Here is a 57,671-nt window from a genome sequence, read left to right on the forward strand (position 1 = left end):
AGGGGCGGGCGGTGTCGGTTCCGGATCGTCGTCGTTGGCGGCGACGGGATCGAACCCGCCAAAGGCGGTAACACCGAGGCCGAGGCCGGATGACAGCGAACTGCTGCCGAACATATCGAGCGTGAAGGGATCGTTGCTCATCGAAAAACTCCTTTTGGGGCAAGTGTCCTCGTTCTGCCGAAGCGTAGTCGATGGGACGGTGTTGGATGAGGGGAGATGCGCCTGAGGCCGTTGATCGGACCGGTTGTGTCCTAGGGTCTCTCGACCATGAAAATTTGCATGGTGTCAGGGGTGAAAGCGATGCACAGATGAGTGGCATCAGGACTCGCCGCCATCATGGCTTCGATCTGTTCGGCGTCGAGGAAATCGATACCATCGTCGCCGCCATAGGTGCTGCGCTTCACCGTAAACCAGTCGTCGTTGCTGCGCGGATCGCATTCATCGGCATAAAGAACCATGGGGCGAGCACCCTCTGGCAGCTTGCCGTTCGACATCAGATAGATCCCATGATCACCGACGAGCCATATACCTGGCGTCTCGTCCTTGCCGGGCTGAAGCCCGTAATGGGGATTGCGAAAGCCGCCATTGGCCTGCGCGTCGGTAAGGCCGCGGGCGATAACCTCGCGCACGGATGCGATCGGAAAGGAAAGCATGATCACCTCACGCGGCGATGGGAAGATGACGCAGCTGCACCGGCAGCTTGGCGGCAATTTCATTATCAGTGAGATCGTCCAGCAGCGTCTGCTGGACCGCCCCGGCTGCGCCGTAGATCGTGATCAGCCGTCTGCCGGGAAGAGATTGCGGGCAGTTCTCCTCGGAATAATCACGATACTGATCCACGGTGGTGCTCCAGATATGCTCGAGCCGCTCCTGGCGCGTCATTGCCCTGATCGGCCGGCTTTCCCGTTCGGTGATCGCCACGCGCATGCGCTCGACCGAACCCTGGTCGGACAGATCGCAATAACTATGAAAATGGCGGATCGAACCGTCGATGCGCAGTGCGAAGAAGACGCTCGTCACCGAGCCCGTCAGAAACTCGCGCATTGCGAACACCGATCCGCGGATCCAGAGCGGTGGCAGGATCTCGAACATGTAGTCATGCTCGGCCTCGCCGATCTCGAACCATTCCCCGGTGTAGAGCGACATGGCGTCATCGTCCCAGCGGTTGGGTCGCTGGTGATGCCGGTCGAACATGCGAAACATCTGTTGGCGGCTGGCGACGCCCTGGTAGACCTTGGCGGTTGGAGAAGAAGTATTCATTGACGGCTCCTTCGGAGTTGTTCCGGACCGAAGCGCGACACGTCATCCCGACTTGCCATCCTCTTCAGTCCTTCGTTACCCCTCCCGCGCCGCCGGCATCGCAAGCGGCCGGGTCAAGGGCCGGCAGAGCCGGGCGCAGCCTCCCTTGACGCGGGCGCTGCGGATGCGGCACGTCTGCAACTCCCTTTGTCCTGCTTCTTCTTTCCTCCTCCTTCTGTTTCAGCGCCTCGTTCCAGTCTTCCGCCGGCGGCCGCAGGCGCTGCCATCCACATCCGGCGTCTTCGGCGAGAGCACGCAGCCGTTGCGCGAATGCTTCGCCCTGAGAATTGGCATCTGTCGCCGCAACCAGCATAGCGGCAGACCGCTCACCGAGAATTCTCAGGGCGGATTCAGTGGCGGGCGACCAACCGCCACCGGTGCTGAGATAAAGAGTGCCTTCCCGCATTCCCTCGATCGCGGCCAGGCTCATGGCGTCGATCGCGGCCTCTGTCACGCACATGCGCTGCCCGTTCGGCGGGCCGAGGCTAAACAGGGTTTTGGTGCCGCCCGTCGCAAAGCCGCGCCACTCGGGGCCGCGGGCCTCCCAACCCAGGATTTGTCCGGAAAGATCCCTATGTGCCGCCCACATGCTGCCACGCGGTCCTTCACGCAGGCTGTCTTGAGAGACGGCGGCGCGAAGCACGATCGCTGGAAGATTTCGCTCGCCACTGAGATATTTCCAGCCCGCCGAGCCGGGCCACGGTCGGCGCCGCTGGAGCCATCGTTCGGTAAGACTGATGTCGCGAGACAGCTCGCGGGACGGCTGGCGCCATACCGTCGCGGATGGCTCGAAGCCGACGAGTGCGGCGACACGTTGGATCCCTTCGGGAAATCCGACATGATCGAGATAGACGACAAGAGAGAAGACATCGCCCTTGTCGTCTCCGAGAGGGTCGAACCAACCACGTCCCTCATGTGTGACGATCACGATCTCGCCTGTGCGGCGATATTTGACGGCCCGCTTTGTGCTTTCCTTGAGATCGATGGCGAAGCCGGCGGTTTCTAGAACCGCGCTGCAACTCACCTCCTGCCTCAAAATTTCGATATCTTCTCTCTTCATCTTCCTTTCGATCGCCGAGCGAACGCCTTCTTTGTCTTTCCGTCCCGCGAAATTTAGCGTGACCACACCGGCCTGCTGCGAAGAGCAAAGGCCGCAAGGGCGCAGCTGACAATGGCGCCGACGGCCTCAGCTGCGGCGCAGCCTCCCTTGCGGCCGCCAGCTCGCAAGCGGCACGCCGAAGGCGTAGGCCGGCTCAGTGAGCCGGCCCGAAGTCGAAAGGATCGATTTCGTGGATGACATCCACATCGGCGTCGTCAAGTTCGTTGGACGGCAGGACGCCGTTATCCTGACTCTGCGTTCTGTCTTACCGCTGTGACGTTTGCAGCACAGGATCAACGTCGACGACACCCTTCCCCGCTTGAGGTGAGGCGATGCGATTTTCCCGCCGGGACGGGCTCGAGCCCGTCCCGGCGGGAAAATCGCGGCCAAGGAGAACAATGTGCCCCAGCTCTTCTTCACGGATCTTTCGGCGCTGCGGCAGTCTGTTACGCTTGATGGCGTCGTGCACACGCTGTCTGTGGACGAAATCACAGCCGCGGAAAATCTGGACCTCGTGGACGGTATGCCGTTCATTCTTGACCAGGATGGCAGCTACAATCACGACTTGAACCGGTTCTTCAGAGCCTGTCCAACCTTGGGAGTCCGTTCGCCCAACAGTCTGCGCGCCTATGGTCGGGATATCCTGATTTGGATGCGCTTTCTTGCCGAGCGCCGAGACAACAAGTCCCTCTGGGCGGCTGATCGGCACGATGTTGCAGCCTTCCATGCGGCGCGACGTCTGGCGCTTCCCCCGGCGCGCATCTCCGCGGCGAGCTGGAACCGGTCGATCGCGGCGCTAGACAAGCTTTATGGATGGGCTGTTGAAGAGGGTGTGAATGCCAAATCGCCATTCACCTATCGGCAATCATGGCGACGGACGAACAGCGGCTCGGTCATGACGGTCGCCGGCAACGCTGCCACGGAGCGCGGCGCACGCAGCCACGATGTCCGATTCCTTTCCCTGGATCGGTATCTCTTGTTCCGCGAAATCGGCTTGCGCGGTCGTCTTCCAGACGGGAGTGAGGACCCGACCTGGCAGGGCCGCAACAGCGAGCGCAATGCGTTGTTCGCCGAATTGCTCGTCACGACGGGCCTGCGGCTCCAGGAGGCGGCAAGCCTCCTCTGGATCGAGCTCCCGAAACTGGAGCCGGCCGGTGTGGTGCGCAGCCGACCTTTCCGGTTGGCGTCGGCGATTGGCAAGGGCAGCAAGGGGCGCGTGATCCGATTGCCCGAGCGCGTTCTGAAATGTCTGCAGGAATACGCGGCGTTGGAACGGGCCAATGTCCTCATGCGCCATTCGCAACCAAGCAGCGGATCGAACGAACATCCGATCCGTGTTGTCGGCCACGATCGGGGAATGCTCCTTCTCGAAAAGAATGCGGCTCGGGCCAGCGTCGATGTGCTGACGCCCCGAGAACGCAGCCGCTTGGTATGGGCGGAAACGTCCGAACCATTGTGTCTTTGGCTGGCGGAAGGGGCACGGCCCATGCCTCCCGTCGCTTGGGAGGTGGTCTTCCGGAGGGCGAGTGCACGATGCAGGCGGTTCGGGGTCGATCTCGACGTCACGCCGCACATGCTGCGCCACACTTTTGCGGTTCATATGCTGTCGCTGCTCGTGCGTGAACAGATCGGATGGGTGCTCGACGAGCGCCGATCCCATATCGGCGCGGCGTACCGCCGCCTGATTGGCGATCCCCTCCTGAAATTGCAGCGCCTGCTGGGCCACAGCCGCATCGAAAGCACTCATATCTATCTCGAGAGCCTGGAAGAAAGCCAGGAAATGATCGATGCAGCAGTTGAAGCCTGGGAACTGCGCATTAATGCTGGTGGACCCCCGTGATGAAACGCGGTCGTCATGCCACCTTCCCAGTTGGAATCGAATTGTCCGACACACGGGAGGAAAGTCCGCAAGATCCGCTCGTCTTCGTCCTTCGGACGGAAGATGCCGGGACGGTCGACGTCAATCTGTCTTTCTGGCCGCTGAGGGCGCTGACCCGTGACGTTGCGCCGTTCCTGCAGGAATATCTCCACCGGATGGGACCGGCCCCACTCTGGAAAACCGCAGGCACCTTTGTCCGTCGCCTGCGGCGGTTCTGGCTATTCCTGGAAGGGTCGTCGGTAGAACCTCCCCGCCTCGGTGACGTAAACCCGGCAGTGATCAACGCCTATGAGAATTGGCTGGAGCAGAACGGCGGCGAACGGCCAAATCAACGCAATGTGCTCGGTGCTCTGATCGGGGTGCTGCGCGTGGTCGCCGAACTCGACCCGGAAAGACTTCAGGCCGAAACACTGCCTCGCCTGAAATACATCGGCCACGGGGAGCACGGCGTCTCCAAGCCGCGTGATGCCTATAGCGGGAAGATTGCCGCGGCATTGCTGCAGGCGGCAACGCATCAGATCATCGAAGCTCGCGACCGGATAGCGACGGGCGAGGCTCTGCCCCTCCCACTTCTGGATGTAGCCCGTGATTCGGAATTACAACGTCGCTACGGCCTCGTGGTTGAGCAGATTGTGACGACGGGAACAGCCGCCGGAGATGGTCCTTTATTCGACAATCTGCGCTACCACGCCCACAGATGCGGGCTCGAACCGCCCCCGGTCGAGGAGCTGCACGCCGGCTTCCACCTAACCCGGTACGATGTTGTCGGCTTTCTTGTCTGGCTGTCCTTGACGACCGGCATGGAGATCGAAGCGCTACGCGGGCTTGAGGCCGACTGCTTGCGCAATCCCAACCGGGGTTACGTCGAGATCGAATATCGAAAGCGGCGCGCGCACCAAGCCCAGTGGAAACGGTTGCGTGTCCGCGATGGCGGTCGGGAGACGCCCGGCGCCTTTCTGCGGCTGGCGATCAAGCTGACGGAACGGTCGCGGCAGCACACGGGATCAACCAAGCTCTGGATCACCTGGAAGCCGGGGCGCCTGTCGTCACCGAAAAATCTGGGGGCCTGTGTGACCGCCTTTGTCGAGAAGTATGGAATCGTCGATGACGCCGGAAAACCGCTCGCGCTCAATCTCTCCCGGCTGCGCAAGACCCAGAAAGCTGACTGGTACAAGCGGACCGGAGGACAATTGGAGATCTTCGCCGTCGGCCACACGGTAGCGGTGGCGGCCAATCACTATGCCGACATCCCCGCCCTTCGGCATCTGCATGAGCAGACGATAGTTGAGGCGCTGGCCGACGCGATGGCGCCGGCTCTGCAACCTCGGATCCTTTTGCCTGCGGATGAAGCCCGGCTACGAGCCTCAGCCGACGTGACCGGGCTGCCGGTGACGCCTGAAAAGATCGGCCTGCTCCTCGGTGGAGAGCAGGATCTTTGGCTCGCGGCATGCGGCAACTTCCGAGCCAGCCCTTTCGGTCGGGAAGGCGAAGCATGTCCGACGCCGTTCTGGGGATGCCTGGAATGCTCCAACGCGGTCATCACCGCACGAAAACTGCCGGCCCTGATTGCGTTCCAAACGTTCATGGACGAGCAGCGGAAGGCGTTACCGCTGAACGACTGGGACGACAAATTCGATCAGCCCTATCGCAGGATCACGGAGCAGATCCTCCCCATGTTCCCGCCCTCCGTTGTCGGAAACGCAAGAATTGAGGCGGCAGAAGCCTCGGCGCCGCTGCTCTATCTTCCGCCAGAGGCCTACGGCTCATGACGGCTGCTCCTCATTTGAGTGATCAGCTTACCGCCTCGCGCATCAGGGCCGATGACGACATCGTTCTGGCGTCGATGCCTCTCAGGGATGGAACGGACCGAGCGACGCTCTCGCGGTTCGCCGACGATGTCTGGGATATGGCACCGGCGATGTTTAACATGGCCCGAAAGGCCTTTCGAACGGTCGACTTCAGCGTGATCCCCTATGCCGCCGAGCGGTTGCTGGCCAAGGAATACATCTATGCCTGGATGAATGAACGGTTCGCCGACGGTGAGCCGCGGCTGAGGCCCGTGTCGGGCCATAGCGCGCTCGCCACGCTGCGCCGCTTCCTGGACTTCGTTCGCTCGCGGATCGGCAGGTTCGATCTGGCAGCGGTCGATCAGGATCTTATCGATGCGTACGCGGCCCACCACCGGGCACGCCCAATCACACCCGGACGGGTGGGCGTGTGCCTCCGACCCATCGTCCAGCTTCATCGCCTGGGGCCCAATCTGACGTGTGGCGGCCTCACCTTCGCGCCATGGCGCGGCCGGCCGGTTTATCGGGCAACCGGCCAGGGCACACGCAGTTCGGAAAATCGGACCGAGCGCATCCCGGAGGCTGTAATCGGCCCGATGCTGCGTTGGTCTCTCAAATATATAGAGCACTTTGCCGAGGATATTTTGGCTGCGCGAGATGAAGAGGATGCGCTGAACGCCCGCTTCGCGGCTCGTTCGCGCCGCCGCCACACGCGGCCCGCAATCGTGCTCGAATCCTGGATAGAAAAGCGTCGCCGTGAAGAACGAGGTATCCCCGTCTGGGAAAAGCCTCTTTCGATCGGAGGGGTGACCGGCAGGCTGTCACGGGATGGCAGGTTCGATGGCAATGTCATTAATCTGAAGTTCGTGACCATGCAGTGCGGGCTGCATCTAACGACGGTCTTTAAAGACCCGGCTTTGTTGTCGATGATTCACGGTGCTGCTGATGAACTTGGATTCGAGGTCGGCGGAATGGACACGCCAATCTGCCCCGACCCCGACACTGGCCAGCCTTGGCGCGAGCGCTTCGATGCCATCAGCCTGGCACGGGAAGAAAGGCATCTGCAGACGGCCGCCTACATCGTATGTAGCTATCTGACGGGAATGCGCGACGGCGAGGTGCAGTCGCTGCAAGCCGGTTGCCTGAAACGCAGTCTCGGCCGGGATGGCCAAACAGAACGGCTGGCGATCGAGGGCGTGACCTGGAAGGACCGCGGGGCTCGCGGCGAGCAGGTTGATTGGATCACCGTCGAACCCGCCGTCCAGGCAATAAGGGTTGCCGAGCGTCTCTCGGAACGGGTCCGACGGAACGCGGGCACCGAGCGGCTATGGCTTGCCCTTGATGACCGCGAGACGAACAATGCCGAGACGCCGATCCTGATTGCCAGGAAGATCAACCGATTCCGCGAACACCTCGATGAACGATATGGCGCAGACGATAATCCTTTGATTCCCCGAATGGGAGGAGACGTCTGGCGCTTCAACACCCGTCAGTTCAGACGAACACTGGCCTGGTACATCGCAAACCGGCCCTTCGGGGTCGTAGCCGGCAAGATCCAGTATAAGCATGCTTCCGTAGCCATGTTCGGCGGCTATGCCGGCTCGTCCGCATCCGGCTTCAGGCAGGAGGTCGAGCAGGAGCTGGCGCTCGGGCAACTCGATGACATCATCAACTACTTCGGAAACCATCGGCGCGGTCACGGTCCAGGGGGACCGGCCGGCAAGCGTGTCGGGGCCGAACTGGAAAGGGTCGGTCGCGAACTCGGCCCGCTTCCGGGACAAGTGGCCGATCGGAAGCGCCTAAAGGCGATGTTGGCACATTTGGCGCGCACACTGCATGTCGGATATCTGAACGATTGCTTCTTCGACCCGCTGACCGCACTCTGCCTCCGGGAAGCCGAGAAACCTTCAGCCTCGGCGCCCGTCCTGTCGCGATGCGCTCCCGACCGATGCCCCAATGCCTGCCTTGTCGAGCGGCATCTGCCGCCCTGGGAAACCTCGATTGCACAGACGGAGGAACTTCTCGCCGATAAGCGTCTCTCTCCGCTGCAACGCGAGGCTCTGCGATCGGATAACAAGCGAAAGCGAAAGCTTATCGCGCCGCTGAAGGTACGCACATCATGAAGCCGGTCAGCGCAGCCACCGAACAAGCCCTTAGCGAGGCGATGGCACGTCTGTTTGATGGATGTCCTCGCGTGACCGATGGCAGGCTGACGGTCGTCAATCTCGCCGTCGAGGCAGGCGTCAGTCGCGCAACCGCGAACCGCGCCTTGAAAGTCCTGGCGGTCTTTCGAAAGGCGGTTATCGAATCCCGAGTGCGGCGTGATGCCGAAGACCAGCCGGTAGGAGCCTCCAGAGCCGAACAAGAGCTTCGCGCCGTCAACGACATCCTTGCCCAACATCATCAAGTACGTGCGCTATCCGAGCTCATGGAGCAACGGCATTACGGCTACAACGCGAAATTATCCCGATCGCGAGTCGAAAACGCCCGTGAGACAGATTGACTGTTTAGATAAACGCCGAATTCCCCGCCCGATCGGAAAAGCGTGACTGGAACCATAAGGGTGCGGGCCAGTGCGAAAGCGTGAGACTGTGCGAGGGCAAGATCCTGTGCCATATGAGAAACCTCCGTCCGGAGCGGGCCGATCCCGCTCGATGGCTCCTCAGAGGACCAGGACAGGGCGCGATCACCGCGCGGGCGAAGACAAGCGGCGGCAGCTTGCTAGCCGACCCCGATAGTGGGTTGATCGACGGAGATCCGGGCATGGTCCAGGAAGCCATCAATAGAGAGCGGGATTGGCTTGCTTCGACTGCATTGAGGTGTCCGGCACAGATCATCCACGGAAACTGCCCAGCATTTTTTGCCAAGCATCTGTTTCTTCAGTCTCGAGATGAGCGGGAGTGGTCCTTCCTGACCAGACGGCAACTCTTGAGGACATCGAAGTCCACCGCGGCACGCAGTTTATAGGCGCGATTTCATTGGCGACCAAGTCGCTGGCTAGATGTCGACACTGAGTCCGGGTAAGAAGTTTTATGTATATAATATATAAATATCAGTTACTTAGCAAACTCGCATAACATATATTATGGAACTCCCGCGTGTCCTATTCCGGTTTCCAACTTCGGTTTTCCCTGTCGTTGCTGCCCTGATGCACGATGGGCGAAACGATACTCCGCAACTGCTTGCAATGGAGGCAGAACCGTCAGCACGTTCCTTCGGCGAGCCGTTTGTATCGAACAGCAGAGAATTACGGCTGCATATCTGCCCTGGAGGCTGCAACAGAGGCCGATCCCCTACCTTGTTCAGGGATCGTCCCGGTTGTAGCGGTTTTTCTCCACCTGACGCGTCAATACTACGGCAAGTGCGCCCGCAACCTCGACAATAGTTTTTGAAGGGTAAACGTTTCCCATGAATTTTTCAGTAATGTTTTCATACTACATTTGCCCAAACGCAATTGGGTAACGGCGGCGTAGATGATAACCTCTGGTTCTGAAGATCACTACAAGCGTGAATTGCGTCGTCCTTTTTGGAAATTACGTTTCACTCCCCCTCTTGAGGCGGAGTTTATCGCTGCCGCGGCAGATCGGCGGCTCAAGCACAACATGATATGTGTTGCAGCACTTATTGTGCTCTATGATATTGCCCTCATACCCGACTGGCTTCAGTCGCCTGAGACATTTGCTGCCAATGCCGTCTTGCGACTGACTATCTTCACCCCATTTTGCTTGGTATGTCTCGCCATTCTTAAACGAGGCGCACCACCGCTATTACAGGAGATCTTGTTAGGTCTCATTCTTGTGATGACGGTGCTTTTCGAAACGAGTCGCCTCGTCCAATCAGACTTTGATGCTGATGCCGCCATATACCAGCTGGGAGGCGGGCTTTGCTGCATGATGTTCGCAGCTGTTGTGATGAAGGCCAGATTTTCAACTACGTTGGTCGTTCTTCTGCTGATGTTTGTCTTGAAGGCAAATTTCATCTGGGTTGCGCCAGGCTCTATCGGAGCGGCTGGTCGAGCGATCATGATGCATGCTTTCGCAAGTGCTGTCATGATGCTCTTGCTTGCGGCCTTCCTCCTAGAGCGGGCCGAACGCGTGGGTTTCATCCAAGGGCTCAGAGCGAGCTTGCTGAACAGGGAGCTGGAAAAAGCCGCCAGCACAGATGGACTGACGGGGCTAGGAAACCGCCGATATCTGAGTGAGGTCACCAATAGTCTCTGGACCGATCAAGAGGGGCCAAACCTCGTATCCGTCGTACTGATCGATATCGACCATTTCAAACTTTTCAACGACCATTACGGCCATGTCGGTGGTGACGTCTGCCTGAGACGCGTTTCAGAATGCGTCAAAGCTGCGGCGACGCGACCCGATCAGATGGCCTTTCGTTATGGTGGCGAGGAGCTGCTATTGGTTCTGCCCGATACTGTGGAAGCCGATGCACGGGTATGCGCTGAACGGGTCAGGGAGCTGCTATCTCATGAGGCCATTCCACATCTAGGTCTGAACAGCGACGCATTGGTGACAATAAGTATCGGCATTGCGACTGCCGACCGTCGCGCGACGTCGTTGACGGATCTTATCGCCACGGCCGACAACGCGCTCTACAACGCAAAGCGCGCCGGCCGCGACCGCGTCTGGCCGCCGAGGAGGGAGACAGTTGAAAATGGTAGCGAAGCACTACCAGCCAAGCCGCAGATTTCATCAAAACCGCGAACGGTAAAAACGGGAACCCGTTGAAACTGCTTTGGAGCTGTAAGAATGTCATGTTGATCCGACAGGGAGCCAATCGTGATGAATTGGCCGACAGGCATTTGGCAACCTCGCTCGCAGCCGTCGCAGGGGCTTTGAACGCTGCCGCGTTTTATGCTGTCGGATTTTTCTCGGCCAATATGACAGGCAATGTCTCGTTGCTTTCGGACCACGTCGCGATCGGCGATTGGTTAGGTGCCGTCTTGTATTTCGGTATCGTGCTCGCCTTCATTTTAGGCGCCGCTTCCTGCACGTTGATCCTGAGAGTTTGCCAGCGCCGGACGTTCCAAGGCTCGCACGCCTTTCTCGTACTCCTGGAGGCCATGCTGGTGTTGCCTTTGGCCTGGATAGACATGATGCCGGCAACCCAGACGCGCGTCGCAATTCTGGTCGGAGGCCTTGCATTCATTATGGGACTCCAAAACGCCATCGTGACCCATATATCAGAGGCGCGGGTGCGCACCACGCATGTATCGGGCATGGCGACCGATCTTGGCATGGAAATCGCGGTTGCCTTGGATGGCTTACGGAGAGGTCGACACGATCAAGATAACGGGAAGAACAGCCGCAAAATCCTACTGCACGGCAGTACGATGATCGCCTTTCTTGCAGGCGGTATTTTGGGCGTCGTGGTCTACCGTCACATCGGAGCGTTGCTGTTTGCGGTCGTCTCTATCATTTTGGTCGCGATCGCCACGAACGGATTGAGACGGCTTGCAAGATAACCGGACAACCCTTGCCACAGTTAGCCGTAGCGTACGAGGCGCCTGAGGCTAGGCATCTTCTCCGGCGCGCGCTATCGCCACCACCAGAGACACGATTTTTTGCTTGATCGGACCATCGACGCGTGCAAATGCGGTATTTAGCATCCGCCCCTCGATCGTCGTCAAAAAACCAACGAGCTCATCGCTGCCCGCTGGGACGGACGAAAGCGCATTCGGTTGGTCCGGCTGCACTGGAAAAAAATACGACACTGGAACGCCGAGGATTGTCGCAAGGTTCAACATCCGGCTGGCTCCGACACGATTGGTCCCTTTTTCATATTTCTGTATCTGTTGAAATGTGATGCCGAGACCCTGCCCCAATCTCTCCTGGCTCATTCCGATGGCGCGGCGGCGCAACCTGATCATTTCGCCGACGTGAATGTCGATCGGGCTCGCCCTTTTTACATTTTTGATCAACGTGTCCTCCGTCTCCGCTCATCCGTCTGAATGCAATCATTAATTGCTTCCGGCTTGTAGAGAATACTCCGTGGAAGTATACTCTACAAGCCGCTCTTACTCTTGCATGACGATAAGAGAGACATTTGCTCGAAACCTGAAAACGATGCGAAATGCCAAGGGGCTATCTCAGGAAGAGCTGGCTCATCTGGCGAAGCTCGATCGCACCTACATCAGCTCGCTCGAGCGATGCATCTATAGCCCGACCATCGATGTCGTCGACCAGATCGCCAACGTACTTGGGGCCACCGTTCCGGAAATGCTCACATAAGTCGCAAGGTGTTAAGTGCGGAATGCGTCGCCAACAGCTTTGGATTGTATGTACCGTGAGAACGCGAGAGCATCGAAATTCGGCAGATGATCTCGCCCGCATGGAGATCGTTGAGCGGGCTGGCAGTCGGCTGTAACGAAGGCTTGGCCAGCTGTGAGTTGCTGAGGAGTGCGATTGTTTGCTGCGTCTCCTGGTACAAAGCCTCAAGCGGCCGAACTACGCGATTGCTCCCAAGTCGCATCCGTTGAAGAGGTATCAGACGACTGTTTTACGTCGGCTGCAGCGGGACCCTGAATGAGCATTGTCGCAGCCTCATATGTCAACGGCCTGCTGTAGAGATAACCTTGGCCCAGCCGACAACCCATTTCGAGCAAGGTCTGTTGCTGGGTAAAGCTTTCCACACCCTCCGCCGTCGTTTCGAGCTGAAGTGCGTCGGCCAGCTGGGTGATTGTCCTTAGGATCGACATTGCCGCGACATCTGGCTCATGGTCGATCGGCGTCACGAAAGAGCGATCGATTTTGAGCTTGGTGAAGGGAAATCTGCGCAAATAGGCCAGCGATGAATAGCCGGTACCGAAATCGTCCAAGGCGACCTTGATCTCCCGTTTGCGCAACGCCTGCAACAAGGGCAAGATGGCTGTGTCGTCCTGCATGATCGTCGATTCAGTCAATTCCACTTCCAGTCTGGAAGGTGCAACACCGGTCGCGGCAAGCGTTTCGTCGATCATCGACAAGACATCAGATCGCTCGATCTGAACCCCCGAGAGGTTTACACCGATCATGAGGTGCTGTGGCCAAGTCACGGCGTCTCGACACGCCTGCTCCATGATCCAGGCGCCGAGCGGAACGATCAACCCGCTTTCCTCGGCGAGCGAAATGAATTCGACCGGTCCGACAAGCCCGGCCCCCGGTCGTTTCCATCGCACCAAGGCCTCAAATCCGTTGAGTTTGCCGTCTGTCAGGCGGATTTGCGGTTGGTACATGAGGAAAAAATCGTCGGTCCCGATGCTCATGCGCAAATCGTTCAGCATGTCGTTCTTGTATTTTGCCCGCGCGCCCATCTCGGCCTGATAGCAACGAATCGTGTTGCGTCCGGCTTCCTTGGCCGCATAAAGCGCCATATCGCAGACCTGCATCAATCCCTGATCAGTATCAGCGTCAGTTGGCGAGAACCCGACACCGATACTCGCATAGATTTGCAGCACGTTGCCTTCATATGTCCAAGGTGCCGCCAACGCAGCGCGGCAGCGATCGCCGAACTCTTGTATTGCAACGGCATCCACATGGTCATGGACCAGCCAGGCGAATTCGTCGCCACCCAAACGGGCCAGCAGGCCTTGACCCTGCGTGACAAGGCTCAGACGTTGGGCAACCATCTGAAGCACGGCGTCACCGGCAACATGCCCGAGCGTATCGTTGATGCCCTTGAAATTGTCGAGATCGAATAGAAAGAGCGTGCTCAGAGGCGCGGTCCCGTCATTTCTTGCGAACCTCTTCTTCAGATCAGCCTGGAAACGATATCGGTTGGCAAGGCCTGTAAGCGAGTCGACATTGCCAAGTCGCGTCATCTCGAGGTCATGAGTGCGAGCTTCGGTTATATCTGTGCCGAGACCGCGCCAACTGGCGATAAAGCCATTCTTGTCCAGCAACGGCTTGGCTTTGAGAGACCACCAACGAATCTCCTCGCCATGTTTCGACGATATGACGAAATCTGAAAAAACCTGACCCGCGTTCAGTATCTGATCGAATCGTGACCGCTGATCATAGCATTCCTGTGTGATCAGGCTATTGCCACCGCAAAGCGCTGCCAAGAGCGTTTCGCCCTTGAGCTGTTTGTGCGATTTTCCGACGATTTCCAAAAGCCGGGGAGATACGCGCAATATGCGTCCTTTCGCATCGATCTCGAACAGCCAATCGGAAGAATTTTTTTCAAAATCGTCGAGAAGAAGTCCGAGAATTTGCCGTTGCTTGTCGATCTCTATCTCCGCATGGACACCTGCCGCGAAATGGCGGGCATTGACCAGAATAGCCGTCGTCAGAAAGCCGACGAAGGCCGCAACCAGCGGCAACATCACCCAATATTGTGCGAAATGCTGAGTCGCTAGTGATAAAAGCACCATAGCGCTGAATGGAAAGACCCACAGCATCGCCACGATCGGGATTGCCGAAAACAGCCAGGCGCCGCAAGCGACGGACGCGGCAAAGCATCCCAGTATGATTGCCCGGCCCGCACCATCGACCGTGTCGAAAAGATCCATCGAGAGAAGACCATAGGCAATCGAGCACAGACCGATTTCAATGGCGACGGTCGCGATCATTCGGCTCGAATAGCGCACCGGATATCGCCCTGTTCTGTGCAACATGAATATCGTCAAATTGACGCTGGTCGCACTGACCAGAATGAACAGGCATACCATCACAAGGAGATTGTCGACGATCGGCCAGTTCAGGAACACAACCAGACCCGAGAGCGAGAAGGTCGCCGCCGCTGGCAGAGGGCTGATCTTGATGTAGTTCTCAAGTTGACGTTCACGGCAGATCGCCACAAGCGGCTTTGCCTCCTCCCCTTCTCCAAGACTGGCGCTCAGCTCGGCGGAGGAGAATTTGTTCGCAGGATCTTTGATATGCATTCGAGAATTTCCAAGGGTTCAGGACCGGCGGATGGCCGTTTGAGGGAGCCTGACGACCTTCAGGCGAGGAAATGAAGTCATCAGACTCTATCGTACTGGTTTCCGATATATGCGAAATCTCTTGCAAAAGTGCTCTCGCAAATGGTTAGTCAAAACTAAAATCGTATAGTCGAACTGTATACTCAGATCCTTGTCGCATCAGGAGATAATTTGACAAAAATCAAAAAGAATACGCGGAACAATGCAGAATATTTTCTAAATTAAAACATGGCTATATTTACATTCCTCCACCCCGTGGATAACTACATAACGATGTTCATAGGATATTCTGCCAGTCGCTCTCCCGATCTCGCACATGATGTCGCCGAGATGGCCGGCACCGCAAGCTACACGCGGTTCCAGCGCCTCTGCCTCCAATGGTGGTCAAGGGCAATCCCGACAGCGTGCTTGTGTTGACTTTGCCAGGCTGCAAATCATGGTCGGGTGTCTCGAGAGATAACCATTGCGGTCGGCGAGAAAGCTTTGGAACGGGAAGGTCCTTGAAACGGTGATCGTCGCTATATGACGCTCCTCTCCGGGCCGTAATTCCGGTGATTGGCGGCGATCTCTGCCAGCCCGCTCTCCTCTTTGCTGTCGGGGTCCGTCGTTCGTTGCAGCGGTAGAAGGACGTTGACCGGCGTCAAGGACAGTTCTGGCGAGCGGACTTACTCTCGACATAAAAAGAGAGGTCAGACCATGCTAACAGTGCGAACCATTATGAGTTCAGACCCGATTGCAGTCGGGCCAAGTGCAAAAATCTGGGAAGCGGCCAACGTTATGTTGGATTGCGGGTTCAGCGGGTTGCCGGTGGTCGATGATCACGAACACGTGGTCGGAGTGATCAGCGAAAGCGATTTCCTGCGGCGCGGTGAATTAAGGACGGAAACTGCGCAAGCGTTCTGGCGTACTCTGTTTTCGTCACGCGGTGCTTTGGCCGAGGATTACGCAAAAGCTTTTGGCAAAGAGGTTGGCGAGGTCATGACCTCGCCGGCGGTAGTCGTAGAGCCAGGAATGACGGTGAAGGCTGCGGCTGCCCTGATGGCCGATAGCGGCATAAAGCGCTTGCCCGTCGTCGAGAATGACAGGATTGTCGGCATCGTCACGCGCTCCGACATCATGCGCACCTTGATCAAGCAGATGGCTGCAACGGCGATGAACAGGATCGACGCGGACATTAAAGGCGGACTTGAGGCTGAACTCGCCAGACAACGCTGGGGCGACACTATCACCGTGAGTGTCGATGCTACTGTTGTCACGCTGGAAGGCAGAGTATTGGATGCACGGGAAAAAAATGCTGCGCGGGTCGCGGCCGAGAATACCATTGGCGTCACAAAGGTTATGGATCGGATTCTCATAGTCGGATTCCCGGAAATGCCGGTCTCGCCACCGGGATTTTGATCTGATCGGCACCGGGACAGCAGATCGCGAATAGACAACCATAAAAAGATATCTGGGAACCGAGCAAATGCAGTTGTCGGCTGCTATCGGTCCGAGTCCCGGAGCTACCCACCCCCTGCATGATGGGCGGGCGGCGACCGACCTGAACACGTCGCGATGTGCCTTTTATCCTGCCACGCGGCGTTCCGTCTGACGGCTGTCGCTACGACCCCGCACACGCAGAGGCTGATATCAACGGCAATGTTGATCTGCGTCACTGCGGATATCTTCCAAGCCACTATTCTATGGGAAACAGAGGAGGATGCCATGCCGCTGAAACTGAAATCTGGATTCTTGATGTCGTCGGGAGACGAGGGCCGGCTGGTAATGGATTCGGGCATCGGAGACCAGATCGTGATCATTACGCGCGATGCGCTTGAGGTCGTTGCCGAGCCGGCGCGCGTCGATGAGTTCAGGCTGCAGGAATACATCGAGGTCTTCAGCCGGATCGCCAGTGCAAAGTTCGATCAGAACGTGCTCAATGCCAGTGGGCACGTCTGCGTGACGTCGGAGGATGTCCGAATCTGGCATGCTGCCTTCCACCCGATCTGAGCGGCGTCATTCGCGCGAGATGCAAGGCATGCTGGGCTGGGCCGCTTCGCGGCTCAATCGGACATCGCGCGTGCATTTGTTCCATTGCGAGGATCCGAGCCTTGATCTATCATGAGTCGCAAGAGCGGCCTTGGCTTCAAGATGTGGTCGCTTTTCAGCTCACTAAACTGTCTGAACCGAGGGGAATTCCAGGCGGAAACCGCGCATTGCGCCTTGCGCCAACGTTTCTGGGACGCGCGCGATTTCGGCATAGGCTTGCCAATTCTTGGCAGCGACGATGACATCCTCCAAGATGGAGTTGATGCGGCTTTTCTTGAGATCGGCAAATTGTCCGAAGGCGACCAGATCCGCTTTCCCGAAACCGGTCGTCTTGCCGTTGAGTGACATCTGGTGCTGGCTCGTCCATTCCCCTTCAGGATTATAGGCATAGGCAACGTCAAAGGCTGGTGAGAGCGACCAGCGCCCGGAGCGATCCATCAGAAAGGCGATATTCTTCACGTGGTCATCCTGGTTGCGGATCACGATATTGAGAAAGGCTCGTCGGACCTGCTGTTCGAGCGCCGATTGGTCGAAACCTAGCAGCCTCATGGTTTCTATCGCCTGTTCATAAGAATAGGCGCGCGGGATATTGAAGTCGAAATGACGCATCGCGCCGAGCGACAACATGTGAAGCTTGTCGCCGCGGCCGGTTCGATCAAATCTTTTGGTCATGAAATGGGCTCGACCGCCTTCCTCATGTAGCCGGCACGGCGCCATTGTCACGCCAGCGTCCTGCGCCAGCAGATAGCAGGCATATTCGAGCCGGCCGAAGCCGTTGGGATCTGCCAGTTCCTTGTCGGAATTTCCGGCAACACCGTCAAACTTCATCAGCCAATGTTCAAACCCCGATCCGGGCATCGTCTGGCCGGAGCGAAATTCTCCCGTTTGCGGATTCCAGGCAAGCACCGCTTTTGCGCGCGCACCGCCAGCGGATGTGCCAATGCGCAAGATTTCGCGCAGCGCCTCGGCATCGTCCTCTCCAGCCAGGACCCCCGACAACTTCAATCGATCGCTGACGACCGCCGAAGCGAGATCGACCATTGCGGCGATGTCGAGTTGGGCGCCAGCCGGACCAAGACCTGCGGCGGATGGTTCAAATTCCAACGCCCCCATGCCGCGGCTTCCAGTGTAGCAGAGCCTTTCGACCGGGTTCATACTGTCGGCGGGCCGCCCCTGCTGCGCCAGCCAGCGGTTGATCAGCAAGTTGCCGAACTTGTCAGGCAGACTGTCGGACAACAGGCCTGGCAAGCCCTTGAAAGTTCGCCAGGCAAGCTCGGGAAAGTCGAAAACACCTGACCTTAACGGCATCGCAAGTGGAGCAACCTCGATACCGGATCGGAGGAAGTTGCGCGCATATTCGAACACGCCGAGACTGCGTGTTTCGTCCCAGACGACGGCACCGATGTTGCTGCCCCATAATTTGACTTGAGCACGTTTCATCGTTCCTGGCCTCGGAAGGTGTCGTCACCCCAGGACCAAGGCTCGTCAGCCTCCCCTTCCTCTTCCGTACTGCGCACTCTCTGGCGCGGTTTTCCCTCCGCCGATCTCGCGTCAAGCGGACTCAAGCTTGCATCGGGAACGACATTGAAGATGCGCTCCTCCAGACCGTAGGCGCGCAGAACGCGCACCAAGGTATCGAGCGTCGCACCTTTGCCGCTTTCGAGCTTGCTTACGGTCATGCGCGAGAGGCCCGCAAGCTTTGCGACATCTTCCTGCTTCAGGTTGCGGGAGATCCGGTACTGCTCCAGCCGCATCCCCAAAGTATCCAGAACGACCTTAAGCGGCTTGCTTTGGACATGGTCACTATGCATATAAATATTATCCTTAAGCCCTCTGTGCGCCATAAGGATCGCATTTCATATCTTAAAGTCCAGATATTTATTATGATTACAATTATTATCTTTAAATCGCATTTGCGCCATAATGATCAAATCAACGATCTTAAAAATGCGAAATTGCGGCGCAACGGTTTAGAAACCTTTCGGTCCTAAAATTGGGGCAGGACGCCGCCTTGTCGAGCGATTCAGCGGAAATGGAAAAGGGATGACGATAAAAAGCTGCGCAGTTCCATGACCGGAGCGACGTTTCTGCTCATGGTGAACTTTTCGATTGGCGTTGCGTTTGCAATTGCATTTCAGTCGATGAGCGGTCGTTCCTCGAAAGACCTGGCCCATTGGTGCTCCGCAGGCTTCCTGTGCGCATCGGTGACCGTAACGGTGGAGGGATTCGCATGGCTCATTCCCTGGGACCGGGCCACGACGTTCCTGTCATTTGCATTCTTCCAGTCAGCCTTGACCACGATTACCATCGGCACGGTTCGTCACTACCAACAGCGCGCCCGTGCCGAAATGCTCGTCCTGCCGCTCATCCTGTTTGTCGCGCTGCAGCCCCTTGTTCTTTATGACCTGCCTCGCGACTCCCTCCTGCACGCTATCGGTTATCAGGCACCTTCGGTCATCATGACCGCATTGGCAGCAGCAGCGATATGGTCGAGACGACGTCGTCGGACCGCCGACCTCTTGCTCGCAACGATCCTTGGGCTGTCGAGCACGCAATTTGCGATGAAAGCCGCCTTGGCCTACCAGATCAGCACGGGCGCGGGCGTGCGCTCCTATATCGTCAGCACCTATGCCTACTACTCCCAGACGGCAGGCGCCATCCTGTCGCTCCTGCTGGGACTGACGATATTCGGGGTCATCGTGACGGAATTGATGGCAGACGCTTGCATCGACGCGCAGCAGGATTCGCTGTCGGACACCCTCAATCGCAAGGGCTTTCTGAGCCAGGGACGTACAATACTCGCTTGCGCACTGCCTGGCATCCCGCAGTGTGTGATCATGGCGGATCTGGATCACTTCAAGTCGATCAACGATCGTTTTGGGCATGCTGCCGGCGATGAAGTGATCGCGACCTTCGGATCGTTGTCGAGACAGTTATGCGGGGAAAAGGGCATTTGCGGCCGTATCGGCGGCGAAGAATTTGCCATGCTGTTGAGCCCTTGCGACGAACTCCAGGCGATATTGCTGGTCAAGACGCTACGCTCGGCCCTCACCCAACAAAGCTATCGTCTCGTCCCGGAAGCAACATCGATCAGCGCCAGCTTCGGAATCGCTCAGACAGGGCATAGCGAAACGCTCGAGGACACGATGCGACGCGCGGACCTTGCGCTTTACGAGGCCAAGATGAACGGGCGCGACTGTTACAAACTTGCTCCGGCGGCTGGAGCGGGAAAAGACGACCAAACCGCCATCGCAAACATCGCCTAGGCGTCTGACGACATTTTGCCCTGTTCGAAGAGGCGAGCCACGGAATCCACCGCTGTTTCCTGGGCAAGCTCGAATATCATTCCACGAAACCAGATCAGTGCCGGATCCGCTTCGGTTCGCCTGTGCCATGCCAGGCAATAGGAAAAGCGCGGCACCGCCAAAGGCAGTTCGAAACCCACCAGCCCGCGATCACGGGCGTTGCTGACAAGCCTTGAGGGCAGCGAGCTGATCAGGTCGCTGGCAAGCAAAGAGGCGATGTTGGCCGAGAAGCTGTGGGTCGATACCGTCACATTGCGTGTCCGCCCGATTTCTTCGAGCGCCACGTCGATCTGACTGCGGCCCGGTTCTTTCATCGAAACGACGATATGCGGATAAGCAAGGTAATCGTCCAATGTGACCTGACCCCGCCGCGCCTTATCCGCCAAGGGATGCGTTTCTCCAACGACGCCGATCAGTTGCTCGCGAAACAGCGACCGCGTCTGCCAAGGAGCCGGCGGCACGGCACTTCCCCAGAAGCTACAATCGACCGCACCGGTCTCCATCTCGCCCAAAGTCGTGCCGCCAAAGGGCATCACCTCGAGAATCGCCTTTGGCGCGCGGTTGCGGAGCATGGGAATGATACGCGGAATAAGGGTAGCGATGGAATATTCGCTCGCGGCCAACCGAAATGTCCTGGGATCCTCGAGCGGATTGTAGCTGCCGTCGGCAAAGATCGTATCGGCAGCCCGAAGGATATCTCTAACCGGTTCCATCATTGCAACCGCTCTCGGCGTCGGCAGCAAACCGTTCCGACCGCGCAAAAAAAGCGGATCTCCGATACGGTCTCTCAGGCGGTTCAAAGCGTGGCTGACAGCGGGCTGGCTAAGCGCCAGGCGTTCCGCTGCGCGGGTGATCGACCGCGTTTCGGCAACGGCTTCGAAAACAGCCAGCAGACCCAATTCATTCCTATTATTCATTTTCTGCATAGGCCCTCGAAAATCATTTCATTTCATCGAGTACATCGAATCGGCAAGATCACCGAAGGGGCATATTCGGGACCATAGCAGGATGAAACGACACGAAATACCGGAGTTTGTTGCGGCGATCATTGCGGCAGGTAGTAATATTTGTGCAATCGGTTCGGCGCATTACTGCCTGGGGGACGACGAAGACGTTTCCGATGAAGTCAGGCGAAACGTCAACGAGGTTATCGAACGCTTTGGCGATCGTAGCCATTTGCTCCTGGACATCGCCCAATATCTGCAATTGCGCGGACGCTGCATCGATGTTCCTGACCCTGATTGCTCGATGCTTTTCGCGGGCACGCCCATGTCCAGCAATCATCCCGAACTCATGGCCACAGGCGAATAGTCCGAAGATTTTCGCCTGTTTTCCACTCTCAACCCTTAGTCTTGCAGCTACGCCGCGCGTGCGACATCGTGTCCCGCCCTGCCGCGGTTGCTTCCGGCCAGGTCCGCGTCCGACCCCGGTTCACGGCGGGCGGCGCGGCGGTTGAGCTTGAAGCGACCGACAAGCGCAGCAAGAAGATTAGCGCCTTCCGACAATGTGAAGCTTATAGCTGTCGTTTCCTGAACCATCGAAGCATTCTGCTGTGTCATCTGGTCAATATCATTTACGGCAGCACTGATCTGCTGCAATCCGACCGACTGCTCAGCAGCAGCGGTGGCGATCGCATCGACATTGCTGTCGATCGCAGCCACGAAGCCTTCGATCTGATCCAGCGATGCCCCCGTCTCGCCAACGAGCCGAACTCCGGCCGACACCGCGACCACTGAGTTCGATATCAGCGACTTGATCTCCTTGGCAGCACGGGCCGACCGTTGCGCAAGTTCGCGAACCTCCTGGGCGACGACGGCAAACCCCTTGCCGGCTTCGCCAGCGCGGGCGGCCTCGACGCCTGCGTTCAGCGCCAGCAGGTTGGTCTGGAAGGCGATCTCGTCGATGGCGCCGATGATTTGATTGATTTCCTCCGACGCTGTCTCGATGCGACGCATGGCATCGACTGTTTCACGCACGACGTCTCCCGATGCGACCGCACATTTCTTCGCGTCGATTACCAGGCGCCGCGTTTCCTGGGTGCGCTCCGACGACGCCTTGACCGTCGCCGTCACCTGCTCGAGGGCAGCAGATGTCTGCTCAAGCGCGGCCGCCTGCTGTTCCGTGCGCTTCGCCAGATTGTCCGCTGCGGTATGCATCTCCTGGCCATTCGCCTGAAGTGCACCGGTTTGCGCCAGCACCTGCTCCAGAGTCGCTTGGAAAGTCGCAATGGAGTTGTTGAAATCCAGCCGCAAGCGTTCGAAATCGCCTGGGAAGGGCTCATCCAGCGTCAGGCGAATGTTGCATTCAGCAAGCCTGGCAAGGCCCGCCCCCAGTTCCGAGACGACGAGATCGAGATTGCCGGCATGAATTGCCTGGAGGCGCTCGGCCTCGGCTCGTTCCTGGTCCAGAAGAGCGCGTTGCGCATCCGTTTCTGCGAGCCGCAATTGCACCCTGTCATTGACGGAGTCGCGCAGCGCACCGAGTGTTCTCGCCATCTGCCCGACCTCGTCTCGCCGGTCGACGTCGGGGATTTTACCGGCAAAATCTTCGGCGGCGATACGGTTCATCGCTTCGCGAAGCCGCGCCAGCGGGCGAATTACCGAGCGAATGATCGTAAATGCACCGGCCAGCATCACGATCGCCCCGACAATCGCGATTATCATGGCGCTGCGTGCCGTCTGCCAGAATTTTGCATCGAGATCATCGAGGTAGACGCCGTTTCCAACCACCCAGCCCCAAGGTTCGAACAAGGCGACATGCGAGAGCTTGCGAACCGGTTCCTTCACGCCCGGTTTCGGCCAGATATAGTCGACGAATCCGGAACGCTTCGCCTGGGCGGTCTTCACGAACTCGACAAAGAGTGCCTTGCCATTCGGATCCTTCATGTCTGTGACGTCCTGGCCGTTGAGCTCCGGCTTGATCGGATGCATGAGGACGACCTGCTTGAGATCGTTGACCCACAGATACCCACTTTCGCCATATCTGATCTTTCCGAGTTCATCGAGAGCGCTGCGCTGAGCCTCTGCGCGCGATAATGCGCCGGAAGTCTCCAGGGAATATTTTTGTTCAATGAGCGACAGCGCGACTTCATCGACGGTCAGCAAAAGAGACCTCCGCTCATCTTCCAGGCCGGACGCCGTGTCGCGCAACGTGAAGATCATCACACCCGCGACCAGGAGGAGCGACAAACCTATAAGCAGATAAAGGCGGGTAGCGATACCGAAAAGCGACATTCAAAGCTCCAAGGCCATGCGGAAATAAAGCGGAACGAAACGACAAAGCGACGCGGCGCGGCGACCCGACCAGCGCGTTGAAGTTCAACGTGGGGATGACCGAAAAGCCAGATATCGGCCTGGAAGTCATGTTCCGAAAAATAGGATAGAAAGATTAAAAACTGATAAATACACCGGCTAGCCCCGACCAAAATGGTCTATATTTCAGGCAGATGCCGAAACAAAGCGCATTCTCTGGAAGTTCGGCGTTTGGAAAGCCGTTGGTCCCAAGCCGCACAAGCGTGAGCGCTCGGGGGAAGAGGCAAGAGCCTAATTCCCTTCTATAGGCATCCAAGGAAAAATGATCAGTGGTTAGCTGACGTTGGTGTCGGCGCCAGAGCTTAGGTGTCGGTTGATGTCGCGATCCAGCACCGTCTTTTCCGAAATGTCCGCAATCTTCTCCAACATCTGGGTTATTTCGGACGTATCGAAATCACCGACCGACGGCATCGAAGAGAAGCCGTCCGCGATAGCTTGAGCAGTTCCTCCCAGCATCGCGCTTGTGCGCAGCGCCGCCAGTCGGGGATCTCGCTGAAGAAGACAAATCTCGGCGAATGCGGCGGCGCATACCGCCTGCAATGCGAGAATCTGATTACCCATGACGTGGTTGCGGACGACCAATCGATCCACGACTGCGACTAGATTCTCGTCCATTTCCGTTCCTCGGCAGATCGTTGCGTCACACATGCAGGAAATTTTGACAACCTAAAGCGCGCTCAGAATTCCTGCCAGTTGTCGACCGCGCGTGCCGCACCGAACTGTTTTGCGACAGTGGCCATCAACCGGCGCGCTGGTGAGCGTTGAACGTCAGTTGGTTTTTCGGGCCGGCGGGTATTGTCAACCTTGAAACCTGAGACAAGTTGACCAAGACGCACAGCTTCAGCCGACATCTTCATGGTTGCGGCGGACGTTTCCTCGACCATCGCGGCATTTTGCTGCGTGATCAGGTCCATATTGCTGACAGCCGTATTGATCTCGGCGATCCCGGAAGCCTGTTCCTTCGCCGACTGCACAATCGTGCTCATGTGCTCGTGGATTGTCTGGACCTGCCCGCCGATGGTGCGAAGGATTTTTCCGGTATCGTTGACCAGTGCAACGCCGCGGGAAACGTCGGTCGAAGACTTGCCGATCAACTCCCTTATTTCCTTGGCAGCCACCGCCGAGCGTTGCGCCAATTCGCGAACCTCCTGGGCGACAACTGCAAAACCCTTTCCTTGATCACCTGCGCGCGCTGCTTCGACCCCCGCGTTCAGCGCCAACAGATTGGTCTGGAAGGCGATCTCGTCGATCGTACCGATGATCTGCGTCATGCGTTGGGAAGATCCTTCGATCTCGCTCATCGCCTTGACGGCTTCCTCCACGATGACGCCGGACTGGGCAGCTTCGGTGGCCGACTGCAGGACAACCTTCTGGATGTCGTCGGTGCGTGACTGAGCCAGCCGCGAAATCGTCGCAATCTGCTCAAGTGCAGCTGCGGTCTCCTCAAGCGCTGATGCCTGTGTTTCTGTTCGCTTGGCCATGTCGTCCGTCGCGGAAGAGATTTCATTCGACTGCATCGAGACCGTTTCGACGGAATCACTGATCTGTGCCAGCGCGGCGCCAAGGCTGCCGATCGAAGTGTTGTAATTGTTCTTAAGGCTCTGGAAGTCGGACGACATGTCCTGGCGTAGCGGAGCGGTCAGGTCGCCTGCCGCCAGCGCGTTGAGTGCGCTGTCGAGCGCGGAAATGACATTGTCCTGCTCTTCCTTGAGATGTTTCTGGGTTTCTTCGGCTTGCTTGCGCTGGGTATCGAGCACATCGAGATAGACGGAGATCGCGTAGTCCATGTCGACCAGCGCCGCCTTGACGACTGAAGAAATGTCATCGCCGAGCTTCTTGGCTTTGCGTCGGTGCAACAGACCCGAGAGTTCCTGATCGACCACGGATCGCACGATGGATTCGAGGATGAGTGCATAGCCGCCAATATACCAACGTGGTTCAAGTCCCAGCCTGGCATGGGTGCGGCCGACGGTGGAAACCGCCTCGACATAGCTGTCGTCGAAGGTTGCAGCGGCAATCCTTTTCCAGTGATCGATCTGCCGGCTCTTGGCATGCTGGATATGGGCCTCGTTGGCGAAAAAATGTGCGGTATCGGGATGGACACGCGCCTTCTTGTAAAATGTGTCGAGGGCGCCATCCAGCGACCCGCCGATCGTCGGTGAGAGGGCGGCTAGCGAACGCCGTTGGTCCACATCGAGGCCAACAAAATCGAGGCGTTCATTCAGTTGCCGCTGTGCGCTATGGTTCGACATCGAGTTGCCTTAAAGCGGGATCGCTCGTCCCGCGGTATGCTTGATAGGAAGCTAAGATTGCGCGCGTGCCTATCAAGCATGACTCGAACGCGTCCGTGGGCGATTTCGTACGTCCTAATATTAGGGCTCAAAGGTTAACGCGCCACTAATATAGAGAGCATTGTTCATGCACGGTTCTATTTCCCAGGGAGGGAGACAAAAGCGACGCCAATCTCCGTTAAGCCCCGTCGAACAACTTTGGCCGACTTCTTTGTGCCGTCTTCGAAGACCAGCTCGATATCATCGGGAAGACCTATGGATGATTCCAGTATCACCTTGGCCCCGCCTTCTGACATGTTGCGCACGATGCCGTCGAACGAACTGGCGCCCGAGTGGAAAAGAATGCGCACAGCCTTCAAAGTCTTCCACCGGGGAAAGGAGCGGCGCTCCTCTTGTACGGCCTCAATCGTAGTCATGTTTCAGATCGCTTCTCTATATTCTATTGTCTGGTAGGTGACGTTCACGTCGCCGTGTGCGGCGACGACAGGTTGCTCGAGGTTCTCGAGCATGATTTTCAGGATCGAAGGCAATGCTTCGAGGAATGCATCGACGCAATGTGGGTCGAACTGGGTGCCCGCACGCTCGCGGATGTGATCCACGGTGCGCTCGACACTCCATGCTTCCTTGTAGGGCCTTGCGGTCGTTAAGGCGTCGAAATTGTCAGCAATTGCCACGATTCGACCCGATAGGGGAATTGCCTCACCGGAAAGACGGAAAGGATATCCTTGGCCGTCCCAACGTTCATGATGGCTGCCGGCAATTTCTGCGGCGAGCTGAAGCAGGCTGGACTTGGATTCCCGCAGGATATCGCAACCGGCAATGGTGTGGCGTTGCATGGCCGAAAACTCCTGTTCGGTCAGCTTGCCTTTCTTTAGAAGCACGGCGTCTGGAATAGCGACCTTACCGATATCGTGCATGGGCGAGGCAAGCCGGATATCGGAACAGAACTCCGGCTTCAGACCATATGCGATCGCGATTGCCTCGGAGTAGCATCCCACGCGCTTGGTGTGCTTTGCCGTTTCGGCATCTTTATAACTTGCAGCGATCGCCAGCCGATCGATGATTTCTTCCTCGCGCGCGCGCAGTTCGAGCACCGCCTTGTCGACCTCCTGACGCAACCAGGCAGCCTTGTCCGCGAGTTTGTTCTGCGCTTCGACCAGTGCTACCAGATTGCGCATCCGGGCCTGGAATTCCAGCGGCTGTACGGGTTTGGTCAGAAAATCAATGGCCCCGGCATTCAGCGCTGACATGCGCACTGACGTGTCACCGTCTGCCGTGACAAAAACCACGGGCTTCATTCTGTATTTGTCGAAATGCATGATCTCCGTCAGCAACTCGACCCCGTTGTAGTCAGGCATCTGGAAATCGACAATTGCGATATCGAAATCGAGCCCCGGCATCGCGGTCAGGACATCGACCGGATTTCCGAAGGGGACCGCGGTACAGCCGGGAAGCTTTTCTACCAGCTTGGTGAGAAAGATGAGATTGGTCTTGTTATCATCGACGAGTAAAATACGCATTCTTTTCCCTGTCAGTTCGCGCAGCGTTGCCTGCAGCTCGTCATGAGCTCTTCCAGCGCGCTCAATTGCATTTCAGAAAAGTCCCGGCCCCGCAGGCGCTGGGACGTTTCCGCTATTTCAACCAGGCCGATGCTCGATGCGGCTCCCTTCAATGTATGTAAGAGAGGATCAAGTCGTCTGTGGTCGTTCGCCTTGAGTGCATTCGCGAGTTCATCGAGAACCGTCGCAGCGTCGTCGAAGAAGCTGACGACTAACTCCTCGAACACTTCGTCGCCCAGGGCATCGACTATCTCTTTGCGGCGCGCGGCAAAACTGTCGTCGAAGCCGTTATTATTGTCCTTGCCCGCTGCCACGGTCCGGGTGTCATTGTCCGGAGCGGTAATCTTTCGGGTGTCAGCGACGATCTTACGCAACTGCGGCATCGTCACCGGCTTGCTTTGGAAAGCATTCATGCCGGCTTCACGGCATCGAAGCCGGTCGTCGTCGGAGGCGTTCGCGGTCATGGCGATGATGGCAAGATCGGTAGAGACTCCAGGCATGACGCGTATGCGGCGTGTTGCTTCGATGCCGTCCAGATTCGGCATTTGCATATCCATGAGGACAAGATCGAACCGATGCTGTTCTATGGCAGCGATGGCTTCAAACCCATCATTGGCGATCAGCACGTGCTGACCGAGGTGTCTGAGAAAGCCAGCCGCGACCTGCTGGTTGACCACATTATCCTCGACGAGCAAGATGTTGAGGATGGGAAGCGCTTCGACGGTAGCCATCTGTGGGGCAGAAACCAGGCTCCCGGTTGTTGGCTCGTCAGCGGCGACCATCGGAATCTCGAACCAGAAGGTGCTTCCTTCTCCCTTGGTACTTGAAACGCCGATCTCTCCACCCAGCGCCTCGACGATCTGCTTGCAGATCGTCAGACCAAGCCCGGTTCCTCCGTACTTGCGGCTGATCGAGGCATCGACCTGGGAAAAGGGCCGAAAAAGCTTGTTCATGCTCGATGGATCGATTCCGATCCCAGTGTCTGAGATCTCGACTCGCAGCAACGCACTGCCGCGGCGTGCCACTTCGGCGATGGTCATCGTCACAGCGCCATCGCGGGTGAATTTCACGGCATTGCTCAGGAGATTGAGCATAACTTGTCGGAGGCGGGTCGGATCTGTCCTGATGGCGGGTGCTGTCAGTTTTTCAGGCAGGCGCAACTCGACACGGTTTCCATGTTCAAGCGCACGATCCCGGATCATTTCGACTGTCGCCTCGGCCAGGGGCAGCAAGGGGACGTTGCGAATCTCGACCTCGATCTTGCCGTGCTCGATCTTCGCGAAATCCAGGATCTCATTGATGATCTCGAGCAGCGCGTTCCCGGAGCGCCGGATCGTTTGCACGCCTGGCGCCACCTCAGCTGGAAGTGGCGACAGCTCGAGCAGTTCGGCGGTGCCCAGGATGGCGTTGAGGGGCGTGCGAATTTCGTGACCCATCGTCGCCATGAACTGTGACTTGGCCTGGTTGCCGGCTTCGGCTGCAAGGTAGGAAGCATTCAGCTCCTTTGCCATCGACTCCAGATCGAGACCGGCTCGCTTGACGGACCTGAGCTGACGGCGTAGCGAGAAAATCAGGAAGATGACCGAAAAGACCAGCATCACTACCAGCAACGCGGATTTAATCTGCAGTTTCAGAAGTTCGCTGCGGCTTTCCGCACGATTAACGGATACCCAGTTGTTCGTATAAATCAGCAGTTCTTCAGTGTTTTCGATGGTTGTCTCGAGCTTGGTATCGATCAAGACGATCTCTTGGGCCGTCAGCGACTTGCCCGCCGCGATCTTGTCGAAGTATGCGACAATGCCGAAAACGACGGACTTGATGGCCGTTGTCTTTTCGCGGACGCTGTTTTCAAGCGCGAACTTTTGCTCGAAATTCGCCTTTTCGATAATGTCCATGCGCGAATAGAGGATGTCGTAGCGCGTCGACAAGGCCTTGAGGCTGGCGGGGTCTTGATTGTTCTCCACGTGGATCAGATGCAAGACTTCGTGCAGACGGCGGGCCTCGCGATCGAGTTGATAGACCGACCAGAGGGCATTTTCCCGAATGCCATCCTAAAGTGTTCCGTAGCGATGGGAAATGTCGGCCAAGACATAGGCCAGGCCCAACATCAATACGATGGCGAAGCCCTGCAGGACCATAGTGGCCTTGCTGGCTCTGCGAATGACATCGCCATTGTGTTGGGCGGCGGTTTTCACTCGCTGACCTCGATCTTCGAAATCTGCCAGACAGAGCGCGAGAAGTATTTCTCGTTGAACAGGCTAGGGGTCGAGTCGAAGGGATAGATCAGGAACAGCGGTCCCTTGTCGCGGACCGACATCTGTTTTCCATCCATGCGGGTGGCAAGCATCGTATCGATCTTCGAGGCGTCCTCCATCGGAACCTCCGCGGAATAATCGTTAAGAGCGATCACCCTCAGCTTCGATCCCTGCGCACCGGCGGCGTCGAGCACTGCGCGCAGCAGCGGGCCGGAGAATTCGACCTTTCCTGAAGTCCAGGGCGTCTCCATTTTCCCCCGACGTCCCGCCAGGGCCTCCAGCATTGCCAGATCGAACTGGGCGTTCCCGTCGACATTTGCATGCTTCAGGTTCGCCGCCTTGACGGTCAGCACGACCTCACCGGTCGGTTTTTCGAGAGCGTAAGCATAGGGAGCCGAAGCGGCGATCGCGCCCAAGGTGGCGGCGGCTGCCAGGATAGCGTGGTGAATTTTCATTTTTTCCTCGAACGCAAAACAAAGAGGGCGGACGCGCCTTGGCGAATCCACAAGGGGACTTTGGAAAATTCCGGCTGATCGGAGAGGGTTTGAAGCATCATGCTTCGGCAAAATCGCCGCAAACCCTGCTAGATAGCAAACAGTGTACCCTAAATTTGGGAATATTTGCTTAATACGGAGGCATGCTAGACTTATCCCCCACGATGACCGGGTCATAGCTTGGATCAAAGTCGCTCAAGCCCCTGATAGGGTTGGCGTTTCATCCTCGTTTTCGGCCATGTGAAGTCCGCGCGTCATCGCGCGATTGTCGCTGCCCAACCCCAGATTTAGGGCAGATTGTTTGAGCAAAGATGAAGTGAATGGCGCCAATTTGAGACAATCCTCACTTTAGCCATCTCTAAGGTGTTAAGGCGACGACTTTCGTGGAATCGAACACCGTTTGAACGTATAATCAAAACGCCCCTTGATTTGCGTCTCGGCGATGCGGATCGGACGAGATGAGAAAAGGAGCTTGAGCCAACGACATGCCCCACTCTATGCCGTCCCCGGAGGTAGCCGCCCTCACCTACCCAGATCTCAACTCCAGGCCGAAATATCGCAACTTTCGCCATCATCCGCTCATTGAGCGAACTCGCTTGGCCGTTGCGTTCGAGAACGTGATGATCAGTGGGCTCGATATCGCTGAATTCGACTATGCCAGCTGCCGCTCGATCGACAGTGATCTGCCGCCTACGTTCGTCTACACCTATGTCGAGGAGGAACTCTTCCTCGAAGATCCGTTCATCACCGCCTTGCCGGTTGAAGGGACCGTGGTGACGGAAAACGAAGTTTACCAGCGCTGTCGTCCGAGTCGCCGGCTTGCCCAAGTTCTTGACCGCCATAACATCCACAACAGAACGTACTTTCTTTTGAGAAGGAAGGATTACGTTTATGGCGCCGTCGGGTTTACGAGAGCGGAGGCATTCAGCCGTGAGGAAATCGAGTATCTCTCCATGGTTTCACCGCCGCTTCATCAGGCTTTCACAAAACCGGTGATGGACAGGTTTGCGGCCGACAACCTTCGTCTCAGCTCTGGCGAACTGGAATGCCTGCGCATGGCCAGCATGGGCCTGACGACAGATGAGATATCAATCGCGACCGGTTTCCAGAAGAATACGATTAATACTTATTTCCAACTTGCCTCGAAAAAGTTGTACGCTACAAACCGCTCCCAGGCTATTGCGGAAGCTCTGCGGCGTCACCTCATTGACTAAAGACGAGCAAAAGCTCAAGCTGGATAAAATCGCCCAGTTTGTTGCAGTCGAATTGTCTTGTTAATGGTGATTTAACGAGTCGACCCTATTTTTGAGGTTGTCGGAGATCGATGGGATCGGCGCTGCATGACGGCGGCCTGACATCCAATCTAAAATCAGATTGTCATACCGCAGTTGGCAGATCGGCCTGCCGCGCGGCTCGATTGAGGTGCACTATGTCGAACGTCATCAAATTTCACGGTGCAGAGCGCCAGATCCTGACACCTGCCCAGGCGCAACTGACCGCGATGCGTCTGGTCCGCAATCGCCTCCAGGAACTACATCTTGAAATGGAGTCTGTTCTCGACAAACTGGTCGTGGCCAATGAGGCGGCGGAGCAGATCGGCGTTCAGGAAGGGCATTGCCTTGCCCAAAGTGCACTGGCCAGATGACGGAAGCTGCCCTCTGCCGGCGTGATATGGATATACTCCCCACGACCAACAGCCTGATTGGCAAATTAATCGATGACCTTCTTGCGGTTGGTTGCGAGATCTGTGCCGTCGGCCAAGGTTACTGTATCAATGAGCCGCAGGACGAACCTGCGGCGTCAACCGTCGCGGCACTTCTCGCGGACTTCGGACCGCGAATGCATTTGCTGGCAGATTTCAACGCGGAACTACGGGCGCGTGGCCTTTGCATTGAGATCTGATTCTAGTCGATGAGGCGTCGCCGTATCGCCTCGGCAATTGCCTGCGATCGATTGGCTGCGCCGAGCTTCTTCACGGCGTTCTTGATGTAACTGTTGACCGTATCGCTCTGATAATCGGTCTGCAGAGCAATTTCCTCGCTCGTCAGCCCAAGACTTGCCTTTGCGAGACAAACGATTTCGCCTTTCGTCAGGCGCATTTGCTGCGCTGCGAAACGCTCCATCAAAGGTCGAGTGATCTCGGTATGAATCCCGGTAGATACCAAAGATAGAAACTGCACTTCTTCTTTGTCGAATGGTGTTTCTCGGGTGTAACAGACAGCGCCGTACACAAGCTCGTTGCGCATGACTGGGAAAAATGTCCGATTTCGAACCCCGAAGGATCGAGCCAGATATTCCACCCGCTGCGGCGGCGGGGTGATAGCATACACGTCGCTCTCTGCGACCACGGTCTTTGAATCCTGCGCCGCCAAGGCAAAAGGATCTATCGCAGCCAGCCGGTCGGCCGTATAAGCGTCGACATAGGCTGGCGGCATGTCGGTATCGACAGAAACGCCGCGCCCGAAACGGTAATTATCCACATCCAGTCCGCTGATATAAATATGGTCGAACGGAACAGCCAACCGAAAGCGATCGATGATCTTGCTGCGGCCAAAATGTCTGTGGCTGGGGACAGATCGCAAGTCCAGATACTCGTCCAGCGCATTCGGGCTCGTTGTCGACAGGGGTGTTATCGGCATTGTTTTCTCTGAATTGACTTAGATCAACTTTTGGGGTGAAAAAATTTCTCAATGGTTAAACTGCCGCTCTCAAATATCATTTGACGGGTTCGCAGAGCGGGATTTGCTGATCCGACCATCGTCCGATCAATCTGGATTGATCGCGTCGTTTCAACTCAATAATCCGTCAACGTTGCGGGCAGAACACTGCCATTCCGCCGCCATTAACCGTTCTTCAACGCAACTACTCTATTTCTAAGACAATGACCCGCGAATTCGACTGCCTGGTGTCGTCAAGTCCGACAAACCACCGGCCGGCTGACAGGAGGTGGCGACCACACACGGGGTTCGACCGCTGAACGCAAGGGTGCGCGCGGACCGCTCAACTGGAATGATCATGGTGGCAAAACGGCGTGGAAGGGCGAACAACAGCATAGATCCTGTCGATGTTGCCGTCGGCTCCCATGTTCGCGAGTTGCGGCAGGCGCGAGGAATATCACAGTCGGCTTTTGGTGCACATCTGGGCGTCACGTTTCAGCAGATCCAGAAATATGAGAGTGGCAGGAATCGCGTATCGGCCAGCAATCTGCACCATATGGCTTCACATATGAAGGTCATTATTAGTGCTTTTTTTGAGGGCTTGCCGAACGGGCCAGTCGAGACGGTGAAGCCGCTTTCGGGTGATGCACATGTGCTCGCGCTGCAATTCGAGAAGATCGAGGAGCCATCCGTCCGCAAGGCGGTCGCAACGCTGTTCAACAAGCTTTCTTCGTCAGGCGGTGCCGATGCGTAGTGCCGACGAGTTCGCAAGTCGGACGGCCGCAGCCGACAACGAACGTGTTAATTTCGCTGCGATCGCAATAGTGTTCTCGTTGTTTGCGATGCTATTGGTGACAGTCATCGCTTATCCGAGAGCAGGATTTGTGGTGGTCATCTCGCCCCCCGGAAACAGCGAAGGCCAGACGCTCTCCATTATTGCCGAAGCCGGAGGCCAATTCGTCTCTTCCAGCGCAATGCCCTGGATCGCCGTTGCTTATTCAGAAAACCCGCAATTCGCCCGAAGCGCCAAAAACGCTGGCGCACTGCTCGTCATCGCAAGCCCGTTACTCGCCGGCTGCCTATCCTCTCGTCCTACCCTTTAGAAAGCAATGCCATGCGCGCATTAGAACAACTGAGAATTCAGGCATCCTATGGAATCGTCGGATTGTTGTGGGTCAATCTGCTGCTTTTGATCGGCCGGCTGACGTTCCGCGAGGACGGTTTCGATTGGCTGACGGCTTTCGCGACGTTCGCGATGGTGGCAGCGGCAACGGCCTGCTGGATAAAAGGACGCTCCAGTGCCACGACCCGTGTCGTGTCCTCGCTGGCCCAGGCCGGAACGGTGGCCATGCTGGTCTACGCTTTTGCAGGCTCGTCGCTGCAGGTTGACATTCACATGTACTTCTTCGCATCACTTGCCATCTGTGCGGCCTGGGTCGACTGGCGAGCGATCGCTGCCTTCACGGCGCTGGTGGCCGTTCACCACCTCGCGTTATACGTGGCGCTTCCCCTCGCCGTCTTTCCAGGCGAATCGCATCTCTCTCGGGTCATGCTGCACGCTGTCGTCTTGCTCGTGCAAGCTGCCGCGCTCGTCACCACGACATCTGCAATGGTCAAGGCGTTCTTGACTGCAGAGCGCTCCATCGAGGACGCCACCAGATCCGAAAAGCAGGCACTGGACATGTCCGAAAAGGCGCGTGTTGCCGACGCTCAGATCCTTGCTCAGCGAATTGAGCAAGAAAAGGTTACGGCGGAGGCGCATCGCGCCGTAACGCACGCGGTCGACAGCTTGCGGCCGGCGCTCACCAAACTGGCGGCCGGAGACCTCACTGTCCGAATTCACGAACCGCTGGTCGGCCACATGGATGATCTTCGGACCGCCCTCAACGCGTCGATCGAACAGTTGCAGCGCGTTCTTGAGCGCGCGGGTCACGCCGCCAATTCGGTTCGAAACGGATCCCGGCAAATCAGCCAGGCGAATGACGAACTATCGAAGCGAACAGAAAGACAAGCGGCAGGTGTGACAGAAACCGCGGTTGCCCTGGCACAAGTTTTGACGACGGTGCGCGAAACCACCGCGACGGCTGACATGGTGGGCGAAATGGTGGGTCAGGCTGCACGAAGCGCCGAAGAGTCAGGTGCGGTTGTGACAAGCGCTGTCGAGGCGATGGTGACGATCGAGGCCTCGTCTCGCGAAATCGGACAGATTATCGGCGTGATCGACGAAATCGCCTTCCAGACGAACCTCTTGGCGCTGAATGCAGGCGTAGAAGCGGCACGCGCCGGGGAAGCCGGAAAGGGCTTTGCCGTCGTCGCTCAGGAAGTGCGCGAATTGGCGCAGCGCTCTGCCTCGGCCGCCAAGGAAATAAAGGTGCTCGTCAGCAATTCAGCCGACCATGTCAACAATGGCGTTGCCTTGGTCGGCCGGGCCGGAGATGCGCTCAAGCGAATTTCGGGCGAGGTTTCCGGAATGTCAGTACATGTTTCGAAGATCGTGCAGAAATCGCGGGAACAGTCCGCCGGAATTCATGAGATCGAATCTGCTGTCTCGCAAATCGACAGAGACACCCAGCAGAATGCTGCGATGGTCGAAGAATCGGCGGCAGCTCTACACTCGGTAGCCGGCGAAGCCCAGACGCTGGAACATCTCATTTCCGGCTTCAAGGTATTCGGTGGCGCTGGCGATCAACAGCAATATCGAGCCGCATAGGCGACGCGGCCGGCACAAATATTGATCAAGGGCTCCCCATCGAAGTAATGGGGAGCTTTTTTGTTTCCGACACACTGGCCGTTAGTCTTTCGTTAACTTTCGTATCTTAATTTTCACTGGGCCACCGAGATGGGGGGCGGGCCACCGACGCAGTCATCGACTTTGGGATCGATCAACCCTTTTGGCGTGAGCCCTATCCACTGCGCAATTTTTTAAACAATGGGAGACGGCTGAAACCGTCAGTCTAAGATGGATGTGGCGCTCTTATCGGTCGGACTGTTCAGGAGTATCGCTTACTCCTCCCTGGTTATTCTCGCCTATTCCGTCGCGATCAGAGTGAGCCGATCCGAGTTTCGCTGCAATTTGTTGGTTGGGTGCCTGTTTGGCGTCGTGTCGGTCGCGACACTGACCGATCCGGTGCATTTCGGCGGAGGCATTTCCTATGACGGGCGCGTCGCGGTTTTGGCTCTTGCCTATACGTTCGCCGGCGCCGTCGGGTCGACAATCACCTTGCTGGTGGCGTGCGGCTGTCGTCTGCTTTCCGATGGACAGTCGGCGAACGCGGAAATCGTTGCAATTCTGGCGACCACGCTGATCGGCTATGTCATTGCCGTAATGGCGGAACGCCGCTTTTCATGGCGATTTTCGAGATCGTTTACACTTGCTCTGATCGCGCCCTGGCCGATGATGTTTTCGGTCTGGCAGGGAGGTTCCGTCTCCTTAACTGTGTTCCTCGAGATCGCCCTGCCCTTTGTTGCCATCAACGCGATTGGCATCATGCTGCTCTACGATCTGCTCTCCAATGAACGAAAGCGCTGGGCACTCTTCCAGGCCCTGGAACGAGACGCCGCGGTCGACCCTCTGACGCGGTTGGCGAACCGGCGCGCGTTTTATGCACAGGCATCTTCCGTCCTCGAAGGTGCCGTTGGTGCGCGGGCAGACTTCGCGATCTTGATGATTGACATCGACCATTTCAAACTCGTCAACGATACTCATGGACATGACACAGGCGATGACGTTCTCGTGGCGATAGCACACGCAATCTCGACCTGCGTTCGAAAGTCCGACGTCGTCGCCCGATTTGGCGGGGAGGAATTTGCCGTTCTCCTTCCAGGCGCAACGCTGGAGAGCGGTCAGGCGATCGCCGAGCAGATCCGCATATCCGTCGAGCGAACCACCGTACTCGCCGGGCCGAAGGCTGTGACCATTACGATAAGCCTGGGGATAGTTGCAGGAAATTATGCTCAATTGAGCATCAAGAGCGCGCTAAAAACTGCCGACGAAGCACTTTATGAAGCCAAGCGCAATGGCAGAAACCGCGTGGAATTCGCGGCCGCAGCCTGATCGCCCTGCGGTTGGAACATTCTCTGACGCGCTGTCATCAATTGATCGAGTTTTCGCGCGACTGCTTCATGATTGCCGAGGCACAACCAAGTGGAGATCGACATGACGCGGATGATGAAAGCTGCGGTTGTGCACCAATTCGCACAGCCACTTTCTATCGAATGCGTGCCGGTCCCGATCCCGGGGCCGGGCGAGATCCTCGTCAAAGTCATGGTGTGCGGGATCTGCCATACCTATTTGCATGCAGCCGATGGAGACTGGCCCGTCAAGCCAAACCCGCCTTAAATTCCTGGACATGAAGCAGCTGGTGTCGTCGTTGAGCTTGGCCCGGGCGTCACGGAATTTGCACTTGGCGATCCGGTTGGTGTGGCGTGGCTTCATGACGCGTGCCTCAAATGTGAATATTGCGAAACCGGTTGGGAAACGCTCTGCGAAGACCAGCACAATACTGGATACAGCTGCAATGGCGGCGTTGCCGAGGATGTGGTCGCATCGGCGGCCTTCGCGGCGCGCCTTCCGCAAGGCGTCGACTTTGCCGTGATTTCCCCAATCCTGTGTGCTGGCGTCACCACCTACACGGGATTAAATGAAACCGAGGCAAAACCCGGTGAATGGGTTGCTTTCAGGCATCTGCGGTTTGGGGGAATGTCGCAATACAATATGCCAAGGCCATGGGTTATAAGGTCATAGCACTCGACGTAAGCGAAGATAAGCTCGATCTCGCACGCAATCTTGGCGCTGATTATGCCGTCGATGCCCGACAGATGTCTGCAATTGAAGACGTCCTGGCCGTGACCGGCGGCGGCGCACATGGCGTCCTCGTCACCGCCGTTTCACCACCCGCCTTTTCCCAAGCTCTGCAGATAGTGCGGCGCAAAGGCACTGTAAGCTTGGTCGGCCTTCCGCCTGGTGAATTTCCGACCCCCATATTTGATGTCGTATTGAAGCGCATCACAGTTCGAGGGTCGATCGTCGGCACGAGGCGCGATCTCGCAGAAGCGCTGGCTTTCGCGGCGGAAGGTAAGGTCACGGCCCAGATTCGTAAGGTGCCGCTCGAAGACATCAACACGGTTTTTCCAAGCTGAAGGAAGGCAAGATCGATGGCAGGATCGTGCTGGATTTCTCGAAAACAGATGCATAGAGTTCATCTGGTCCGCGGCGTTTGAGATCAGCCGTGAGGCTTTGAAGAGCACGACCGTTCCGACGACTTACAGCTGGTGGCAAGCGCATGGATCTGGGACAGCTTATTGCGCGACGGGAAGCCCTCTGCGAAGCGGAGCTGCGCGTTTATTCGCGTGCCGCAAAAGCCAAGGCCATGGGAGATACCGAACTCGTCGAGATTCTGGAAAGCTATACCGACCTGCTTGCCGTTGTTATCGACGCGCTGGACAAGGAAATATCGGCTCGCGACGAAGAACAAGACTGATGCCCGCCTCGAAGGTTGGCCCGCATTGTGGCCACCTATCGTTCGGCAGGCCAAATGTCTGCAAGCTGCGCCGGCGGTTCGCGCAAAGAAATGATGGTCGGGCGTAAAGGCTTCATGCTCGGCACAGCCTGCACACCAGAGCTTGACGGTGGGTTGGCTCGACCATAGGGTGACCCTTGGCGCCCCTCCACCCCGGATTCTCCGCAGGCCCAAATCAATCACCATCCATCGAGAATGCAGGACCTTGCGATCGACTGATCGGCTGAGCCTATCCCCTTAGACCTGCATCCATTAAATTGACAAACGTTACTTCTCGCGGCCCATTGTGTATGGCACTCTAATGAACAATTTTGCGCGATAGAGTGCCGGAGAATCAATGAGTTTTATCAAGATCACCGAAGGGACAGAGGGAGTTATTGATTTTCTTCTCAAACGTTCTCACACGCGACGGACAAGCTATCTTGTGGCAGTGGTAGGGACCTGTCTGGCATTTGTGGTGAGATTGGGTTTACAGGAAACTCTGGACGACCGTGTCATTTTCACGCTTTTCCTTCCAGCCATCCTGATTTCGTCCGTTCTCGGGGGACTTGGACCCGGCTTGGCCTCTCTCGCTCTCTCACTGCTGGGAGCCATGATCCTTCTGACAGCCCATCCCCAGAGATTTGTCAGCTTTGCGGAAATGGGGATCTTCTCCATGGTCGGGGTTTCATTTTTGCTAATCGGCGAACTTTTGAGGATTGCCCGCTCCAGGATCTCGGAATCGGCACGAGCCCTGTCAGTGCGGGAGGCCCATCTTCGATCAATTCTCGATACCGTTCTGGATGCCACCGTCGTCAGCACGAAGGAGGGTACGATCGTGTCTTTCAACGCGGCGGCTGTGAGACAGTTCGGTTATAGCGAACCCGAGGTGATCGGCCAGAATCTGCGGATCCTCATGCCCGAACCCTACCGACACGAACACGACGGTTATATCGATCGGTATCTGAAGACCGGTGAAAAGCGTATCATCGGGGTCGATCGGGTTGTCATGGGCCGACGTAAGGACGGATCAACCTTTCCCATGAAACTCGCCGTCGGTGAAATGCACACCGCCGGTCAGACATTTTTCACCGGCTTCATACGCGATCTGACAGAGCGGGAAGAATCGGCGGCGCGCCTCCAGGAAATCCAGGGAGAACTCGCCCGACTGGCGCGTCTCAACGAGATGGGAGAGATGGCGTCTACACTTGCGCATGAACTGAATCAGCCACTGTCGGCGATCGCAAACTACGTGCATGGCTGTTCGCGGCTGGCGCGTGACCTGGACGGAGAGGCCGCCCAGCGGATGCGTGAGGCTCTCGAAGAGACGTCGAAGCAATCCATGCGCGCCGGCCAGATTATCCGGCACCTGAGAGAGTTTGTCAGCAAGGGCGAAACGGAAAAGAGCCCGGAGAACATCCGCAATCTCGTGGAGGAGGCTGGCGCTCTGGCGTTGGTGGGTTCAAGGGAGCGCGGCGTCTTCACGGTCTTCGACTTCGCCGAAGATGCCCAACTCGTATTGGTCGACCGGATCCAGATACAGCAAGTGCTTATCAATCTGATCCGCAATGCCATTGAAGCCATGCGCGACACGGATCGCAAGGAGTTGAGGGTTGGTGTCGCCGTCGCCGGAAATGAACAAGTCGAGGTGACTGTCGAAGACTCCGGAACCGGCATTCCCGATGAGATCGCCGCGCAGCTATTCACCCCATTCGTGACGACCAAACCTGGCGGCATGGGCATCGGCTTGTCGATTTCCAAGCGGATCGTCGAATCTCACGGAGGTACGATGGAAGCACTTGGCAACAGCGCTGGCGGATCGACCTTCCGCTTCACAATACCGGCTTACAGGGAGAGACAGGGACATGCCTTCGGATGATTTTACGGTCCATATCGTCGACGATGAAGAGGCGATCCGCAAGTCGCTGGCTTTCATGCTGACCATGAGTGGCCATGCAGTTCGTGTGCATGAAAGCGCGACCGCCTTTCTCGACTTCGCACCCAATATCAAGAGCGGCGTGCTGGTCACGGATCTTCGGATGCCCGATATGAGCGGCGTTGAGCTGTTGCGCTGCCTGACGGCCCAGAAGGTGATGTTGCCATCAATCGTTATCACGGGCCATGGCGATGTGCCGATGGCGGTGGATGCGATGAAGGCCGGCGCGGTCGATTTCATCGAAAAACCTTTCGAGGAATCTGTGTTGCTGGAGGCACTCACGCGCGCTTCACTGCGCCTGAAGGACAAACTTGTGGACTTGGAGGATATTGCATCCGTTCGACAAAGATTCGAGTTTCTATCGGAACGCGAGCGACAGGTGCTCAACGCCGTGGTTGCGGGATTGCCAAATAAATCGATTGCCTATGATCTTGATATAAGCCCGCGCACCGTCGAAGTTCACCGAGCCAATGTGATGTCGAAGATGAAAGCGCAAAGCCTTCCCCAGCTCGTGAGAATGGCGATGGCGGCGGGTTTCGGCCCCAACTAGATTTGATCCTGCGCAAGGCGCGGCATCATCCATCGGTTTATTTTCGGACCTTCCAGCGACTTCAATCGCACGAATTTCGGGTTCGAACGTGGATGATCGAAACACAATAGCAGTGGTAGCGCCGGACATGGGTCTCCGTCAATCGTTGGTCTTTGCCCTCGAGACGGAGGGGTTTGTCGTCGAGTCCTTCGTGAATTTGCGCGCCGCCAAAGTATCAATGGAAACGGTCGCCTGCGCCGTCATCGACGCGCGAGTGCTGAAGGCGGAAGAGGACGTCTGGCTGTCGCTGGGTCGATTGAGACGCAAGATCGTCCTTTTGACGACAGGGATCACCTCTTATGCCGATCGGGGAGCGGCTGCAGAACTTTCCACACCGTTCAATGGCGATGAACTCATCGAGCTGCTCGATCATCTGCCAAGCCCGTAAGGGTATTTCCGTAGAGGAACAAGCGAATTTTCCGGAGATCCAACATGCTGCATTCTCGGTTCATCAAATCATCCTGGAGGCAACCCATGCTGGCCTATTCTGACACTCGCCCCGCTCCCGCAGCCCGCGCCGCGAGCTTTGCCGACAGGATATCCGTTGCCCGTCTTTCGCCAATCTCCACATTCACTGCGGAAGCGGAAATTTACGCGCAGGGCGAGAAATCAGGTGCCTTTTATCAGATCGAATATGGTGCTGTGCGTATATTTCGGCTGCTTGCCGATGGCAGACGCCAGGTGATCGCGTTTCATCTGGCGGGCGAGACCTTCGGCTTCGAACCAGAAGACAACCACCACTTTTTCGCCGAAACCTTGGTGCCGACGGCTTTGAGAACCTTCACGCAGCCGAGACATGATGCCGTCCCGGCGAATATGATGAAGGCCGCCTTGCAGGCGATGATCAAAGCGCAGCAACACCTCTTGGTGATCGGAAGGCAAAATGCCGGCGAGCGCATCGCAGCCTTCCTGATGGATATGCTCAATCGTCAAGGTGAACACGATCAGGTCGAACTCCCAATGAGCCGTCAGGACATGGCCGATTATCTCGGTCTGACGATTGAGACCGTCTCGCGCGTATTGTCGAGATTCCGCGCCCAGGGTGTCATTCGGCTGCACAACAGCCGCAGCGTTGAACTCCTGAAGCTCGACACCCTTCGCCGGCTTGCCACTTCATAGGCGGCCAACCTTCCGATGTCGCCTAATTCATGGATCTAGTATGCGTATAACGTTCGAAGCAGAAATGCCGGCAGGCGCTTCGGTCATTCATGTCGTGGAACCTACCTTGGTTGAGGACGGCAGGCTGATCGGTCTTCACAATGGCATAAGACGCAATTTTGCGCTCTCAGACATTCACGACATCTATTGCACCGAGACGGCGCAACTGATCTCCGTCGTCCAATGCCAATTGGCGTGCGAGGGATGCGATCGCGACTGTGCATGGCTGATCCGCAACTGATGTTAGTAAACGTTTTGCCTGAAGCGGGATTCCCCCTCCCTATTACGGCAAAAGAAAAGGGCGCGTCGGCGGGGCGCCCTTTTCTCATTCCTATCACCGAAGCCGACAAGCGATGGGATGACCATCGATCGCTGATCCAGTCGGTCACGGTCCTGCGCCTCGCGCAGCGAAGCATACCGCGCATCGGCGAGATTTCCTGATGCTGGCCCCGTTTTGCTGTCATGGATACGATCCAAGAATCCAGTCCACGGCTTGACGCAAGATGGAGACCGATTGCCGTCTCAAAGGGTATTTGTTTCCGGGACATCTCCAGCCCGGGCGTGCCGTAAAAAACGCCACGGCTGCAGCGGATAAATCGACCGGCCTCTTCTGCTTCTAACCCTAAATTAAGGATAGATGCATTACAAATTGACTAACAGCGACCATGAAGGGTGGCACTCAAGGGAATATGACATTCCGCTACCGACTGAGTGGAGTTCGAATATGAAACGGCCTAGCATCAAGGCGGCTCTTGTCGCCGTGCTTTCCTGCATTCTGGTGCTGATCGCAGCACTCTCGTTCGCGTCGTTGAAAGGTATTCACGAGCTCAACGACAATACACGGGAAATCAGCGGCTACTGGGTCGACAGGCTTGTCGTCGCGCGCACGATCAAGGGCGATTTCAACCTTCTGCGTCTGGGGCTGGCCAAGGAATTGCTTGCCGACACGCCGGCTGAAGTGACGACGGAAAAGGCCGGCGTCCAGAAGGTCACCGACGACTTAAGGCAGGCGATTAAATCCTACGAAGACGGGGTTCGCACCGAAAAAGGCGCACAGCTGATCAAGCAGTTCACGACCACACTGTCTGCCTATGACAAGCTGGGTGAAGAACTCGAACTGCTGAAACAGGCCGGCAAACAGGAGGAGGCCGAAACGCTTCTGAAGACCAAGATGAACGATGCCGCGATCAAGGCCAATACGGATGTGGACGCGCTTGTGAGTTTTATCATCGAGCGCGTCCGCGAATTCGCAGCGTCGAGTGAAAGCACCTACAGCACGGTGTTGACATGGACGTTGATTATGGCAGGCCTGACTACCCTATTCGCCATTGCCGCCATAGTTTACGCAGTTGTTGGCATTGCCAATCCGATCATGCACATCACAGCCTCGATGCGCAACTTGGCGCAAGGCGATCTGGCTACGAAAATCCCGTTTGACGGCCGCTCCGACGAAATCGGAGAAATGGCGGCCGCGGTCGCGACTTTCCGACAGGCCGGCATCACCAACAAGGAACTCGAGCGCCAAGCGGAAGAAAACCGGGCGCGCGACGACATGCAAAGCGCGGAGAACCGCCGACGTGTGGCCGAGGAGGCGGAAAAACTTCGCTTTGCGACGGAAACTTTGGGGAACGGCCTGAAACTGCTCGCACAGGGCGACATTTCCTTCCAGCTCACCAATGTGTTCGCACCGGAATACGATATGCTGCGGCAGGACTTCAACGCTTCGGTCAAGCAATTGGGCACGATCATCTCGGGCGTGCTCGATACGGTCCATTCCATCGACACGGGCACGCGGGAAATCGCCTCCGGCGCCAGCGACCTTTCGAAGCGAACGGAGCAACAGGCCGCAGCATTGGAAGAGACTGCGGCAGCACTGGACCAGATAACTGTCAATGTCTCGACATCGTCCAAGCGCACAGACGAGGCCCGTTCGGTGGCGATCCTCGCCAATGAAGATGCCGAGAAATCTGCGCAGGTGGTGGCTCGGGCTGTCGAGGCAATGCGGCGCATCGAGCAGAGCTCACAACAAATTTCCAACATCATCGGCGTTATCGACGAAATCGCCTTTCAAACCAACCTTCTGCCGCTCAACGCCGGCGTCGAGGCCGCACGCGCAGGCGAGGCCGGCAAGGGTTTCGCCGTCGTTGCGCAGGAGGTGCGCGAACTCGCCCAGCGCTCGGCGACCGCTGCCAAGGAAATCAAGGGGCTGATCCACAACTCCTCAACCGAAGTGGACAATGGCGTCAAGCTCGTCGGCGATACAGGCGTGGCGCTGCAAGCCATTGGTGCTTACGTGTCTCAGATCAATACCTTGATGGACGCGATCGCGACCTCGGCCAAGGAGCAATCGACCGGTCTCGCCGAGGTTAACACGGCGGTCAATCAGATGGACCAGACCACACAGCAGAACGCAGCGATGGTTGAACAGTCGACGGCCGCGTCCGCCTCCCTCGCTCAGGAGGCCGGTAATTTGCGTACGCTTGTGAGCCAATTCAAGCTCTCGCACAACGGAAGAAACGTTCAGACCGCCCCGCTCACGACATCGAGAATGCCGGTTTCGACGCGACCTATGCCGACGAGAAAGGCGGCGGTGGTCGGAAACCTTGCCGTCAAGGAGGATTGGCACGAATTCTGATGACGAGGCATCATGAAGAAGCGCGCCCGATCAACCCGGCTCTGCGTTGGTCGAGCTACCGTGCGATGCGCGCGACACGGCTTCGGTGTAATTTGCAGATACGCCGATCAAGCGCACTCAGGACCGGATGCAGAGGGGGTTTACATCGACTGACGATGCTCTGCGAGTCCGGTCCCGAAGCCTCACAGGCATTGGCCCGTTTTGCGAGACCGCGGTGATGATCATTCATTGGGGCTGAAAGATGGTTGCCCGGAGAATTTATGAGCATCACGGTTTCAGCGAATTCCGAAAGTCAGACATCTTTTTGGCCGCCTGAATTCATTCCGAAATTGGTGTTTCTGATTCTTTTACTTGCTCTTGGGCACACTATCGGCTTGGATAGATTATCTTGACTGTCGGGAGGCATGAGCTTCGGCTCAAGGTCAAGCCCCTCAAGGGCAGGGAGGCTGAGATCGAAGGAGGAGATCGATTTCGCGGCTCGGCAGGTCAGGTCCGCGATCTGTCGAGCAACTCCCGGATCGTTACCGTGTCATCGCTGACCAGCAAGAAGGCGGGTTGGAGATCGAGACCCTTGGCAATTCGCTCGAGGTTGTCGATCGATATGTTGCGCTCGCCGCGTTCTACCGCTCCGAAATATGACCGGTCCATATCGATCATCAGGGCGAAGTCTTGCTGACTTATACCGCGCTCACCGCGATACTTGCGGATATTGTTCGCCACCAACTGGCGCAGATGTCCTGGATGCGTCTTTTTCACCCGAACGACATCAGGCGAAAGCCGCTTTTAAGGCGACGGGTTTTAAGCACCATTTAACATTTTTATCGGATATTTCGGGCGTCGGCTTCCTATCACGACCGTTTGAAAGGTTTTCCTGTCGGGATACAGCTCGCCGTAGCAGCGGCGATCCCTATGGCATGAGGGGCCGAACATTACTGGAGGCGCGAGGAAGCATATGGCGGCAATATCTGACTTCCCCTCTGTCGATAGCCATATCGACCGGCTTGCGCGCATGTCGGGTCGCCGCGCCTTTACCATTACCATTGTTTCTTTGTTGCTTATCACCACGCTGGACTATTGGAGCGCCGATGAAACGCGTCTGCAGGTTTGTTATGCGAGCGCATACATTATCCCGATCGCCATCGCCGCCTTCACGCGCGGTCGGCAGATCGGCCTTCTGGTCGCTTTGGTCGCCGCAGCTGTGACCCTGTCGAAAGGTTTCACGCTGACCGAGAGCATCAATGCGGCAGTGTTGCTGCAAAATGCCGCCCCCCGTGTTGTCGCTTTCGCATTCGTCGCAATTGCTGCTGCCGCGTTCCGGCAATCCTACCACGCCGTGTCGACGCTTGCTTCTAGCGATCGAATGACCGGCGTTCTCAACAAGGCTGCGTTTCATCAATGTGCTTCAGCGCTGCTGGAGGCTTCTCGTCGCCAGCGAGAATACGCAATGTTGCTCTTCATCGATCTCGATGATTTCAAGTCTGTGAATGATCGCTACGGTCACGAGGCGGGTGATCGGGTGCTTCAGTCCTTCGGCTCGGTTGCTGGTTCCGCAATGCGGCGTGGCGACTGCCTGGGGCGGATCGGCGGCGACGAATTCGCAGCACTCATTCCGGCGACATCGATCTCTGCGGCGCGTCAGCTCGCAGCAGCCCTCCATGAGAGGTTTACGCAGGCTTTGCTCGCTTGCGATATGCCGGTGACATGCAGCGTCGGCGCGGTTGTCGCCACTCCGGAAAACACAAATGAACTGCCAGATTTATTGAGGCAGGCGGACGCGCTCATGTATCAATCGAAGACGGCGGGAAAAAATGCCTTCCTCTTTGAGGTCGCAGCTGACGCGGATATTGAGAGAGATTTTGCCGGAGATAGAATTCTGGCGGTAACGGCCGAAGCTGCAGCAAAGTAGGCTTCAAGAGCTGCATGCACCGCAAGGGCGGCGGACCTGGGGAGGCGTGATGGACCAATACTTCTACAATATCTCGTCGGGGTCACAGACGATGCGGGACGCAACAGGTTATTTTGCCGCCAACCGCCCGGATGCTATCGCCTACGGAAAAACTGTTGCCCGTGAAATCGCGATGGAAAGCAAGATGACAGTTTTCATCGAAATGCTGGATGCTGACGGAAGGATCGTCGCTCACATAGTGCATCGCACCAGACCACGGAGGCGGCAGACACTATCGCGTTAACTTTTGGTGCTTGCATTGTGCCTGGAAGGCAGGTCAATGATCTGGGCTCAGGACGTCTGGAGGCGCAATCACGGTGAATCCCGAACTACGAGAACACGGACGCTACCGAGACTACATCCAGCAGGCGATGTCCGAACCGGCAATGCGCACTGCTATTGTCCATCCCTGCTCTGTGGACGCCCTTCGATCATCGCTGGATGCGCGTGATCAGGGTATTCTCGACCCCTTGCTGGTTGGACCCGAACGCAAGATCCGGTCAATTGCGGAGGCCGCGGGTCTCAGCCTTGCCGGTATAGATCTCGAACCGGTGGAGCACAGTCACGCGGCTGCATGTCGCGCTGTGGAGCTTGCCTCGCAGGGAAAAGTCCAAGCCTTGATGAAGGGCAGTCTGCATACCGATGAGCTCCTCTCTGCAGTGGTCGCTTCCGGATCGGGCCTGAAGACCGAAAGGCGAATGAGCCATGCCTACATCATGGACGTCCCTGCCTATGACAAGCTTCTGGTGGTTACCGACGCGGCGATCAACATTCAGCCGGACCTGGACCAGAAACGCGATATTTGTCAAAACGCGATCGATCTCCTTCGTCACCTTGGAGTGGAAAGACCTTTGGTCGCTGTTCTGGCCGCCGTGGAAACTGTCAACAGCAGGATGGCGGCAACACTTGATGCTGCCGCATTGACGGTTATGGCGTCACGCGGCCAGATCCAGGGCGCGATCGTTGACGGCCCGCTTGCCTTCGACAACGCGATCAACATTGAGGCTGCGCAGGCAAAACTGATCACGTCGCCGGTTGCCGGCCGGGCCGACATACTGCTGGTACCGGATCTGGAGGCTGGCAACATGCTTGCCAAGCAGCTTGTCTATTTCGCGGGTGCTGATGCCGCTGGTTTGGTTCTCGGCGCACGGGTCCCAATCATTCTGACCAGCCGGGCTGATTTGCCCAAAGTCCGACTGGTATCCTGCGCGCTGGCAAAAATTCTGGCCAGAGCCTACCAGGCGCGACATATGCCAGATTGAACCGCTGCAGAGGCCATCTGCCGTGGGTTGTTCACGCGATCGTCAAAGCGGTAGGATTGACATGGTATCGCTCGACAAATGAGGTAGTCTGGACAGACCGATCGCAGTTGTCTTGAACAGACGCCGGCACCGGGAGGAAGCGCACGGCGGAAGGAGAGCAGCGTAATGACGAGCAGGGAGTTTCCACGACATATTCTCTTCGCCACTGATTTTTCCGCGCGTTGTGACAGGGCCCAGGACCGGGCAATCCAGTTGGCGCTGCAATGGCGCGCAAAACTGACGGTCCTTTTCGCGTTCGAGGCCGACGCCGTGAGCGCATCGCAGACCACCGCGCATGCTTCCCTCCCACGAACCATCTCTTATGCCGCGTGTAGGCTGGAAGAAGAGCTATCCGGAATCGACACGTTGCAGAGCAACGTCGAGATCAGGCATGGGGCCGCCTACGAGGTTATTGCTGGCTTCGTTGCGGAGATGTCTCCAGATATCGTCGTCACGGGTATTTCGAGCAATGACAAGCTTGGGCGATCGATCCTAGGTTCGACAACGACTTCGCTCTTGAGGATGGTGGTCGTGCCGGTGTTGGCCGTTAAGAAAAAACCGATCGATTCCGGGGCGCGCGTTCTGGTTGCCAGCGATCTCTCGGAAGGCTCAGCTGACGCTCTCAGAACCGCCATAGAATATTTTGATCCGGAGACAATCACACTTTTTCTCGCGCTGGACCCGCCATTTAGAACGTGGACAAACGACACGGGCGTCTACGAGCGAAGCTTCGAGACCGAGAGCCTCAAAAGGGCACGGGATTTTCTCGACAAGGCGATTGCGAAGCATCAATCCATCGAGCCGGTTATCGTGGCAGAGGTCGGTGACCCTTCCGAACTGGTCGCCCGCTACGCAATGGACCATGACATCGACATCGTGGTGACGGGGACAGAGGGGCGCGGCGGGCTATTGAACGTTCTGGTAGAAAGCGTTGCCAGCGGAATTATGTGGGAGGCGCCGTGTGACGTGTTCGTTGTCCCGCAGAAGAGACGGACTTCGGTCTGAGTTCGGATGCGAGACGTCCCTATGCGCAGGGAAATGCGGCGCGGCGGACAAAGAGTGAGAGGCTTCAATGGACGAGACACTACTTCTGACCTTTAATGCCGGCTCTTCAACCGTAAAAATCGGCATTTTCCAAGTTACGGAGCAGGGTCCGGTCCATCTGGGAAAGGCGGCCATCGATCTCGCAGCCGTAGCTCTCACCCTGGTCCTGCGAAAAGGTCTGGAAGGTTTCAACATTCCGCTGTCTCAGCGCCCCGCCGATCTCGCCGGCCTGATCGACGAAGTGTTCGAGAAGACCAGTGCACATTTTGACCTCGATAGAATAATCGGCGCGGGCCATCGCATTGTACATGGCGGAGACGTGTTCACCGGTCCAGTTGCGCTGAACGACGAGACGATCGCGCAGATCGAAATGCTTGGCCAGCTTGCTCCGCTACATCAGCCACAGGCTCTTCGGCTGATTGCGGCCGTCAGAGACGCGCGTCCGGACCTATTTCAATCGGCTTCTTTCGATACTACGTTTCATGCATCTCAGCCTGACGTGGTCAGGCGCTTGGCAATCCCGCGCGTCTATTATGAACGCGGCATCAAGCGTTACGGTTTTCATGGCCTGTCCTATCAGTATGTGGTGCGCTCATTGCGGTCACAGGCACCAGAAGTGGCGGATGGCAAGGTGGTTATCGCGCATCTGGGGAGCGGCGCCAGTCTTTGCGGCGTTCATAACGGCGCTAGCCGGGATTCGAGCATGGGGTTTTCAACGCTTGATGGTATTCCCATGGCGACCCGTCCGGGCTGGCTGGATCCTGGCGTCATTCTCCACTTGCTGGGGCCGGGCGAGAAATCGCTTCGTGAGATAGAAGATATTCTTTACAACAAGTCGGGTTTGCTGGGTCTTTCGGGGATCAGCGGCGATGTCCGCGTCCTGATTGAAAACGACGCCGAGGAGGCAAGACAAGCACTCGAGCTGTTTACGATACGTATCGCTGGCGAGATATGCCGACTCGCCTCGACGCTTGAAGGTCTTGATGCGGTGGTTTTCACGGCCGGGATCGGAGAACACCAACCTCTGATACGGGCGAGAGTTGCCGAGAGACTTTTGTGGTTGGGGTTTGCACTTGATCCCGAAGAGAACGCGACGAATGCCCTGAAGATCAGCACGGCGGCAAGTCGAGTAGCCGTTTATGTCATCCCGACCGACGAGGAACTAATGATCGCTGAAGAATGCCTGGCAGTTTTGCTTTCGACAGAAAACGTCAAGGAAATGATCGAGATCACGGAAGACCGGCAAACCCGGGTCTAGGTGGGGAGAAAAGGAATGGCGGATATGCGGACAGAGACAGACACCAACATAGGGGCGACGACCGCGCGCGAACTCGAGCTTCTGAACCGCTACTGGCGGGCCGCGAACTACCTCTCCGTCGGACAGATCTATCTGCTCGACAATCCGCTCCTGCGCGAGCCGCTCAAGGCCGAGCACATCAAGCCGCGCCTGCTCGGGCATTGGGGCACGACCCCGGGGCTGAACTTCATCTACGCCCATCTCAACCGCGTCATCCGCGCGCGCGACGCCGACATGATCTATGTCTGCGGTCCCGGCCATGGCGGTCCGGGCATGGTCGCCAGCACTTACCTGGAGGGCACCTACAGCGAGATCTACCCGCATATTTCCGAAGACGCGGCGGGCATGCAGCGACTGTTCAAGCAGTTCTCCTTCCCCGGCGGCATTCCGAGTCATGCGGCGCCCGAGACGCCCGGCTCCATCCACGAAGGCGGCGAACTCGGTTATGCACTGGTGCACGCCTATGGCGCCGCCTTCGACAATCCGAACTTGGTCGTCGCTTGCGTTGTGGGTGACGGCGAGGCGGAAACCGGCCCGCTAGCAGCGAGTTGGCAGTCGAACAAGTTCATCAATCCCGCCCGCGACGGCGCCGTCCTGCCGATCCTGCACCTGAACGGTTACAAGATCGCCAATCCGACGGTTCTTTCCCGCATCGGCAAAGAGGACCTGGACCATCTGTTCCGAGGTTACGGCTACGAACCTTTCTTCGTCGAAGGCCATGAACCGGATGACATGCATCAGCAGATGGCAGCCGTTCTGGATACGGTCTTTGACCGCATTCACGTCATTCTGCAGGCCGCGCGCAGCGGCGAACCTGAGGAAGGTTGCCCGCGCTGGCCGATGATCGTGCTCAGAAGCCCTAAAGGCTGGACAGGACCGAAGGAAGTGGACGGCAAGAAGGTCGAGGATTTCTGGCGCGCCCACCAGGTGCCGGTCGCCAATTGCCGCGAGGACGATAGCCACCGCAAGATCCTTGAGGACTGGATGCGCAGCTACGATCCCGAAGACCTTTTCGACGGCAACGGCCGCCTGAAAGAAGAGCTGCGTGCGCTTTCGCCCGGCGGCGATCGGCGCATGGGCGCCAATCCGCATGCCAATGGCGGGCTTCTGCGCAAGGAACTCGTGGTACCGTCCATCCGAGATCACGCAGTGCCAGTGACGGATCGCGGCGCGTTGATGGTGCAGACGACCGAAATCCTTGGCCGCTACCTGCGCGACATCCTTAAACTCAACGATACCAATTCCAATTTCCGCATCTTCGGGCCGGACGAGACGGAATCGAACCGCCTCGGTGCAGTCTTCGAAGTCACCGACCGCGTCTGGATGGAGAAGATCGAGCCCTACGACGTGCATCTGTCCCGCGATGGCCGTGTGATGGAAGTGCTTTCCGAACATCTGTGCCAGGGCTGGCTGGAGGGCTACCTGCTGACGGGCCGGCACGGCTTCTTCTCCTGCTACGAAGCCTTCATCCACATTATCGATTCGATGTTCAACCAGCATGCCAAGTGGCTGAAGGTCTCGCGCGAACTGCCCTGGCGCAAGCCGGTATCCTCGCTCAACTACCTGCTCACCTCGCATGTCTGGCGGCAGGATCATAACGGCTTCAGCCACCAGGATCCGGGCTTCGTCGATCTCGTCGCCAACAAGAAGGCGGATATCGTCCGCATCTACCTGCCGCCGGACGCCAACACCCTGCTCTGGGTCGGCGACCATTGCCTGAAGACCTGGGACCGCATCAACGTCATCGTTGCCGGCAAGCAGCAGGAGCCGCAATGGCTGACGATGGACGAGGCGATCCAGCACTGCGAATCCGGTATCGGCATCTGGGAGTGGGCCGGGACCGAAGACAATGCTGTAGCGCCGGACGTCGTGATGGCTTGTGCCGGCGACGTGCCGACCATGGAAACCCTTGCGGCGGTGATGCTGCTGCGAGAAGCGCTTCCGGAACTGAAGATCCGGGTCGTCAACATCGTCGACCTGATGGCGTTGCAATCAGAGGACCAGCATCCGCATGGGCTGGACGACGAAGCTTTCGATCGGCTGTTCACCACCGACCGGCCGGTGATTTTCGCCTATCACGGCTATCCCTATCTCATCCACCGGCTGACCTATAAACGCGCAAACCATCGCAACATCCATGTGCGGGGCTTCATCGAGGAAGGGACGACAACGACGCCATTCGACATGACGGTGTTGAACGAACTCGACCGCTTCCATCTCGCGATCGAGGCGATTCAACGCGTTCCAGGTCTGGCAAAAAAAGCAAAACCCGCATTAGAGATGTTGGCAGCACGCCTGACCGAACACGATCGCTATATCCGGGAGTTCGGCGAGGACATGCCTGAAATTCGCGACTGGAAATGGACATCAAGGGCATAAGCCAGTCACGGCAGAAAATGAATGGAGAGGCGATCACATCTGTCGTCTACAACATACGAGGTAGCATATGCTTGCGCAGGATCTGATGACGAAAAGCCCGGTTACCGTGAACGAGCAATCAAGTGTCAAACATGCCGTAGAACTGATGGTCAGACATGGCATCAGCGGCCTGCCCGTTGTCAACGATGAGGGCGTCACAAGCGGCATGCTGACGGAAGGAGACATTCTCAAGCGCAGCGAGTTGAACCGGGCGCTTGTCGTTCCGGATAATCCAGATGACGATTTCTACAGGAGCTACGTCCAGGCGCACGCAACTATGGTTGCCGACTGCATGTCTCGTGATCTTGCCTCCGTGCCCCCGAGCGCCTCTCTGGCGCAGGTGGTCGGGCTCATGCGCAACAAAGGTGTAAAACGGCTCCCGGTGATCGACAATGGTACGCTTGTGGGAATTGTCAGCCGTAAAGATGTCTTCAAAGCGATCACGCCGTCACGCGAGAATGTGGCAAGTGGTGGCGACGCACTCCGGCTTGCGTTGTCGACCCGGCTGAGGTCGGAACTTGGAATCGACCTTGGTACTTTCGACTTGCGGATAAACGGCTCGCTCGCCGAGATCTCGGGCAACCCCTTCAGCGAATATCAGAGAAAGGCAATGCGAGTGGTTGCAGAGAGCATTTCCGGCCTGTCCGGCATAAAAATTGCGAACTAGAAAATGGAATCGGAGCCTACGCCCAGTTGGGCGTAGGACGTCTCGCGTTTAACCGGAGATAACGTCACCGGCCTGCCACTGCTTCTTACCCCAGTTACGCAGCCGCATGCGACGCGCCACGACACCTGCCAAAAGAGGTGCTATTGCGAAACTCAGGAGGACCACGACGGGTATCCAGACTTTGAGATTATCGGAAAAGGCGGGTATCATCAGCACGGCAACAATGCCTACCCCGAAAAGGATGGCATTGATCAACATGCTGCAGACGATCTTCAACCATGTATCTGTGCTCAGCATCTTCAGCTCCTTTTTGACCTGAAGCTAAACTGATCCAAATCCAGATCGTTCCCACGTGCCCACCGGGTGGACGCGTTCGCGGCTCTTTCCTCTTGGCTGACGCGCAAATAGGCGCCGCTGACCAGCGACGCCGATGCCATAATTCACCTGAAGCCCATCGCGCTATTCGGCCGCCTGTTGCCGTGCCAAAGTCTGGAAGATTGCATCCTTGAGCAACATCCGCGATTTGCGCATCTCGGTCATGTGGAGATCATCGACCGGTTGAATATCTGTCTCAGCCAGGTGGATTTTATCGTTGATAGTCTCGTATTCCTCGCACTGGCGGGAAAAATGACGGTCTTCCTCGCGAAGGCGGCGCAGCAGCGCGAGACGCTCGGGGAATTCATCTGCCAGACGATGCGGGGTATTGGACATGGTTCACTCCTGTATGTGTCTAAAGGGGCGGGTCGCTCACGATCTAACGAGCAAGCAGAACGGGAACGACTGCGCCCTCGAGCATATCGCGGGTCACGCCGCCGAAGATCCGCTCGCGAAGGCGAGAATGCCCGTAGGCGCCCATGACGATCAGGTCGGCGTCGATCGCGATCGCCTTCTCGTTGAGCACATCGGCAACTGATCGTCCGCCACTGGCAATGCGCTCCACCGAGACTTTCACGCCATGCCGGGCGAGAAACGTCGCAATATCAGCGCCGGGTTCTCCGCCGTTTAAGCCGTAAGATGCAGTGGGATCGACCATCGTCACCACCACTTCTTCCGCAGCCTTCATCATCTCCAAGGCCTCGCGGACGCCCCGACTGGCTTCGACGCTTGAATCCCAGGCAAGGACAATGTTGCGTGGCGAAAGGGTCGGTTCTTTTTTCTCAGGCACCACAAGGATTGGCTTGGGAGCGCTAAACAATGCGCCGTCGATCGCGCGGGCGCGCAACTCCGGATCCAGATTGAGATTGCGGCCGATCAGGACGATATCAGCATAGCGTGCCCGGGTGCCGATCTGATTGTCCGCCAAGGCAATTTCGGTCTGAAGGAGCTCCAGTTCGAAGGATATGCCGGTGGCAGCCAGGTACTCGCGTGCCTTCTTTTCGGCCTCGAGCAATTGGAGGCGGTCCTTGTCCCGTTCCTCCAGCCAGACGGTCGAGATCGCCCCCGCATAGGCTTCAACGGCGGGGGGTACGAACATCGAAACGAGAATGGCGACCAGATGGGCCCCCTCCTTCCGCGCAAAGGCTATGGCGGAACGGAGATCCTCTTCGGGCTGATGGACGCTAAGGATGCTTATGACAGTGCGATAAGACATACGCGAGTTCTCCGACAATCTGAGTGGTGAGAATACGCATCAAAAAAGAAACGCGGTTTGATCCGAATCAAACAGGCACTCACATTTTCGAACAAGCCATGTTCGGCTCCTCAACCTCAAATGATTTCGGTCCGGAACAATATCCATTCGACAACGTTTGGAAGCTCACGTGTCCATTGCAGTTCAATGGCTGCGCAAAACCGGCTTCTGCGGTTGCATGCTACCCACACGAGTGAGAAACTTCTTGTCTGAATTTTACAAACCGGTTGCCCTGGTTGTCGAGGATGAACCCCTTCTCGCACTCTACGCTGAAGATCTTTTGTGCGATCTCGGCTACGAGGTCCACCATGCCCACAATGCCGATGTGGCGGTCCCCATGCTGCAGACCCTGAAAATCGATCTGCTCTTCACCGATATAGAAATGCCGGGTCGATGGAATGGTCTTGCTCTGGCGGTTCATGCCGCGACCGTGATGCCGGAAGTCCCGATCCTTGTGGTCTCCGGACGGCTCAAGCCCGCCCAAACAGAAATTCCTAGTTCTGCTTTGTTCTTTTCGAAGCCCTATGACGCATCTCACATCACTCAGGCGCTGCGGCTCTTCAGGAAACCCGCTTAGTCATCGGCAGACTCTTCGAGGCATATCCTATCTTGCCGGGCATATCTATTGCGACAAGTGGCCCTTATCCCAAGTATGCTATTTGTTGGAGAGAGATGCGCAAAAGTTTACGGAATTCGGTTTGGTAAAGACGCACCAAAATGCCCAATTGTGGTCAGACCGTTTGTGCCCGCGCCCAGCGCCTCTAGGGCCTCGTCGGCCGTCTGGAAATGCCACGTGTCCGCGTCTTGCCGCATTTGTCCCCCTTAGCGGTTTTTGTTCAGAAACGCCCTCTACATGCTCTCCACAAATATTCTGTTTGCCAGGGACAGGAACCCGTCCCAATGTCGGTCAGGCTCCGACCCACTCTGCCACAATACGCAAATACCTCGAAGCGACTTTGATCCGGCGCAATCGTGGAGGGTCCATCTTTCCCTTTTTTAGACGGCCGCGTCAGCGCGTGACCGGCGATACGGCGTGCAGGACTTTTGTCATGGCCTCGACACTATATGGTTTCACGAGGATCTCGGTCATTCCGTTCCCCGGGAGAGTCGGCACGTTTGGATCACCCGTCGCGAAGATGACCGCGATATCGGACTTGATGCCACGAAGGATCCTTGCGAGTTCGATTCCGGACATGCCCGGCAGTCCGACATCGGTCAACAGGAGATCAAAACGATCGGCACTGAAGAGATCGAGCGCCGTTTTCGCGTCGCCGGCTTCGGTGACGGTATGTCCGAGTTCATCTAGCATATCGACCGTGTTCATGCGGATGAGGACATCATCTTCCACTAGCAGAATATCGAGGGGGACGGCAATCGCTGGGGTCTGGGTCGGGCGAGTCGATGGCGCTGAGCCTTGCGTGGCTTGTGTTCTCTGCTGTTGATTGGCAAGGACGTGCCGGATTTTACGAGCCATCGCTTCTCTCGTATATGGCTTTGACAAGAGCTCCACCCCAGGATCCAGGCGACCGCCATGGACGATCGAATTTTCGGTGTAGCCCGACGTGAAGAGGACGGCAAGAGCCGGATCACGCTCGCGAGCGATGCTGGCGAGCTCCGGGCTTTTCAGCGGTCCAGGCATCACGACATCAGTAAACAGCAGATCCACATGAGCACCGCTCTCAAGTATGCTCAAGGCTGCGGAAGCGTCTTTTGCACTTAATATCTTGTATCCGAGGTCCGTCAGGAGCTCGACGGCTGTGGCGCGCACCGCCTCATCGTCTTCGGCAATCAGGATCGTTTCCGATCCGCCGACAATGTCAGCGGGAACCAGAACCGTGAAGACGTCCTCTTCGCGGTCCACGCGCGGGAAATAGAGCTTGATGCTCGTTCCCTGACCAGCTTCGCTGTAGATCTTGATATGACCGCCGGACTGCTTGACGAAACCGTAGACCATCGAGAGACCCAAACCGGTCCCCTTCCCTTCAGGTTTGGTGGAGAAGAACGGCTCGAAGACCTTTTCCATGACATCCGGCGTCATGCCTGTTCCGGTATCCGATACCGCCAGCATGACATATTGGCCCGGCGCAACCTCGGGATTGCCCTTCACGTATTCGCGATCGAGCACTGCATTACGAACCTCGATCGTGAGTTTTCCCGCTCCGTCCATGGCATCGCGTGCGTTAATGGAGAGGTTGAGCAACGCGTTTTCGATTTGCGTGGGATCGACCTGGACGTTCCAGAGATCCGGGTAGACCATGGTTTCGATTTCCACGGCCTCACCCAGAGTCCGCTTGAGCATGTCGTCCATGGCAGAAACCTGCCTGCCGAAATTGATGACTTTCGGCTCCAGTGGCTGGCGGCGACCAAATGAGAGCAGCTGGCTGGCGAGCTTGGCTCCGCGGTCGATACCTTGGAGCGCGTTTGCAATTCGACGCTCTGCCTTGAGGTCACCGACGAGATCTTTTTTCAGAAGCTGGAGATTCCCCGAAACGACCTGCATCAGGTTGTTGAAGTCGTGAGCAACGCCGCCGGTCAGATTGCCGATAGATTCCATTTTTTGTGCCTGTTGCAATGCAAGTTCAGTGGTCCGAAGTGCTTCAGCCGCTTCCTTTTCCGCTGTGATATCGCGACCGACAGCATGGATCAGCCGACCGTCCGGTACTGCAGTCCACGAGATGTCC

General features: G+C 57.2%; 52 protein-coding genes and 3 pseudogenes (2 of these 55 only partly in view). 33 read left to right on the forward strand and 22 right to left on the reverse strand.

Annotated features, from left to right (window positions below):
- The 4 genes and pseudogenes from GVK95_RS21085 to GVK95_RS21100 form a co-directional block, all read right to left on the reverse strand.
- A pseudogene (locus GVK95_RS21085) lies at window positions 1-141 on the reverse strand (DEAD/DEAH box helicase family protein) (it extends 4,956 nt beyond the left edge of the window).
- 110 nt (window positions 142-251) lie between these two features.
- The gene (locus GVK95_RS21090; RefSeq protein WP_159952659.1) at window positions 252-653 is read right to left on the reverse strand and encodes a DUF3085 domain-containing protein; all 402 of its coding nucleotides are present in this window, start codon (window positions 651-653) and stop codon (window positions 252-254) included.
- Between the two features lie 7 nt (window positions 654-660).
- Window positions 661-1,260, reverse strand: a complete 600-nt coding sequence (locus tag GVK95_RS21095) for a DUF1419 domain-containing protein (protein ID WP_159952660.1) — start codon at window positions 1,258-1,260, stop codon at window positions 661-663.
- A gap of 64 nt (window positions 1,261-1,324) precedes the next feature.
- Complete coding sequence (locus tag GVK95_RS21100; protein ID WP_159952739.1) at window positions 1,325-2,359, reverse strand: DUF3991 and toprim domain-containing protein; 1,035 nt, start codon at window positions 2,357-2,359, stop codon at window positions 1,325-1,327.
- Between the two features lie 439 nt (window positions 2,360-2,798).
- Between GVK95_RS21100 and GVK95_RS21105 the strand changes: the two genes are divergently transcribed.
- The 6 genes from GVK95_RS21105 (at window position 2,799) to GVK95_RS21130 (ending at window position 11,537) form a co-directional block, all read left to right on the forward strand.
- Entirely contained in the window at window positions 2,799-4,238 is a 1,440-nt protein-coding gene (locus GVK95_RS21105; protein WP_159952661.1) for a tyrosine-type recombinase/integrase, read from the forward strand.
- Entirely contained in the window at window positions 4,238-6,046 is a 1,809-nt protein-coding gene (locus GVK95_RS21110) for a hypothetical protein (RefSeq protein ID WP_159952662.1), read from the forward strand. Before GVK95_RS21105 ends, GVK95_RS21110 begins: the two co-directional genes overlap by 1 nt.
- Window positions 6,043-8,187 carry a hypothetical protein gene (locus GVK95_RS21115; RefSeq protein WP_045025234.1) on the forward strand — a complete coding sequence of 715 codons (2,145 nt, stop codon included), beginning with the start codon at window positions 6,043-6,045 and terminating at the stop codon, window positions 8,185-8,187. Before GVK95_RS21110 ends, GVK95_RS21115 begins: the two co-directional genes overlap by 4 nt.
- Window positions 8,184-8,567, forward strand: a complete 384-nt coding sequence (locus tag GVK95_RS21120; RefSeq protein WP_152643201.1) for a hypothetical protein — start codon at window positions 8,184-8,186, stop codon at window positions 8,565-8,567. The genes GVK95_RS21115 and GVK95_RS21120 overlap by 4 nt, the downstream gene beginning before the upstream one ends.
- Window positions 8,568-9,537: 970 nt before the next feature.
- Window positions 9,538-10,800 carry a GGDEF domain-containing protein gene (locus GVK95_RS21125; protein WP_159952663.1) on the forward strand — a complete coding sequence of 421 codons (1,263 nt, stop codon included), beginning with the start codon at window positions 9,538-9,540 and terminating at the stop codon, window positions 10,798-10,800.
- Window positions 10,797-11,537, forward strand: coding sequence for a YoaK family protein (locus GVK95_RS21130; RefSeq protein ID WP_244618850.1), 741 nt, complete (start codon window positions 10,797-10,799; stop codon window positions 11,535-11,537). The genes GVK95_RS21125 and GVK95_RS21130 overlap by 4 nt, the downstream gene beginning before the upstream one ends.
- 48 nt (window positions 11,538-11,585) lie before the next feature.
- Here GVK95_RS21130 and GVK95_RS21135 read toward each other — a convergent pair whose 3' ends face one another.
- A complete protein-coding gene (locus GVK95_RS21135) occupies window positions 11,586-11,993 on the reverse strand; it encodes a helix-turn-helix transcriptional regulator (RefSeq protein ID WP_159952664.1) in 408 nt (135 codons plus the stop codon).
- A 106-nt stretch (window positions 11,994-12,099) separates the two neighbouring features.
- On the opposite strand from GVK95_RS21135, the gene GVK95_RS21140 reads away from it, so the two are divergent.
- On the forward strand, window positions 12,100-12,303 hold the full coding sequence (locus tag GVK95_RS21140; protein WP_159952665.1) for a helix-turn-helix transcriptional regulator: 204 nt from the start codon (window positions 12,100-12,102) through the stop codon (window positions 12,301-12,303).
- Window positions 12,304-12,506: 203 nt separating this feature from the next.
- Here the strand turns inward: GVK95_RS21140 and GVK95_RS21145 are convergent, their stop codons facing one another.
- Complete coding sequence (locus GVK95_RS21145) at window positions 12,507-14,933, reverse strand: EAL domain-containing protein (protein WP_159952666.1); 2,427 nt, start codon at window positions 14,931-14,933, stop codon at window positions 12,507-12,509.
- A gap of 756 nt (window positions 14,934-15,689) precedes the next feature.
- Here GVK95_RS21145 and GVK95_RS21150 point away from each other — a divergent pair.
- Both GVK95_RS21150 and GVK95_RS21155 read left to right on the forward strand, forming a co-directional pair.
- The gene (locus GVK95_RS21150; protein WP_159952667.1) at window positions 15,690-16,370 is read left to right on the forward strand and encodes a CBS domain-containing protein; all 681 of its coding nucleotides are present in this window, start codon (window positions 15,690-15,692) and stop codon (window positions 16,368-16,370) included.
- A gap of 306 nt (window positions 16,371-16,676) precedes the next feature.
- Window positions 16,677-16,961 carry a hypothetical protein gene (locus GVK95_RS21155; protein WP_159952668.1) on the forward strand — a complete coding sequence of 95 codons (285 nt, stop codon included), beginning with the start codon at window positions 16,677-16,679 and terminating at the stop codon, window positions 16,959-16,961.
- Window positions 16,962-17,123: 162 nt separating this feature from the next.
- Here the strand turns inward: GVK95_RS21155 and GVK95_RS21160 are convergent, their stop codons facing one another.
- Window positions 17,124-18,440: a type II toxin-antitoxin system HipA family toxin gene (locus GVK95_RS21160; RefSeq protein WP_159952669.1), complete on the reverse strand. Its 1,317-nt coding sequence runs from the start codon at window positions 18,438-18,440 to the stop codon at window positions 17,124-17,126.
- A complete protein-coding gene (locus GVK95_RS21165; protein WP_159952670.1) occupies window positions 18,437-18,811 on the reverse strand; it encodes a helix-turn-helix transcriptional regulator in 375 nt (124 codons plus the stop codon). The genes GVK95_RS21160 and GVK95_RS21165 overlap by 4 nt, the downstream gene beginning before the upstream one ends.
- A 330-nt stretch (window positions 18,812-19,141) precedes the next feature.
- Here GVK95_RS21165 and GVK95_RS21170 point away from each other — a divergent pair, with 330 nt between their 5' ends.
- The gene (locus GVK95_RS21170) at window positions 19,142-20,266 is read left to right on the forward strand and encodes a GGDEF domain-containing protein (RefSeq protein ID WP_159952671.1); all 1,125 of its coding nucleotides are present in this window, start codon (window positions 19,142-19,144) and stop codon (window positions 20,264-20,266) included.
- Here GVK95_RS21170 and GVK95_RS21175 read toward each other — a convergent pair.
- Window positions 20,263-21,222, reverse strand: a complete 960-nt coding sequence (locus GVK95_RS21175) for a LysR family transcriptional regulator (protein WP_159952672.1) — start codon at window positions 21,220-21,222, stop codon at window positions 20,263-20,265. The genes GVK95_RS21170 and GVK95_RS21175 overlap by 4 nt on opposite strands.
- Window positions 21,223-21,313: 91 nt before the next feature.
- Here GVK95_RS21175 and GVK95_RS21180 point away from each other — a divergent pair, with 91 nt between their 5' ends.
- Complete coding sequence (locus tag GVK95_RS21180) at window positions 21,314-21,616, forward strand: hypothetical protein (protein WP_200844351.1); 303 nt, start codon at window positions 21,314-21,316, stop codon at window positions 21,614-21,616.
- 47 nt (window positions 21,617-21,663) lie between these two features.
- Here GVK95_RS21180 and GVK95_RS21185 read toward each other — a convergent pair whose 3' ends face one another.
- From GVK95_RS21185 to GVK95_RS21215, 7 genes are all read right to left on the reverse strand, one after another.
- Complete coding sequence (locus GVK95_RS21185; RefSeq protein ID WP_159952673.1) at window positions 21,664-23,538, reverse strand: methyl-accepting chemotaxis protein; 1,875 nt, start codon at window positions 23,536-23,538, stop codon at window positions 21,664-21,666.
- A gap of 351 nt (window positions 23,539-23,889) precedes the next feature.
- Window positions 23,890-24,231, reverse strand: a complete 342-nt coding sequence (locus tag GVK95_RS21190; protein WP_159952674.1) for a hypothetical protein — start codon at window positions 24,229-24,231, stop codon at window positions 23,890-23,892.
- A 62-nt stretch (window positions 24,232-24,293) separates the two neighbouring features.
- On the reverse strand, window positions 24,294-25,868 hold the full coding sequence (locus tag GVK95_RS21195; RefSeq protein ID WP_159952675.1) for a globin-coupled sensor protein: 1,575 nt from the start codon (window positions 25,866-25,868) through the stop codon (window positions 24,294-24,296).
- Window positions 25,869-26,044: 176 nt separating this feature from the next.
- Window positions 26,045-26,323, reverse strand: coding sequence for a PilZ domain-containing protein (locus tag GVK95_RS21200; RefSeq protein ID WP_159952676.1), 279 nt, complete (start codon window positions 26,321-26,323; stop codon window positions 26,045-26,047).
- Window positions 26,324-26,326: 3 nt separating this feature from the next.
- Entirely contained in the window at window positions 26,327-27,427 is a 1,101-nt protein-coding gene (locus GVK95_RS21205) for an HD domain-containing phosphohydrolase (protein ID WP_159952677.1), read from the reverse strand.
- 11 nt (window positions 27,428-27,438) lie between these two features.
- Window positions 27,439-29,445 (reverse strand): ATP-binding protein, encoded by a 2,007-nt coding sequence (locus GVK95_RS21210; protein WP_159952678.1) that lies wholly within the window; start codon window positions 29,443-29,445, stop codon window positions 27,439-27,441.
- A 212-nt stretch (window positions 29,446-29,657) separates the two neighbouring features.
- Entirely contained in the window at window positions 29,658-30,176 is a 519-nt protein-coding gene (locus GVK95_RS21215; protein WP_159952679.1) for a molybdopterin-dependent oxidoreductase, read from the reverse strand.
- 524 nt (window positions 30,177-30,700) lie between these two features.
- Here GVK95_RS21215 and GVK95_RS21220 point away from each other — a divergent pair.
- Window positions 30,701-31,429 (forward strand): helix-turn-helix transcriptional regulator, encoded by a 729-nt coding sequence (locus tag GVK95_RS21220; RefSeq protein WP_159952680.1) that lies wholly within the window; start codon window positions 30,701-30,703, stop codon window positions 31,427-31,429.
- Between the two features lie 215 nt (window positions 31,430-31,644).
- Window positions 31,645-31,860, forward strand: coding sequence for a hypothetical protein (locus tag GVK95_RS21225; RefSeq protein ID WP_159952681.1), 216 nt, complete (start codon window positions 31,645-31,647; stop codon window positions 31,858-31,860).
- Between the two features lie 259 nt (window positions 31,861-32,119).
- Here the strand turns inward: GVK95_RS21225 and GVK95_RS21230 are convergent, their stop codons facing one another.
- A complete protein-coding gene (locus GVK95_RS21230) occupies window positions 32,120-32,854 on the reverse strand; it encodes an autoinducer binding domain-containing protein (protein WP_159952682.1) in 735 nt (244 codons plus the stop codon).
- Window positions 32,855-33,230: 376 nt separating this feature from the next.
- On the opposite strand from GVK95_RS21230, the gene GVK95_RS21235 reads away from it, so the two are divergent.
- The 12 genes and pseudogenes from GVK95_RS21235 (at window position 33,231) to GVK95_RS21290 (ending at window position 44,688) form a co-directional block, all read left to right on the forward strand.
- Window positions 33,231-33,626, forward strand: coding sequence for a helix-turn-helix transcriptional regulator (locus GVK95_RS21235; RefSeq protein WP_159952683.1), 396 nt, complete (start codon window positions 33,231-33,233; stop codon window positions 33,624-33,626).
- Window positions 33,619-33,975, forward strand: a complete 357-nt coding sequence (locus GVK95_RS21240; protein WP_159952684.1) for a hypothetical protein — start codon at window positions 33,619-33,621, stop codon at window positions 33,973-33,975. The genes GVK95_RS21235 and GVK95_RS21240 overlap by 8 nt, the downstream gene beginning before the upstream one ends.
- A gap of 11 nt (window positions 33,976-33,986) precedes the next feature.
- Window positions 33,987-35,582, forward strand: coding sequence for a methyl-accepting chemotaxis protein (locus tag GVK95_RS21245; RefSeq protein WP_159952685.1), 1,596 nt, complete (start codon window positions 33,987-33,989; stop codon window positions 35,580-35,582).
- 249 nt (window positions 35,583-35,831) lie between these two features.
- Window positions 35,832-36,926 (forward strand): GGDEF domain-containing protein, encoded by a 1,095-nt coding sequence (locus GVK95_RS21250; protein ID WP_160011143.1) that lies wholly within the window; start codon window positions 35,832-35,834, stop codon window positions 36,924-36,926.
- A gap of 102 nt (window positions 36,927-37,028) precedes the next feature.
- Window positions 37,029-38,067: pseudogene (locus GVK95_RS21255) on the forward strand (zinc-dependent alcohol dehydrogenase).
- A gap of 87 nt (window positions 38,068-38,154) precedes the next feature.
- Window positions 38,155-38,352, forward strand: a complete 198-nt coding sequence (locus tag GVK95_RS21260) for a hypothetical protein (RefSeq protein ID WP_159952687.1) — start codon at window positions 38,155-38,157, stop codon at window positions 38,350-38,352.
- A gap of 376 nt (window positions 38,353-38,728) precedes the next feature.
- The gene (locus tag GVK95_RS21265; protein WP_159952688.1) at window positions 38,729-40,249 is read left to right on the forward strand and encodes a PAS domain-containing sensor histidine kinase; all 1,521 of its coding nucleotides are present in this window, start codon (window positions 38,729-38,731) and stop codon (window positions 40,247-40,249) included.
- Window positions 40,236-40,856 (forward strand): response regulator FixJ, encoded by a 621-nt coding sequence (gene fixJ / locus GVK95_RS21270; protein ID WP_159952689.1) that lies wholly within the window; start codon window positions 40,236-40,238, stop codon window positions 40,854-40,856. The genes GVK95_RS21265 and fixJ overlap by 14 nt, the downstream gene beginning before the upstream one ends.
- 127 nt (window positions 40,857-40,983) lie before the next feature.
- A complete protein-coding gene (locus GVK95_RS21275) occupies window positions 40,984-41,283 on the forward strand; it encodes a hypothetical protein (RefSeq protein ID WP_159952690.1) in 300 nt (99 codons plus the stop codon).
- Between the two features lie 86 nt (window positions 41,284-41,369).
- Window positions 41,370-42,014: a helix-turn-helix domain-containing protein gene (locus GVK95_RS21280; protein WP_159952691.1), complete on the forward strand. Its 645-nt coding sequence runs from the start codon at window positions 41,370-41,372 to the stop codon at window positions 42,012-42,014.
- Window positions 42,015-42,275: 261 nt separating this feature from the next.
- Window positions 42,276-42,494, forward strand: a complete 219-nt coding sequence (locus tag GVK95_RS21285; protein WP_159952692.1) for a hypothetical protein — start codon at window positions 42,276-42,278, stop codon at window positions 42,492-42,494.
- A gap of 283 nt (window positions 42,495-42,777) precedes the next feature.
- Entirely contained in the window at window positions 42,778-44,688 is a 1,911-nt protein-coding gene (locus GVK95_RS21290; RefSeq protein WP_159952693.1) for a methyl-accepting chemotaxis protein, read from the forward strand.
- A gap of 486 nt (window positions 44,689-45,174) precedes the next feature.
- Here GVK95_RS21290 and GVK95_RS21295 read toward each other — a convergent pair whose 3' ends face one another.
- Window positions 45,175-45,444, reverse strand: coding sequence for a helix-turn-helix transcriptional regulator (locus GVK95_RS21295; protein ID WP_159952694.1), 270 nt, complete (start codon window positions 45,442-45,444; stop codon window positions 45,175-45,177).
- A 253-nt stretch (window positions 45,445-45,697) separates the two neighbouring features.
- Between GVK95_RS21295 and GVK95_RS21300 the strand changes: the two genes are divergently transcribed.
- From GVK95_RS21300 to GVK95_RS21330, 7 genes and pseudogenes are all read left to right on the forward strand, one after another.
- On the forward strand, window positions 45,698-46,594 hold the full coding sequence (locus GVK95_RS21300) for a GGDEF domain-containing protein (protein ID WP_210252964.1): 897 nt from the start codon (window positions 45,698-45,700) through the stop codon (window positions 46,592-46,594).
- 49 nt (window positions 46,595-46,643) lie between these two features.
- A complete protein-coding gene (locus GVK95_RS21305; protein ID WP_159952696.1) occupies window positions 46,644-46,877 on the forward strand; it encodes a hypothetical protein in 234 nt (77 codons plus the stop codon).
- An 85-nt stretch (window positions 46,878-46,962) separates the two neighbouring features.
- A pseudogene (locus GVK95_RS21310) lies at window positions 46,963-47,895 on the forward strand (bifunctional enoyl-CoA hydratase/phosphate acetyltransferase); the annotation flags it as partial.
- Window positions 47,896-48,060: 165 nt separating this feature from the next.
- Window positions 48,061-48,939, forward strand: coding sequence for a universal stress protein (locus GVK95_RS21315; RefSeq protein ID WP_159952698.1), 879 nt, complete (start codon window positions 48,061-48,063; stop codon window positions 48,937-48,939).
- A gap of 67 nt (window positions 48,940-49,006) precedes the next feature.
- Window positions 49,007-50,236 carry an acetate/propionate family kinase gene (locus tag GVK95_RS21320; RefSeq protein WP_159952699.1) on the forward strand — a complete coding sequence of 410 codons (1,230 nt, stop codon included), beginning with the start codon at window positions 49,007-49,009 and terminating at the stop codon, window positions 50,234-50,236.
- A gap of 24 nt (window positions 50,237-50,260) precedes the next feature.
- A complete protein-coding gene (locus GVK95_RS21325; RefSeq protein WP_159952700.1) occupies window positions 50,261-52,654 on the forward strand; it encodes a phosphoketolase family protein in 2,394 nt (797 codons plus the stop codon).
- Between the two features lie 67 nt (window positions 52,655-52,721).
- Entirely contained in the window at window positions 52,722-53,360 is a 639-nt protein-coding gene (locus GVK95_RS21330; RefSeq protein WP_159952701.1) for a CBS domain-containing protein, read from the forward strand.
- A 48-nt stretch (window positions 53,361-53,408) separates the two neighbouring features.
- Here the strand turns inward: GVK95_RS21330 and GVK95_RS21335 are convergent, their stop codons facing one another.
- From GVK95_RS21335 to GVK95_RS21345, 3 genes are all read right to left on the reverse strand, one after another.
- Window positions 53,409-53,657: a hypothetical protein gene (locus GVK95_RS21335; protein WP_159952702.1), complete on the reverse strand. Its 249-nt coding sequence runs from the start codon at window positions 53,655-53,657 to the stop codon at window positions 53,409-53,411.
- Between the two features lie 162 nt (window positions 53,658-53,819).
- Complete coding sequence (locus GVK95_RS21340) at window positions 53,820-54,071, reverse strand: DUF465 domain-containing protein (RefSeq protein WP_159952703.1); 252 nt, start codon at window positions 54,069-54,071, stop codon at window positions 53,820-53,822.
- A gap of 43 nt (window positions 54,072-54,114) precedes the next feature.
- Window positions 54,115-54,951 carry a universal stress protein gene (locus tag GVK95_RS21345; RefSeq protein WP_159952704.1) on the reverse strand — a complete coding sequence of 279 codons (837 nt, stop codon included), beginning with the start codon at window positions 54,949-54,951 and terminating at the stop codon, window positions 54,115-54,117.
- 169 nt (window positions 54,952-55,120) lie between these two features.
- Between GVK95_RS21345 and GVK95_RS21350 the strand changes: the two genes are divergently transcribed.
- Window positions 55,121-55,567, forward strand: a complete 447-nt coding sequence (locus tag GVK95_RS21350; RefSeq protein ID WP_159952705.1) for a response regulator — start codon at window positions 55,121-55,123, stop codon at window positions 55,565-55,567.
- A 432-nt stretch (window positions 55,568-55,999) separates the two neighbouring features.
- Here the strand turns inward: GVK95_RS21350 and GVK95_RS25445 are convergent, their stop codons facing one another.
- Window positions 56,000-57,671, reverse strand: the 3' portion of a protein-coding gene (locus GVK95_RS25445; RefSeq protein ID WP_348532457.1) for a PAS domain S-box protein. Its footprint extends 2,327 nt past the window's final position; only the last 1,672 of its 3,999 coding nucleotides appear in the window; its start codon lies off the right edge, out of view; it ends in the stop codon at window positions 56,000-56,002.

This window comes from Rhizobium sp. 18065 (genome assembly GCF_902706095.1).
Classification (GTDB): domain Bacteria; phylum Pseudomonadota; class Alphaproteobacteria; order Rhizobiales; family Rhizobiaceae; genus Allorhizobium.

Excerpts from the sequence above, each read along its gene's own strand:
- GVK95_RS21090 (WP_159952659.1), bottom strand. The coding sequence starts at position 653 with ATGCTTTCCTTTCCGATCGCATCCGTGCGCGAGGTTATCGCCCGCGGC.
- GVK95_RS21095 (WP_159952660.1), bottom strand. The coding sequence starts at position 1,260 with ATGAATACTTCTTCTCCAACCGCCAAGGTCTACCAGGGCGTCGCCAGC.
- GVK95_RS21100 (WP_159952739.1), bottom strand. The coding sequence starts at position 2,359 with ATGAAGAGAGAAGATATCGAAATTTTGAGGCAGGAGGTGAGTTGCAGC.
- GVK95_RS21110 (WP_159952662.1), top strand. The coding sequence starts at position 4,238 with ATGAAACGCGGTCGTCATGCCACCTTCCCAGTTGGAATCGAATTGTCC.
- GVK95_RS21115 (WP_045025234.1), top strand. The coding sequence starts at position 6,043 with ATGACGGCTGCTCCTCATTTGAGTGATCAGCTTACCGCCTCGCGCATC.
- GVK95_RS21120 (WP_152643201.1), top strand. The coding sequence starts at position 8,184 with ATGAAGCCGGTCAGCGCAGCCACCGAACAAGCCCTTAGCGAGGCGATG.
- GVK95_RS21125 (WP_159952663.1), top strand. The coding sequence starts at position 9,538 with ATGATAACCTCTGGTTCTGAAGATCACTACAAGCGTGAATTGCGTCGT.
- GVK95_RS21140 (WP_159952665.1), top strand. The coding sequence starts at position 12,100 with ATGACGATAAGAGAGACATTTGCTCGAAACCTGAAAACGATGCGAAAT.
- GVK95_RS21145 (WP_159952666.1), bottom strand. The coding sequence starts at position 14,933 with ATGCATATCAAAGATCCTGCGAACAAATTCTCCTCCGCCGAGCTGAGC.
- GVK95_RS21150 (WP_159952667.1), top strand. The coding sequence starts at position 15,690 with ATGAGTTCAGACCCGATTGCAGTCGGGCCAAGTGCAAAAATCTGGGAA.
- GVK95_RS21155 (WP_159952668.1), top strand. The coding sequence starts at position 16,677 with ATGCCGCTGAAACTGAAATCTGGATTCTTGATGTCGTCGGGAGACGAG.
- GVK95_RS21160 (WP_159952669.1), bottom strand. The coding sequence starts at position 18,440 with ATGAAACGTGCTCAAGTCAAATTATGGGGCAGCAACATCGGTGCCGTC.
- GVK95_RS21165 (WP_159952670.1), bottom strand. The coding sequence starts at position 18,811 with ATGCATAGTGACCATGTCCAAAGCAAGCCGCTTAAGGTCGTTCTGGAT.
- GVK95_RS21170 (WP_159952671.1), top strand. The coding sequence starts at position 19,142 with ATGAGCGGTCGTTCCTCGAAAGACCTGGCCCATTGGTGCTCCGCAGGC.
- GVK95_RS21175 (WP_159952672.1), bottom strand. The coding sequence starts at position 21,222 with ATGAATAATAGGAATGAATTGGGTCTGCTGGCTGTTTTCGAAGCCGTT.
- GVK95_RS21180 (WP_200844351.1), top strand. The coding sequence starts at position 21,314 with ATGAAACGACACGAAATACCGGAGTTTGTTGCGGCGATCATTGCGGCA.
- GVK95_RS21185 (WP_159952673.1), bottom strand. The coding sequence starts at position 23,538 with ATGTCGCTTTTCGGTATCGCTACCCGCCTTTATCTGCTTATAGGTTTG.
- GVK95_RS21190 (WP_159952674.1), bottom strand. The coding sequence starts at position 24,231 with ATGGACGAGAATCTAGTCGCAGTCGTGGATCGATTGGTCGTCCGCAAC.
- GVK95_RS21195 (WP_159952675.1), bottom strand. The coding sequence starts at position 25,868 with ATGTCGAACCATAGCGCACAGCGGCAACTGAATGAACGCCTCGATTTT.
- GVK95_RS21200 (WP_159952676.1), bottom strand. The coding sequence starts at position 26,323 with ATGACTACGATTGAGGCCGTACAAGAGGAGCGCCGCTCCTTTCCCCGG.
- GVK95_RS21205 (WP_159952677.1), bottom strand. The coding sequence starts at position 27,427 with ATGCGTATTTTACTCGTCGATGATAACAAGACCAATCTCATCTTTCTC.
- GVK95_RS21215 (WP_159952679.1), bottom strand. The coding sequence starts at position 30,176 with ATGAAAATTCACCACGCTATCCTGGCAGCCGCCGCCACCTTGGGCGCG.
- GVK95_RS21220 (WP_159952680.1), top strand. The coding sequence starts at position 30,701 with ATGCCCCACTCTATGCCGTCCCCGGAGGTAGCCGCCCTCACCTACCCA.
- GVK95_RS21225 (WP_159952681.1), top strand. The coding sequence starts at position 31,645 with ATGTCGAACGTCATCAAATTTCACGGTGCAGAGCGCCAGATCCTGACA.
- GVK95_RS21230 (WP_159952682.1), bottom strand. The coding sequence starts at position 32,854 with ATGCCGATAACACCCCTGTCGACAACGAGCCCGAATGCGCTGGACGAG.
- GVK95_RS21235 (WP_159952683.1), top strand. The coding sequence starts at position 33,231 with ATGGTGGCAAAACGGCGTGGAAGGGCGAACAACAGCATAGATCCTGTC.
- GVK95_RS21240 (WP_159952684.1), top strand. The coding sequence starts at position 33,619 with ATGCGTAGTGCCGACGAGTTCGCAAGTCGGACGGCCGCAGCCGACAAC.
- GVK95_RS21245 (WP_159952685.1), top strand. The coding sequence starts at position 33,987 with ATGCGCGCATTAGAACAACTGAGAATTCAGGCATCCTATGGAATCGTC.
- GVK95_RS21250 (WP_160011143.1), top strand. The coding sequence starts at position 35,832 with ATGGATGTGGCGCTCTTATCGGTCGGACTGTTCAGGAGTATCGCTTAC.
- GVK95_RS21260 (WP_159952687.1), top strand. The coding sequence starts at position 38,155 with ATGGATCTGGGACAGCTTATTGCGCGACGGGAAGCCCTCTGCGAAGCG.
- GVK95_RS21265 (WP_159952688.1), top strand. The coding sequence starts at position 38,729 with ATGAGTTTTATCAAGATCACCGAAGGGACAGAGGGAGTTATTGATTTT.
- fixJ (WP_159952689.1), top strand. The coding sequence starts at position 40,236 with ATGCCTTCGGATGATTTTACGGTCCATATCGTCGACGATGAAGAGGCG.
- GVK95_RS21275 (WP_159952690.1), top strand. The coding sequence starts at position 40,984 with ATGGGTCTCCGTCAATCGTTGGTCTTTGCCCTCGAGACGGAGGGGTTT.
- GVK95_RS21280 (WP_159952691.1), top strand. The coding sequence starts at position 41,370 with ATGCTGGCCTATTCTGACACTCGCCCCGCTCCCGCAGCCCGCGCCGCG.
- GVK95_RS21285 (WP_159952692.1), top strand. The coding sequence starts at position 42,276 with ATGGCTGATCCGCAACTGATGTTAGTAAACGTTTTGCCTGAAGCGGGA.
- GVK95_RS21290 (WP_159952693.1), top strand. The coding sequence starts at position 42,778 with ATGAAACGGCCTAGCATCAAGGCGGCTCTTGTCGCCGTGCTTTCCTGC.
- GVK95_RS21300 (WP_210252964.1), top strand. The coding sequence starts at position 45,698 with ATGTCGGGTCGCCGCGCCTTTACCATTACCATTGTTTCTTTGTTGCTT.
- GVK95_RS21305 (WP_159952696.1), top strand. The coding sequence starts at position 46,644 with ATGGACCAATACTTCTACAATATCTCGTCGGGGTCACAGACGATGCGG.
- GVK95_RS21315 (WP_159952698.1), top strand. The coding sequence starts at position 48,061 with ATGACGAGCAGGGAGTTTCCACGACATATTCTCTTCGCCACTGATTTT.
- GVK95_RS21320 (WP_159952699.1), top strand. The coding sequence starts at position 49,007 with ATGGACGAGACACTACTTCTGACCTTTAATGCCGGCTCTTCAACCGTA.
- GVK95_RS21325 (WP_159952700.1), top strand. The coding sequence starts at position 50,261 with ATGCGGACAGAGACAGACACCAACATAGGGGCGACGACCGCGCGCGAA.
- GVK95_RS21330 (WP_159952701.1), top strand. The coding sequence starts at position 52,722 with ATGCTTGCGCAGGATCTGATGACGAAAAGCCCGGTTACCGTGAACGAG.
- GVK95_RS21335 (WP_159952702.1), bottom strand. The coding sequence starts at position 53,657 with ATGCTGAGCACAGATACATGGTTGAAGATCGTCTGCAGCATGTTGATC.
- GVK95_RS21340 (WP_159952703.1), bottom strand. The coding sequence starts at position 54,071 with ATGTCCAATACCCCGCATCGTCTGGCAGATGAATTCCCCGAGCGTCTC.
- GVK95_RS21345 (WP_159952704.1), bottom strand. The coding sequence starts at position 54,951 with ATGTCTTATCGCACTGTCATAAGCATCCTTAGCGTCCATCAGCCCGAA.